The 57,671-nt window shown below is 73.7% G+C and carries 50 protein-coding genes and 1 other annotated feature (1 of these 51 running past the window's edge); of the genes, 29 read left to right on the top strand and 21 right to left on the bottom strand.

Translation table 11 applies throughout. From position 1 onward, the window contains the following. Together Cph01nite_RS15270 and Cph01nite_RS15265 are read right to left on the bottom strand one after the other, a co-directional pair. The coding region annotated (locus Cph01nite_RS15270; protein ID WP_239069295.1) for a PA14 domain-containing protein crosses the window boundary (this coding region is incomplete at its 3' end): on the bottom strand, positions 1-921 show 921 of its 5,568 nt. 4,647 nt of the annotated region lie to the left of the window's left edge. Positions 922-1,183: 262 nt separating this feature from the next. Next, complete coding sequence (locus Cph01nite_RS15265) at positions 1,184-2,137, bottom strand: AraC family transcriptional regulator (RefSeq protein ID WP_203675548.1); 954 nt, start codon at positions 2,135-2,137, stop codon at positions 1,184-1,186. Between the two features lie 124 nt (positions 2,138-2,261). Here Cph01nite_RS15265 and Cph01nite_RS15260 point away from each other — a divergent pair, with 124 nt between their 5' ends. From Cph01nite_RS15260 to Cph01nite_RS15245, 4 genes are all read left to right on the top strand, one after another. Then, a complete protein-coding gene (locus Cph01nite_RS15260) occupies positions 2,262-2,921 on the top strand; it encodes an NAD(P)-dependent oxidoreductase (RefSeq protein WP_203675547.1) in 660 nt (219 codons plus the stop codon). 72 nt (positions 2,922-2,993) lie between these two features. Next, entirely contained in the window at positions 2,994-3,389 is a 396-nt protein-coding gene (locus Cph01nite_RS15255; RefSeq protein ID WP_203675546.1) for a Fur family transcriptional regulator, read from the top strand. 8 nt (positions 3,390-3,397) lie between these two features. After that, positions 3,398-6,820: a bifunctional proline dehydrogenase/L-glutamate gamma-semialdehyde dehydrogenase gene (locus tag Cph01nite_RS15250; RefSeq protein ID WP_203675545.1), complete on the top strand. Its 3,423-nt coding sequence runs from the start codon at positions 3,398-3,400 to the stop codon at positions 6,818-6,820. Positions 6,821-6,904: 84 nt separating this feature from the next. Then, positions 6,905-9,421 (top strand): FAD-dependent oxidoreductase, encoded by a 2,517-nt coding sequence (locus Cph01nite_RS15245; protein ID WP_239069294.1) that lies wholly within the window; start codon positions 6,905-6,907, stop codon positions 9,419-9,421. Between the two features lie 74 nt (positions 9,422-9,495). Here the strand turns inward: Cph01nite_RS15245 and Cph01nite_RS15240 are convergent, their stop codons facing one another. Beyond that, complete coding sequence (locus Cph01nite_RS15240; RefSeq protein ID WP_203675544.1) at positions 9,496-10,197, bottom strand: NUDIX hydrolase; 702 nt, start codon at positions 10,195-10,197, stop codon at positions 9,496-9,498. A 98-nt stretch (positions 10,198-10,295) separates the two neighbouring features. Here Cph01nite_RS15240 and Cph01nite_RS15235 point away from each other — a divergent pair, with 98 nt between their 5' ends. Continuing rightward, positions 10,296-11,300 carry an SPFH domain-containing protein gene (locus Cph01nite_RS15235; RefSeq protein WP_203675543.1) on the top strand — a complete coding sequence of 335 codons (1,005 nt, stop codon included), beginning with the start codon at positions 10,296-10,298 and terminating at the stop codon, positions 11,298-11,300. A 1-nt stretch (position 11,301) separates the two neighbouring features. Next, positions 11,302-12,195, top strand: coding sequence for a diacylglycerol kinase catalytic domain-containing protein (locus Cph01nite_RS15230; protein WP_203675542.1), 894 nt, complete (start codon positions 11,302-11,304; stop codon positions 12,193-12,195). A gap of 90 nt (positions 12,196-12,285) precedes the next feature. On the opposite strand, the gene Cph01nite_RS15225 is transcribed toward Cph01nite_RS15230, so the two are convergent. Then, positions 12,286-12,534, bottom strand: coding sequence for a hypothetical protein (locus Cph01nite_RS15225; protein WP_203675541.1), 249 nt, complete (start codon positions 12,532-12,534; stop codon positions 12,286-12,288). A 105-nt stretch (positions 12,535-12,639) separates the two neighbouring features. Between Cph01nite_RS15225 and Cph01nite_RS15220 the strand changes: the two genes are divergently transcribed. Together Cph01nite_RS15220 and Cph01nite_RS15215 are read left to right on the top strand one after the other, a co-directional pair. Then, positions 12,640-13,275, top strand: coding sequence for a sulfite oxidase-like oxidoreductase (locus Cph01nite_RS15220; RefSeq protein WP_203675540.1), 636 nt, complete (start codon positions 12,640-12,642; stop codon positions 13,273-13,275). A gap of 5 nt (positions 13,276-13,280) precedes the next feature. Beyond that, positions 13,281-14,090, top strand: a complete 810-nt coding sequence (locus Cph01nite_RS15215) for an FAD-binding oxidoreductase (protein WP_203675539.1) — start codon at positions 13,281-13,283, stop codon at positions 14,088-14,090. Between the two features lie 20 nt (positions 14,091-14,110). Here Cph01nite_RS15215 and Cph01nite_RS15210 read toward each other — a convergent pair whose 3' ends face one another. Together Cph01nite_RS15210 and Cph01nite_RS15205 are read right to left on the bottom strand one after the other, a co-directional pair. Then, the gene (locus tag Cph01nite_RS15210; RefSeq protein ID WP_203675538.1) at positions 14,111-15,058 is read right to left on the bottom strand and encodes a DUF808 domain-containing protein; all 948 of its coding nucleotides are present in this window, start codon (positions 15,056-15,058) and stop codon (positions 14,111-14,113) included. Between the two features lie 88 nt (positions 15,059-15,146). Next, positions 15,147-16,541 (bottom strand): TrkH family potassium uptake protein, encoded by a 1,395-nt coding sequence (locus Cph01nite_RS15205; protein ID WP_203675537.1) that lies wholly within the window; start codon positions 16,539-16,541, stop codon positions 15,147-15,149. 217 nt (positions 16,542-16,758) lie between these two features. Between Cph01nite_RS15205 and Cph01nite_RS15200 the strand changes: the two genes are divergently transcribed. Continuing rightward, positions 16,759-17,883: an ATP-binding protein gene (locus Cph01nite_RS15200; protein WP_203675536.1), complete on the top strand. Its 1,125-nt coding sequence runs from the start codon at positions 16,759-16,761 to the stop codon at positions 17,881-17,883. Continuing rightward, on the top strand, positions 17,880-18,554 hold the full coding sequence (locus tag Cph01nite_RS15195) for a response regulator (protein ID WP_203675535.1): 675 nt from the start codon (positions 17,880-17,882) through the stop codon (positions 18,552-18,554). The genes Cph01nite_RS15200 and Cph01nite_RS15195 overlap by 4 nt, the downstream gene beginning before the upstream one ends. Before the next feature lie 3 nt (positions 18,555-18,557). Here Cph01nite_RS15195 and Cph01nite_RS15190 read toward each other — a convergent pair whose 3' ends face one another. The 7 genes from Cph01nite_RS15190 to Cph01nite_RS15160 all read right to left on the bottom strand — a co-directional run bounded on the left by Cph01nite_RS15190 (position 18,558) and on the right by Cph01nite_RS15160 (position 24,354). Then, positions 18,558-19,328 (bottom strand): ABC transporter permease, encoded by a 771-nt coding sequence (locus Cph01nite_RS15190; RefSeq protein WP_203675534.1) that lies wholly within the window; start codon positions 19,326-19,328, stop codon positions 18,558-18,560. Next, positions 19,325-20,110, bottom strand: a complete 786-nt coding sequence (locus Cph01nite_RS15185) for an ABC transporter ATP-binding protein (protein ID WP_203675533.1) — start codon at positions 20,108-20,110, stop codon at positions 19,325-19,327. The genes Cph01nite_RS15190 and Cph01nite_RS15185 overlap by 4 nt, the downstream gene beginning before the upstream one ends. Continuing rightward, positions 20,107-20,679, bottom strand: a complete 573-nt coding sequence (locus Cph01nite_RS15180) for a TetR family transcriptional regulator (RefSeq protein WP_239069293.1) — start codon at positions 20,677-20,679, stop codon at positions 20,107-20,109. Before Cph01nite_RS15180 ends, Cph01nite_RS15185 begins: the two co-directional genes overlap by 4 nt. A 43-nt stretch (positions 20,680-20,722) precedes the next feature. After that, on the bottom strand, positions 20,723-22,372 hold the full coding sequence (locus Cph01nite_RS15175; RefSeq protein WP_203675531.1) for an ABC transporter permease: 1,650 nt from the start codon (positions 22,370-22,372) through the stop codon (positions 20,723-20,725). Continuing rightward, positions 22,369-23,307, bottom strand: coding sequence for an ABC transporter ATP-binding protein (locus tag Cph01nite_RS15170; protein WP_203675530.1), 939 nt, complete (start codon positions 23,305-23,307; stop codon positions 22,369-22,371). The genes Cph01nite_RS15175 and Cph01nite_RS15170 overlap by 4 nt, the downstream gene beginning before the upstream one ends. Positions 23,308-23,369: 62 nt before the next feature. Next, positions 23,370-24,056: a TetR/AcrR family transcriptional regulator gene (locus Cph01nite_RS15165; protein ID WP_203675529.1), complete on the bottom strand. Its 687-nt coding sequence runs from the start codon at positions 24,054-24,056 to the stop codon at positions 23,370-23,372. A gap of 46 nt (positions 24,057-24,102) precedes the next feature. Then, on the bottom strand, positions 24,103-24,354 hold the full coding sequence (locus Cph01nite_RS15160; RefSeq protein ID WP_203675528.1) for a thioredoxin family protein: 252 nt from the start codon (positions 24,352-24,354) through the stop codon (positions 24,103-24,105). Between the two features lie 285 nt (positions 24,355-24,639). On the opposite strand from Cph01nite_RS15160, the gene Cph01nite_RS15155 reads away from it, so the two are divergent. The 11 genes from Cph01nite_RS15155 to Cph01nite_RS15105 all read left to right on the top strand — a co-directional run bounded on the left by Cph01nite_RS15155 (position 24,640) and on the right by Cph01nite_RS15105 (position 35,735). Continuing rightward, positions 24,640-25,617: a PstS family phosphate ABC transporter substrate-binding protein gene (locus Cph01nite_RS15155; RefSeq protein WP_239069292.1), complete on the top strand. Its 978-nt coding sequence runs from the start codon at positions 24,640-24,642 to the stop codon at positions 25,615-25,617. 20 nt (positions 25,618-25,637) lie between these two features. Then, entirely contained in the window at positions 25,638-26,594 is a 957-nt protein-coding gene (gene pstC / locus Cph01nite_RS15150) for a phosphate ABC transporter permease subunit PstC (RefSeq protein ID WP_203675526.1), read from the top strand. Next, positions 26,594-27,502, top strand: a complete 909-nt coding sequence (gene pstA, locus Cph01nite_RS15145) for a phosphate ABC transporter permease PstA (protein WP_203675525.1) — start codon at positions 26,594-26,596, stop codon at positions 27,500-27,502. Before pstC ends, pstA begins: the two co-directional genes overlap by 1 nt. 169 nt (positions 27,503-27,671) lie before the next feature. Beyond that, entirely contained in the window at positions 27,672-28,442 is a 771-nt protein-coding gene (gene pstB / locus Cph01nite_RS15140) for a phosphate ABC transporter ATP-binding protein PstB (protein ID WP_275407409.1), read from the top strand. Positions 28,443-28,497: 55 nt separating this feature from the next. Next, the gene (locus tag Cph01nite_RS15135; protein ID WP_203675523.1) at positions 28,498-29,280 is read left to right on the top strand and encodes a winged helix-turn-helix transcriptional regulator; all 783 of its coding nucleotides are present in this window, start codon (positions 28,498-28,500) and stop codon (positions 29,278-29,280) included. 31 nt (positions 29,281-29,311) lie between these two features. Then, a complete protein-coding gene (gene arsB, locus Cph01nite_RS15130; RefSeq protein ID WP_373307591.1) occupies positions 29,312-30,427 on the top strand; it encodes an ACR3 family arsenite efflux transporter in 1,116 nt (371 codons plus the stop codon). After that, positions 30,424-31,419 (top strand): metalloregulator ArsR/SmtB family transcription factor, encoded by a 996-nt coding sequence (locus Cph01nite_RS15125; protein WP_373307590.1) that lies wholly within the window; start codon positions 30,424-30,426, stop codon positions 31,417-31,419. The genes arsB and Cph01nite_RS15125 overlap by 4 nt, the downstream gene beginning before the upstream one ends. 48 nt (positions 31,420-31,467) lie before the next feature. Beyond that, positions 31,468-31,899, top strand: coding sequence for an arsenate reductase ArsC (locus tag Cph01nite_RS15120; RefSeq protein ID WP_203675522.1), 432 nt, complete (start codon positions 31,468-31,470; stop codon positions 31,897-31,899). Positions 31,900-31,985: 86 nt separating this feature from the next. Continuing rightward, complete coding sequence (locus tag Cph01nite_RS15115; RefSeq protein ID WP_239069291.1) at positions 31,986-32,396, top strand: MerR family transcriptional regulator; 411 nt, start codon at positions 31,986-31,988, stop codon at positions 32,394-32,396. Further along, the gene (locus Cph01nite_RS15110; protein WP_203675520.1) at positions 32,393-33,976 is read left to right on the top strand and encodes a peptide chain release factor 3; all 1,584 of its coding nucleotides are present in this window, start codon (positions 32,393-32,395) and stop codon (positions 33,974-33,976) included. The genes Cph01nite_RS15115 and Cph01nite_RS15110 overlap by 4 nt, the downstream gene beginning before the upstream one ends. A 79-nt stretch (positions 33,977-34,055) precedes the next feature. Further along, a complete protein-coding gene (locus Cph01nite_RS15105) occupies positions 34,056-35,735 on the top strand; it encodes a ribonuclease J (RefSeq protein ID WP_203675519.1) in 1,680 nt (559 codons plus the stop codon). Positions 35,736-35,805: 70 nt separating this feature from the next. Here the strand turns inward: Cph01nite_RS15105 and Cph01nite_RS15100 are convergent, their stop codons facing one another. Then, positions 35,806-37,320, bottom strand: a complete 1,515-nt coding sequence (locus Cph01nite_RS15100) for a SulP family inorganic anion transporter (RefSeq protein ID WP_239069290.1) — start codon at positions 37,318-37,320, stop codon at positions 35,806-35,808. 196 nt (positions 37,321-37,516) lie between these two features. On the opposite strand from Cph01nite_RS15100, the gene Cph01nite_RS15095 reads away from it, so the two are divergent. From Cph01nite_RS15095 to Cph01nite_RS15070, 6 genes are all read left to right on the top strand, one after another. Beyond that, positions 37,517-38,245, top strand: coding sequence for a spermidine synthase family protein (locus tag Cph01nite_RS15095; protein ID WP_203675517.1), 729 nt, complete (start codon positions 37,517-37,519; stop codon positions 38,243-38,245). 97 nt (positions 38,246-38,342) lie between these two features. Then, on the top strand, positions 38,343-38,915 hold the full coding sequence (locus tag Cph01nite_RS15090; protein ID WP_203675516.1) for a CueP family metal-binding protein: 573 nt from the start codon (positions 38,343-38,345) through the stop codon (positions 38,913-38,915). A 72-nt stretch (positions 38,916-38,987) separates the two neighbouring features. Then, entirely contained in the window at positions 38,988-39,329 is a 342-nt protein-coding gene (locus Cph01nite_RS15085) for a DUF2200 domain-containing protein (protein WP_203675515.1), read from the top strand. A gap of 135 nt (positions 39,330-39,464) precedes the next feature. After that, entirely contained in the window at positions 39,465-42,737 is a 3,273-nt protein-coding gene (locus Cph01nite_RS15080; protein WP_203675514.1) for an FtsX-like permease family protein, read from the top strand. Beyond that, positions 42,734-45,505 carry an FtsX-like permease family protein gene (locus tag Cph01nite_RS15075; protein WP_203675513.1) on the top strand — a complete coding sequence of 924 codons (2,772 nt, stop codon included), beginning with the start codon at positions 42,734-42,736 and terminating at the stop codon, positions 45,503-45,505. Before Cph01nite_RS15080 ends, Cph01nite_RS15075 begins: the two co-directional genes overlap by 4 nt. 284 nt (positions 45,506-45,789) lie before the next feature. Further along, positions 45,790-46,911 carry a tyrosine-type recombinase/integrase gene (locus Cph01nite_RS15070; RefSeq protein ID WP_203675512.1) on the top strand — a complete coding sequence of 374 codons (1,122 nt, stop codon included), beginning with the start codon at positions 45,790-45,792 and terminating at the stop codon, positions 46,909-46,911. 134 nt (positions 46,912-47,045) lie between these two features. Here the strand turns inward: Cph01nite_RS15070 and Cph01nite_RS15065 are convergent. Continuing rightward, positions 47,046-48,280 (bottom strand): IS3 family transposase gene (locus Cph01nite_RS15065; RefSeq protein ID WP_239069289.1). Its coding sequence is split into 2 segments (ribosomal slippage): positions 47,046-48,001 and positions 48,001-48,280, totalling 1,236 coding nucleotides; the frame shifts between segments, so codons are not numbered across the junction. Further along, positions 47,889-48,002 (bottom strand) — a sequence feature (AL1L pseudoknot). (Overlaps the previous gene by 114 nt.) 20 nt (positions 48,281-48,300) lie before the next feature. Here Cph01nite_RS15065 and Cph01nite_RS15060 point away from each other — a divergent pair. Continuing rightward, on the top strand, positions 48,301-49,173 hold the full coding sequence (locus Cph01nite_RS15060; protein WP_203675511.1) for a potassium transporter TrkG: 873 nt from the start codon (positions 48,301-48,303) through the stop codon (positions 49,171-49,173). 3 nt (positions 49,174-49,176) lie between these two features. Here Cph01nite_RS15060 and Cph01nite_RS15055 read toward each other — a convergent pair whose 3' ends face one another. The 6 genes from Cph01nite_RS15055 to kdpF form a co-directional block, all read right to left on the bottom strand. Next, the gene (locus Cph01nite_RS15055; RefSeq protein ID WP_203675510.1) at positions 49,177-49,857 is read right to left on the bottom strand and encodes a response regulator; all 681 of its coding nucleotides are present in this window, start codon (positions 49,855-49,857) and stop codon (positions 49,177-49,179) included. Then, positions 49,854-52,385 carry an ATP-binding protein gene (locus tag Cph01nite_RS15050; RefSeq protein WP_203675509.1) on the bottom strand — a complete coding sequence of 844 codons (2,532 nt, stop codon included), beginning with the start codon at positions 52,383-52,385 and terminating at the stop codon, positions 49,854-49,856. Before Cph01nite_RS15050 ends, Cph01nite_RS15055 begins: the two co-directional genes overlap by 4 nt. Positions 52,386-52,392: 7 nt before the next feature. Then, positions 52,393-52,968 (bottom strand): potassium-transporting ATPase subunit KdpC, encoded by a 576-nt coding sequence (kdpC, locus tag Cph01nite_RS15045; protein WP_203675508.1) that lies wholly within the window; start codon positions 52,966-52,968, stop codon positions 52,393-52,395. A 25-nt stretch (positions 52,969-52,993) separates the two neighbouring features. Then, complete coding sequence (gene kdpB, locus Cph01nite_RS15040; RefSeq protein ID WP_203675507.1) at positions 52,994-54,991, bottom strand: potassium-transporting ATPase subunit KdpB; 1,998 nt, start codon at positions 54,989-54,991, stop codon at positions 52,994-52,996. A gap of 83 nt (positions 54,992-55,074) precedes the next feature. Continuing rightward, on the bottom strand, positions 55,075-56,739 hold the full coding sequence (kdpA, locus tag Cph01nite_RS15035; protein ID WP_203675506.1) for a potassium-transporting ATPase subunit KdpA: 1,665 nt from the start codon (positions 56,737-56,739) through the stop codon (positions 55,075-55,077). Continuing rightward, positions 56,739-56,828, bottom strand: coding sequence for a K(+)-transporting ATPase subunit F (gene kdpF / locus Cph01nite_RS15030; protein ID WP_203675505.1), 90 nt, complete (start codon positions 56,826-56,828; stop codon positions 56,739-56,741). The genes kdpA and kdpF overlap by 1 nt, the downstream gene beginning before the upstream one ends. Before the next feature lie 393 nt (positions 56,829-57,221). Here kdpF and Cph01nite_RS15025 point away from each other — a divergent pair, with 393 nt between their 5' ends. Continuing rightward, positions 57,222-57,614: a hypothetical protein gene (locus Cph01nite_RS15025; protein ID WP_203675504.1), complete on the top strand. Its 393-nt coding sequence runs from the start codon at positions 57,222-57,224 to the stop codon at positions 57,612-57,614. The last annotated feature ends 57 nt before the right edge of the window (positions 57,615-57,671 follow it).

The following is a 57,671-nucleotide window of genomic DNA, read 5'->3' as shown; positions in this document are numbered from 1 at the left end:
GTCGAGTCCGGGCGTAACCGTCAGCAACCACCCCGTGCGGTCACGCTCGACGGTCATCGGGGCGTTCGCCATGGCCGGCTCCCGCACACCTTCCTTGCCGCTCGCGTCCACCATCACGGCAGGCGGGATGAGCATGGCGACGTCACCCGCCCTGTTGACGATCTCGAACGATCCGTCGTCACCCGCACGTACCCCGAAGCCCTTGCCAGACAGCCGCCACCGGTACACAGGCTGGCTGGTGGGGGCTTCGGACAGGATGACGGACTCCTTGACGGAGCCCGGCGTCACCTCGTACTCGAGATCCGCACCTGGCAGCACGTCCTCGTATCGCGCCGTAGCGCCCTCGCGCACCAGCGGCTTCGAGCGGCCGCCGACCAACCCGATGCTCAGCTCGATGTCGTCGTGCGAGAGACGCAGCAGCTCCGCCGAGCTGCCGCGGGCCGCGAAGCGCGGCGAGAGCGGGTGCCGCGGAGCACGCCCGCCGTCGCCGTTGGCCTCGACGGTCGTCTCCACCCCGGTCCACGTCCCGTCGGCAAGCTGCACGTTGGACGGCTCGGCGGTGAGCGCGGTCGTGTACGTGCCGTCGGCGTTCTTGAAGACCGTCTGCGTCTCTGAGCGCTGCACGACCTCGGACGTCTTCTCGTCGAAGCCGTCGATCATCTCCGCGCGCTCGAGCTCGACCTCGGGCGGGACGACAGCCGGCGCCTCGGACGTCCCGGTCTGGACGTCGGCCGAGAGCTGCTCCGGCGTGTCCGAGACAAGCGGCGGAACGTCGACGGCCTCGACCGCCGTGGGCACGGCGGCCGCGTCCCGCGGCTCGGCGTGAGCAGGCGGCAGACCGACCACGACGAGGCTCAGCGCCACCACGGACGCGACCGCAGCCGCGCGCATCCCCCGCACACCCCACGAGACCTGGTTCATGACGCCTCTCACGGGCACCCGCGCGCCCCCGCTCGCCGGTGCCTGCGGGTCGCCGCCCCCCGGAGCCGGCTCCGAGGTCGGCTGGCAGGAAGGTAGCGGTCCAGCAGGGGGTCACACCGAGACTTGTCGCAATGACTCTCCCAGCCTGAGACGAATCACCCGTTCGGGTGCAGCCACGGCCACGCTCGCGGGCACGAGCGCCCTCTCTTGCCCGGCCGCTTCCCTGCTCGCAGCGGAGGCCGTCGTCACGGACCGCATCGCGTCAGACCGGCTCCCGTCGGCGCACGGAGCCAGGAGGACGGCCCGTCGCGCGCGTGAACGCCCGGCTGAACGCGGCGGCCGACGCGTACCCGGCCGCGACGGCCGCCTGCGCGACCCCGTCGCCGCGCGCCAGCCGGTCGGCTGCGACGTGCATCCGCCACGTCTGGACGTAGGCCATGACCGGCACGCCGACGACCTGCGTGAACCGTGCCGCGAACGCCGACCGTGACATCGCGGCCGTGCGGGCCAACGACGCCACCGTCCACGGGTGCGCGGGGTCCCGGTGCACGGCGGCCAGCGCGGCACCGACGTACGGGTCGCGCAGCCCGCCGATCCAGCCGGTGAGCGGCTCCTGCGCGTCGAGCCAGGCGCGGACCGCCTGGATGACCAGCACGTCCGCGAGCCGCGTGAGCACGGCCTCGCCACCGGGGCGCACGTGCGCGAGCTCGTCGGCCATGAGCTCGAGCGTGCGGGTCAGCCACGGCGTTGCCGAGGGCGACGCGGGCACGTGGACGACCGCCGGCAGCAGGTCCAGCAGAGGGCGGGCGGCCGGCCCGTCGACCGTGAGCACGCCGCACACGAGGCCGGACCGCGGGCCGTCGCCGTCGTGCCGCAGCACGGAGTAGCTCTCGGTCACGTACTCCTGCGGCAGGTGGTCGACGCGGCCGAGCGAGGGGGCGTCGAGGTCGCTCGCGAGCACGTGCCCGCGGCCGTGGGGGACGAGCGCCAGGTCGCCGGCGTGCAGGTGGACGGGTGCGGCACCGGGGACGGCGATCCCGACCTCCCCCTCGGTCACGACGTGGAAGGTCAGGCAGTCCCCGAACGCCGGCATGTCGACGGCCCACGCCCCCGCGGCCTCGGTGCGGCAGTAGAAGACCCCGGCGACGCGCAGCCTGTGCAGGGCCTCCCCGACGAGGTCGGGAGCGGGGCGCGGCGGTGCGACGACGACGCTCACAGGGCCTCCGGCGGCTGGACGATCGGTCATCTCTCGACGACGCACGAGCATAGACCGTCCACGCCCCCGCTGGTTCGCTGGTGGTAGCGGAGGCCGCCGGCCTCCCCCAGCCGTGGAGGTCACCATGCAGGTACTCGTCGTCGGAGCCACCGGAGGCTCGGGCCGTGCGGCCGTCGCCGCGCTCGTCGCCCGCGGCCACACCGTCACCGCGCTGTCACGCCGCGCGTCGACGCTCACCGGGCCGGGGGTGCGCGGCGTCGACGGCGACGCGACGGACGCGGCCACGGTCGACGCACTCGTCGCGGGGCAGGACGCCGTCGTCGTCACGCTCGGCATCAGCGAGAACCCCGTGCGGGTGCGGCTGCGCGGACCGTCGGGCACGCCGGCGGACGTGCGCTCACGGGGCACCCGCACCGTCGTCGACGCCATGACGCGGCACGGTGTGCGCAGGCTCGTCGTGCAGACGTCCTACGGTGTCGGGCCGACCCGGCCGCTGCTGCCCGCCGTGACGCGCGTCGTCTTCGCCGTGCTGCTGGCCCCCCAGATCGCGGACACCGAGCGGCAGGCGCGGCTCGTGCACGCCAGCGACCTCGACTGGGTCGAGGTGCAGCCCGTCAACCTCGTGGACGACGACCTGCCCGGCCCGGCCTTCAGGTCGACGGACGGCGAGCAGCGCGGCATGACGGTCTCGCGCGCGCAGGTCGGGGCGTTCCTCGCCGCCGCCGTCGACGACGGCACGCACGTCCGGCGCACCGTCGCCCTGTCCCACGCGGCCGCTGCCTGACCCGCGCACCGGAAATTCTCAACTACGGTGGTCCGTTGAGAACGCAGTGCTCCGAGGGGATGAGGTGCCGGGATGATCGGCCAGCGGGTGACCCGCCAGCGTGTGGCGATCGCAGAGCTGCTCGAGGACGTCGAGGAGTTCCGCAGCGCGCAGCAGATCCACCAGATGCTGCAGCAGCGCGGCCAGGAGATCGGCCTGGCCACCGTCTACCGCACGCTCAACGCGATGGCCGAGCAGGGTGACCTCGAGGTGCTGCTGCAGCCGACCGGCGAGCACACCTACCTGCGCTGCGAGCCGCGCAGCGCGCACCACCACCACCTGGTGTGCCGCACGTGCGGGCGCACGGTCGACGTGGCGGCACCGGAGCTGGAGCAGATCGTCGAGGCCCTGGCCACCAGCCACGACTTCACCGACGTCGAGCACTCCATCGACTTCCTCGGCACCTGCCAGGACTGCGCCCGAGCCTGAGGAGCCCCATGACCGGCACCCGAGCGACGCACGCCGACGCGGTCGTCGCGCTGGTCCACCGGTGGCTCGAGGCCGCCGCCGCCGAGCCCGCCGACCCGGCGGCGCGGCACCTGGCCGCTCTGCTGCGCGAGCCGGACGGCCTGGCGTTCGCCGTCGGGTTCGTCGACGGGGTCGTGCGACCCGAGGACCACGGCGTCGCCGCGCGGCGGCTGCGCGAGCTGGCCGCCCGCCCGCCGGCGTTCCTGCCGGTGCCGCTGCGCGCCGCCCTGCGCGTGGGCGGCACGCTGGCACCGGCACTCCCCGGCATCGTGGTCCCCGTGGCGCGTCGCGTGCTGCGCCACATGGTGGGCCACCTCGTCGTCGACGCGACCGACCGGCGGCTGCGTGCGGCGATCACGCGACTGCGCAGGGAGGGCGTCCGGCTCAACGTCAACCTGCTCGGCGAGGCCGTGCTGGGACGCCGGGAGGCCGCGCGTCGCCTCGCCGGCACGCGCCGGCTGCTGGCCCGCGACGACGTGGACTACGTGTCGGTCAAGGTCTCCTCCGTCGTCGCTCCGCACGCGCCGTGGGCGTTCGAGGAGTCCGTCGCCGACGTCGTCGAGCAGCTCGTGCCGCTGTTCGAGCAGGCGGCGGCGTCGCCGAGCCCGACGTTCGTCAACCTCGACATGGAGGAGTACAAGGACCTCGACATGACCGTCGAGGTGTTCACGCGCCTGCTGGACCGCCCGGCCCTGACCGGTCTCGAGGCCGGGATCGTGCTTCAGGCCTACCTGCCGGACGCGCTGCCCGCGATGCAGCGCCTCCAGGCGTGGGCGGCGCGGCGACGCGCGGCCGGCGGCGCCGGCATCAAGGTCCGGCTCGTCAAGGGCGCCAACCTGCCGATGGAGCATGTCGAGGCCGAGCTGCACGGGTGGCCCGTGGCCACCTGGGGCAGCAAGCGCGCGACGGACGCGCACTACAAGCGCGTGCTGGACTGGGCGCTGACCCCCGAGCGCATCGCGAACGTCCGCCTGGGCGTGGCCGGGCACAACCTGTTCGACGTCGCGCACGCCTGGCTGCTGGCCGCCGAGCGCGGGGTGCGCGACGGCGTCGAGATCGAGATGCTGCTGGGCATGGCACCCGGCCAGGCGGAGGCCGTGCGGCGCGACGTCGGCCGGCTGCTGCTGTACACGCCCGTGGTCGCACCGCAGGAGTTCGACGTCGCCATCGCCTACCTGGTGCGCCGCCTCGAGGAGGGCGCGTCGGACGACAACTTCATGTCCGCGGTGTTCGACCTGGCCGACGACGACGCGCTGTTCGCCCGCGAGCGCGACCGGTTCCTCGCGTCGCTGGCCGACGCGGACGCCCCCGCGGCGGACCGCCACCGCGTCCCCGACCGGCACGCGGCGGTGCCGCCGTCGGCGCCGGGGGCGTTCACCAACACCCCCGACACGGACCCCGCCGTCCCGGAGCACCGCGCGTGGGTGCGCGACGTCCTGGCCCGGGTGCCCGGGTCCGACCTCGGGGTGGCCGGCATCGACGCGGCCCGGGTGCACGACGCGGCCGCGCTCGACGCGCTCGTCCGCGACACCCGCCGCGCCGGCGAGCGGTGGGGCGAGCGCACGGCGACCGAGCGGGCCGAGGTCCTCGACCGCGCTGCCGCGGCGCTGGAGGCGCGCCGCGGCGACCTGCTGGAGGTCATGGCGTCCGAGGCGGGCAAGACCGTCGACCAGGGCGACCCGGAGGTCTCCGAGGCCGTCGACTTCGCCCACTGGTACGCCGAGCTGGCGCGCGGGCTGGACCACGTCGACGGTGCGGCGTTCGTCCCCGCGGCGCTCACGCTCGTCACTCCCCCGTGGAACTTCCCCGTCGCGATCCCCGCGGGGTCGACGCTGGCCGCGCTGGCCGCGGGCTCGGCGGTGCTGCTCAAGCCCGCCGGTCCGGCCGAGCGCTGCGGCGCGGTCCTGGCCGACGCGCTGTGGGAGGCCGGCGTGCCGCGCGACGTCCTGCGCCTGGTGCAGGTCGACGAGGGCACGCTGGGACGCGACCTGGTCGCGCACCCGGGGGTGGACCGTGTGATCCTCACGGGCGCGTACGAGACGGCCGAGCTGTTCCGGTCCTTCCGCCCGGACCTGCCGCTGCTGGCCGAGACGAGCGGCAAGAACGCGATCGTCGTGACACCGAGCGCCGACCTGGACCTGGCGGTGCGTGACGTGGTGGCCTCGGCGTTCGGGCACGCGGGGCAGAAGTGCTCGGCGGCGTCACTCGTGGTCCTGGTCGGGTCCGTGGCGACGTCCCGGCGCTTCCGCTCCCAGCTGCTCGACGCGGTGTCGTCGCTGGTCGTCGGCCCTGCGCACGACGCCCGCACCCAGATGGCCCCGCTCATCGAGCCCGCGTCCGGCAAGCTCCTGACGGGCCTGACCGACCTCGGGCCGGGCGAGGAGTGGGCGCTGGCGCCGCGCCGGCTCGACGACGCCGGCCGGCTGTGGACGCCGGGGGTCGTCACGGGCGTGCGGCGCGGGTCGCGCACGCACCGCACCGAGTACTTCGGGCCCGTGCTGGGCGTCATGACCGCGGCGACGCTCGACGAGGCGATCGACCTGGTGAACGACGTGGACTACGGCCTGACGTCCGGCCTGCACAGCCTCGACACCGACGAGATCGCGCGCTGGCTCGACCGCGTCGAGGCGGGCAACCTCTACGTCAACCGCGGCACGACCGGTGCGATCGTGCGCCGCCAGCCGTTCGGCGGCTGGAAGCGCTCGGGCGTCGGTCCGGGCACCAAGGCCGGCGGGCCCAGCTACCTCGCGGGCCTGGGGTCGTGGACGTCGGCGCCGGCGACCGCGGACGCGGACGTGACGGTGCCGGCGGTGCGGCGGCTGCTCGCCGCGGCCCGTGCGGAGCTGGACGGGACGGACGCCGACCGCGTCGAGCGCGCCGCGCGGTCGGACGCCGCCGCGTGGGACGCGCTGTTCGCGGCCCGGGACGTCAGCGCGCTGGCGTGCGAGCGCAACGTGCTGCGGCACCTGCCGGCGCCGGCGCCGGTCCTGGTGCGCCGGGCGGCCGGGGCGCCGCTCGCCGACCTGGTCCGCGTCGTCGCGGCCTCGGCAGCGGCGGGCGCGCGGCTCGTCGTCTCGACGCCCGACGCCCTCCCCCCGCGGCTCGCGGCGGCGGTCGCAGCCGTCGGGTCCGTGCACGTCGAGGACGACGCAGCGTGGGCCGCCCGGGTGGCGGCGCTCGACGGGGGGCGCGTGCGGCTCGTCGGGGCACCGGCCTCGGGGGTGGCGCACGCGACCGGTGGCCGTCCCGACGTCGCCGTGTGGGACCACCCCGTCACCGAGGCCGGGCGTGTCGAGCTGCTGCCGTTCCTGCGGGAGCAGGCGGTGAGCGTCACGGCCCACCGGTTCGGCACTCCCCGTGACCTGACGCGCGACGTGCTGCCGTCGCGCTGACGGGCTCCCGCCGCCCGCCCCCGCACCCCGGACGCAGGTCCTGTGCATACCCCCGTGGGTATCGCCTACGGTGGTCGCACATCGGTGACCCGGGAGGCAGCAGTGAAGATCGTGGTGGTGGGTGGCGTCGCAGCGGGCGCCTCGGTGGCGGCGCGGGCGCGGCGGCTCGACGAGCACGCGGAGATCGTGGTGCTGGAGCGGGGTCACCACGTGTCCTTCGCCAACTGCGGGCTGCCGTACCACGTGGGCGGCGTCATCACCGACCGGGACCGGCTGCTGCTGCAGACCCCGCAGTCGTTGCGCGACACGCTCGACATCGACGTGCGCATCGCGCAGGAGGTCGTCGCGATCGACCGCGACGCGCGCGAGGTGCACGTGCGCGACGTCGACACCGGCCGCGAGTACACCGAGTCCTACGACGCGCTCGCGCTGTGCCCGGGCGCCGAGCCGGTGCGCCCGCCCCTGCCAGGCATCGACCTGCCGCAGGTCCTGGTGCTGCGCCGCCTGGGCGACATGGACCGCATCAAGGCCCGCCTCGACGCCGCCCTCGACGCGCACACGGCGGGTGAGCGCGGTCCGGTGCGCACCGTGGTCATCGGCGCCGGGTACATCGGCCTGGAGATGGCCGAGAACCTGCAGCACCGCGGCGCGCACGTCACCGTCGTCGAGGCGTCCGACCAGATCCTGCCGCCCGTGGACCACGAGATCGCCGTCCCGGTCGAGAACCACCTGCGCGCCCGCGGGATCGACCTGCACCTGTCGACCGCCGCCGCCGCGTTCACGCCCGGCGACGACGACACCGTCCGGGTCGAGCTGAGCACGCACCACACCCTGGAGGCCGACCTCGTGGTGCTCGCCGTCGGCGTGCGCCCCGCGACCGCGCTGGCACGCGCGGCCGGCCTGGAGATCGGTCCGCACGGCGGCGTCGTCGTCGACGAGCACCTGCGCACGTCCGACCCGCACGTATGGGCAGCGGGCGACGTCGTCGCGACCCCGCACACCGTGCTGCCGGGCTCGTGGCTCGCCCCGTTGGCCGGGCCCGCCAACCGGCAGGGTCGCGTGGTCGCCGAGAACATCTGCGGTCGGCAGACCGTGTACCGGTCGACGCAGGGCACGTCGGTCGTCAAGGTCTTCGACATGGTCGCCGGCGGCACGGGGGCCACCGAGCGTCAGCTGCTCGCGGCCGACGTGCCGCACCGGGCCGTGCACGTGCACCCGTCCGGGCACGCGGGCTACTACCCCGGCACCGCCCAGATGCACCTCAAGGTGCTGTTCGACCCCACGGACGGCCGCCTGCTCGGCGCGCAGGCCAGCGGGTTCGACGGCGTCGACAAGCGCCTCGACGTCCTGGCCACGGCCGTGCGCGCCGGGCTGACGGTGTTCGACCTCGAGGAGCTGGAGCTGGCGTACGCGCCGCCGTTCGGATCGGCCAAGGACCCCGTCAACATGGCCGGGTTCGTCGCGGCCAACACCGTGCGCGGCGACCTGCGGCTCTGGTACGCGCAGGACGCACCCGGCGCGCTCGAGGGTGCGCGGCTCGTGGACGTGCGCACCCCGGAGGAGTTCGCGATCTGGCACCTGCCCGGCGCGGAGAACGTCCCGCTGCCGACGCTGCGCGAGGCGTGCGGCACGTGGGACACCGCCCAGCCGGTGCGGCTGTACTGCGCGGTCGGGTTCCGCTCCTACCTCGCCTACCGCGCGCTCGTGCAGCGGGGGTTCACGGACGTCGCGACGCTGTCCGGCGGCTCGACGACGTACCGCGCGTGGCACGACGTCGAGGGCGAGGGCGCCGTGGCGGTCGCCCCCGAGGTCTCGTACGCCGCGGCGGCCGACCTGCTCGCGGCGACCCGCGAGCGCGTCACCGTCGACGCGGGCACGGGCACCGTCGTCGACCTCGACTGCACCGGGCTGGCGTGCCCGGGCCCGATCATGCGGCTCGCGCAGACCGTCGAGGGCCTGTCCCCCGGCGACGACGTCGTCGTGCACGTCTCCGACCCGGGCTTCGCGCACGACGCACCGGCGTGGGCGTCCGCGCAGGGGCACCGGCTGCTCGAGATCGTCCCGGAGGGACCGGGCTACCGCGCGACGATCCGCAAGGGCGGGACGCGCGCCACGGCAGCAGCGGACACGCGGGACGGCGTGTCGTTCGTCGTGTTCAGCGGCGACCTCGACAAGGTGCTCGCGGCGTTCATCATCGCCAACGGCGCGCTCGCGATGGGCCAGCCGGTGTCGATGTTCTTCACCTTCTGGGGCCTCAACGCGCTGCGCCGGCCCGACGCTCCGGTGCGCACCCGCCCGCTGATGGACAAGGCGTTCGCCGCGATGATGCCGTCCGGTGCCGACGACCTGAGGCTCTCGCAGATGCACATGGGCGGCGCGGGTACGGCGATGATCCGCAAGGTCATGAAGGACCACCAGGTGCCGACGCTGCCCGAGCTCATCGCGTCCGCGCAGGCGGGCGGGGCGCAGCTGACGGCCTGCACCATGACGATGGACCTGCTGGGCATCGCCGCCGAGGAGCTGCTCGACGACGTCGACCTCGGGGGTGTGGCCACGTTCCTGGGAGCGGCGGGGAGGTCCGCGACCACGCTGTTCATCTGAGCGCCGACCACCTGATCGCCGGCGACCTCAGCCCGCCCCGACCCCGCGCGCAGAGGTGCGGGGTCGGGCGGTGGTCAGTCCCGGGTGATCGGCGGGTGGAGGGTCCGGACGTCGCCCAGGCGGTAGAGCGTGGCCGGGCGGCCCCGACCCTCGGAACGCGTGCGGCCCGTCTCGACCAGCAGGCCCGGCACACCGGTGACCTTGCGGTGGAAGTTGCGGGGGTCCAGCGCCCGGCCCCACACGGCCTCGTAGACCTGCCGGAGGTCCGCGACGGTGAGCTCGGGGCCGCAGAACGCGGCGGCCAGCGGGCTGTACTCCAGCTTGGCGCGGGCACGCTCGAGCCCGTCGGCGAGCAGGCGGTCGTGGTCGAACGCGAGCGGCCGGCGTTGCGCGTCGGCGACGGGGACCCAGGCGGCGCGGGCCGCGTCGGTGCCGGCCACCGGCTCGGGCAGGTCGGGTGCGAGGGCGAGGTAGGCGACGGACACGACCCGCATGCGCGGGTCGCGGTCGGGGTCGCCGTAGGAGCCCAGCTGCTCGAGGTGGCCCGGGACGTCGCGCACCCCGGTCTCCTCGGCGAGCTCGCGCGCGGCGGCGGCGTCGAGGCTCTCCTCGGGGCGGACGAACCCGCCCGGCAGCGCCCAGTGCCCGAGCCACGGCTGCGCGCCGCGCTCGACGAGCAGCACGTGGAGCACGCCGCCGCGCAGCGTGAGGACGACGAGGTCCACGGTCACCGCGAACGGGGGGTAGGCGGCCGGGTCGTACCCAGGAGACGTCATGGCGCCACGATATCTCGTCAGATTGACATGAAGCAAGACAGGGTTTTATCGTCGTCCTGACGCGAATAAGCGTCGTCACCCTCACGAGGAGCGCCGACATGGCCACCATCACCCGCTACCCCGTCGTGCGGCACCTGCGCTCGACCCCCACCGCCCACGTCATGCAGCTCACCGGCGGCCGGCTGCGCCGCTCGGGCGTCGGCCTGGCGTTCTGGTTCCGCCCCCTGACGGCCGTGCTGTCGGAGGTGCCCGTCGACGACCGCGAGCTGCCGCTGGTCGCGCACGCCCGGACGGCCGACCTGCAGGACGTCACCGCGCAGGTCACCGTCAGCTACCGCTTCGAGGACCCTGAGGTCGTCGCACAGCGGCTCGACTTCAGCATCGACCCCACCACCGGACGCTGGACCGCCGACCCGCTGCAGCAGGTCGGGCGGCTGCTCGGCGAGCTCGCCGCCGGGCACGTGATGGACGCGCTGGCGGGCAGCACGCTGCGCGACGCGGTCTCGTCGGGCGCGGGTCCCCTGCGCCACCAGGTCACGGCCGCGCTCGTCGCCGACAAGCGCGTCACCGCCACCGGGCTGCGCGTGCTGGGGGCGCGCGTCAGCTCGGTGCGCGCCGACGCCGACCTCGAGCGCGCGCTGCAGACCCCGGCGCGCGAGGGCGCCCAGGCCGAGGCCGACCGCTCGACGTTCGAGCGGCGCGCGCTGGCCGTCGAGCGCGAGCGTGCGATCGCGGAGAACGAGCTGAACAACCGCATCGAGCTCGCGAGCCGGGAGCAGCAGCTCGTCGCGCAGGAGGGCACCAACGCCCGCGTCCGCGCCGACGAGGCCGCCGCCGCCGCGCTCATCGCGGCCCGTGCCACGGCCGAGCGCCGGCACCTGCAGGCCACGGCCGACGCCCAGGCCACCCGGCTGCAGGGCGAGGCCGACGGCGCCGCCGAGCGGGCCCGCATGGCCGCGCTCGCCGACGTCGACCAGGGCGTGCTGCTCGCCGTCGCGCTGCGCGAGCTCGCCGCGCACCTGCCCGAGATCGGCCAGCTCACCGTCACGCCCGACCTGCTCACCGGGGCGCTCACCGCGCTGACCGCCGGGCGGGGTGAGTGACGTGCCCCTCGCACCCCGGGCGGTCGTCGTGCACCGCCGCTCCGAGCTCGACGAGCTGGTCGACCGGCACGGCACCCGCGGTCAGGTCGAGTTCTTCCTGCGCACGCGCGGGCGCGACCTGGCCGGGGTGCAGGCGCGGCACGACGCGCTGACCGAGACGCTGCGCGAGGTCCGCGCGGCCGTCCCCGCGGACTGGCGCCGCGGGGACGTCGAGCGCGGGGACCTGCACCGGTTCGCGTTCGACCCCGGGGACGTCTGCCTCGTCGTCGGGCCGGACGGCCTGGTCGCCAACACCGCGAAGTACCTGCGCGACCAGCTCGTCGTCGGGGTCGACCCCGAGCCCGGGCGCAACGCCGGCGTCCTCGTGCGGCACCGCGCCGGGCAGGTCGCGGGAGTCCTCGCGGACGTCGCGCGCGGGGCGGTCGCCGTGGAGCCCCAGGCCCTGGTGCGCGGCGCACTCGACGACGGGACCTCGATCGACGCCCTCAACGACGTGTACCTCGGGCACGCCGGCCACCAGTCCGCGCGCTACCGGCTGACCACGCCGGACGGGGACGAGCGGCAGTCGTCGTCGGGCGTCGTCGTGACCACCGGGACCGGGTCGACCGGCTGGGCGACCTCGCTCGCCCGGGGTCGCGCCGACGCACCGGCGCTGCCGGGCCCCGCCGACGACGCGCTCGCCTGGTTCGTGCGCGAGGCCTGGCCCTCGCCGACCACCGGCGCGGCACGCACCGCGGGGCTGCTCACCGCGGGCCAGGAGCTCGCCCTCGTCGCGGAGTCCGACGCGCTCGTGCTCTTCGGCGACGGGCTCGAGGCGGACCGCCTGACGGCGACGTGGGGCCAGACGGTCCACCTGGGGGTGTCCGACCGGCGCCTGCTGCTCGTGGCCCCGTGACCTGGTCACCTCCCGGTCCCCGGCCTCGCCAGGGCCGGACCGACGGCGGGGCTCACTGGTCGACCCCGGGGGCGGAGGAGGCGAATCGTCTCAGGCGCCCTCGTGGTCACCGCTGGTCGGGTCGGGCGTGCCGGGGTGACCGTCCCACGCCACGAGGTACACGCGCCCCGAGGCGTCACGCACGCGCTCGAACCCGCCGCGCAGCTCCCCCTCGCGCGCCCGCTCGGCGTCGGTGGAGGCACGCCCCCGCCGCCGCGGGTCGGTGACCTGCGCCGGACCCAGGAGGTACCGCGCGAGCCAGGCGGTCGCGTCCAGCCGCTCCTTGCGCTGCTTGCTCATCGCGCGCTGCGTCCGCGCGCCGCAGGACTGCCGAGGGTCATGGTCCGAGCCTGCCACGAGATGATCACCGCAGGGTCTGGTGGGCCGGCCGTCGCACGGTGTTGCATGGGCCACGTGACCCCGAGCGACGCACCGGGCACCGACCCGGCCCTCACCCCCGGGTTCCGCGGACGCCCGCGGACCTCCGGGAACGCGCTGCCGCCCGGGCAGTACGAGGTGCGCGACTTCCCGGTGCTGTCCGCCGGGCCGACGCCGAACATCGACACCGCGCACTGGCAGCTCGAGGTCCGCACCGAGGACGACGCGACGTGGCGCTGGTCGTGGGCCGACCTCATGGCCCTGCCGCAGGACGACGTGCTCGTCGACCTGCACTGCGTGACCCGGTGGTCGAAGTTCGGCACCCGGTGGGGCGGCGTGAGCCTGGACGTGCTGCTCGCCGACGTGCCGTCCGCCGCGCAGTACGCGTACGTCACCTGCTACGGCGGGTACACGACCAACCTGCCCGTCGCGGACCTGCTCGGCGGCACGGCGTGGATCGCGCACACCTACGACGGCCGCCCGCTCGAACCGCTGCACGGCGGGCCCGCGCGCCTGCTCGTCCCGCACCTGTACCTGTGGAAGTCGGCCAAGTGGGTGCGCTCGATCACGCTGCTGCGCGACGACATGCGCGGGTTCTGGGAGCGGTACGGGTACCACGACTACGGCGACCCGTGGCGCGAGCAGCGCTACCAGGGCGACTGACGGCCATGACGACGACCGACGCCGGCCCGGCCGGCACCGGACCGGCGGTGGCGCGCCTTGGCGACCGCTTCGCGAGCACGCACGGGTGGCGCCGCGCCACGGTCGTCGACGCGTGGCCCGAGTCGGCCACGGCCCGCACCCTCGTCCTCGACGTGCCCGGCTGGCCCGGTCACCGCGCCGGGCAGCACGTCGACCTGCGTCTGACCGCCGACGACGGCTACACCGCCTCGCGCGCGTACTCGGTGAGCGCCCCCACCGACCCGGCGCACCCGCAGCACGTGCAGGTCACGGTGCAGCGCGTGCTGGGCGGGGAGGTCTCGCCCTACCTGGTGGACGACCTGCCCGTGGGCGCGGGCATCGAGGTCCGCGGCCCGGTGGGCGGCTGGTTCGTCTGGGAGCCGGGCGCCGCGGGCGGTGCCCCCGTGCTGCTCCTCGCCGGCGGGTCGGGCGTCACGCCGCTGGTCGCGATGGTGCGCGCGCGCCGCGCGGCCGGTGACCGGACGCCGTTCCGCGTCCTGTACTCGGTGCGCATGCCGACCGACGCGATGTTCCTCGACGAGCTCACCGGTCCCCGCATCGACGGCGTCGAGGCTGACGTGTGGTTCACGCGCGCGGCACCACCGGACGCACCGCGTGCCGTCGGCCGCATCGGGCTGCGCGACCTCGCACGCCACGGCTGGCCGGCCGACCTGGCGCCCGTCTGCTACGTGTGCGGGCCCACCGGGTTCGTCGAGGCGATGACGCGGATGCTGCTGGTGCTCGGGCACGACGCGGGCGCGATCCGCGCCGAGCGCTTCGGGCCGTCGACGGACTGACCTGCCGGGCGCGGCGCCCCTCAGTGCGCCGCGGCGTGCCCGCGGCGCCTGTGCACCTGGTGCATGACGAGCACGACCACCGCGCCGACCACCAGGCCGATCAGGGCCGAGGCCAGCGTGTTGACGAGCCACGCGAGGAACCCGCCGACGCCCGCGACGCCGTGCACGGCCTCCTCGAGGTGGTGGACGACGTCGTACAGGCCGTGCCAGCCGAGCTCGTCGACGCCGACGAGCAGGATGTGCCCGCCGACCCAGAGCATCGCCGCGATCCCCACGGTCGACAGGACCGCGAGCACCTTGGGCATCGCAGCGACCAGACCCCGCCCGAGCGCGGCCGTGGCCCCGTGCCGGGTCTGCGCGAGACGCAGGCCGATGTCGTCCATCTTGACGATGAGCGCGACGATCCCGTAGACGACGGCGGTGATCGCGATGGCGACGACCACGAGGATGATCGCGCGCGACACCAGGTCCTCGTCGGCGACCTCGTTGAGCGCGATCACCATGATCTCGGCCGACAGGATGAAGTCGGTGCGGATCGCACCGCCGACCATGCGCTTCTCCGCCTCCGGGCCCTGCTCGGGTGCCGGGACCTGCGGCTTCTCGTGGTGCGTGCCGCTGACCGCCTCCCACAGCTTCTCGGCGCCCTCGAACGCGAGGTACGTGCCCCCGACCATGAGGATCGGCGTGAGCAGCCACGGCAGGAACTGGCTGAGCAGCAGCGCGGCCGGGAGGATGAACAGCAGCTTGTTGCGCAGCGAGCCGCGCGCGATCTTCCAGATCATCGGCAGCTCGCGGTTGGCCGTGACGCCCTGCACGTAGCGCGGCGTCACCGCGGTGTCGTCGATGACGACCCCGGCAGCCTTCGCGCTCGCCCGGCCCGCCGCCGCACCCACGTCGTCGACCGACGCGGCCGCGAGCCTCGCGAGCGTCGCGATGTCGTCCAGGAGCGCCGCGAGACCGCCTGCCATGAGCCACCTTCGTCCGTGCCGGGCGCCGTGCCGGGTCGGCTGCGCAGGGAAAGGTTAGGGCCCGCCGGGCGGGAACGCCGCCGCACGCTCAGCCGATGAGCGGTCGACCCTCGGGCCGGCGGAAGAACCGGCCGCGCTCGCGCAGCACGAGCGCGGACGCCAGGGTCACCGGGCCGAGCCGGCCGGCGAACATCAGCACGACGAGCACGATCTGGTGGCCCGCCGCGAGGTCGGCGGTGATGCCCGTCGACAGCCCCACCGTGGCGAACGCGGACACCACCTCGAACAGGACCTCGTCGAGGCTGTACGGGCTCGTCATGGACAGGGCCACGGTCGACACCACGACGGCGGCGACGCTCAGCAGGGCGACCGCGAGCGCCTGCCGGATCGTCCCCGCCATCAGGCGACGGTCGAAGAGGTCGACGTCGGGATCGCCGCGCAGCTCGGCGACGATCGCGAGGAGCAGCACGGCGAACGTGCCGACCTTGATCCCGCCGGCCGTGCCGGCGCTGCCGCCGCCGATGAACATGAGGACGTCGGTGCCCAGCAGCGTGCCGGTGTTCAGCGCCCCGGTGTCGACGCTGTTGAACCCGGCGGTGCGGGGCATCACCGCCTGGAAGACGCCCGCCAGCACCCGGCCGGCGGGGTCGAGCGCCCCCAGGGTGTGGGGGTTCGCCCACTCGGCACCCGTGATGAACACGCTGCCGCCGACGAGCAGGATGCCGGTCATCACCAGCGTGAGCTTGGTGTGGATGCTCCAGCGCCGCGGCCGGCGGTGCTGGCGCAGGATCTCCAGGACGACGGGGAAGCCCAGTCCACCGACGACGACGGCGAGCATGACCGGCACGCAGACCCAGGGGTCGGTGGCGAACCCGACGAGGCTGTCGCTGAAGAGCGCGAAGCCCGCGTTGTTGAACGCCGAGACGGAGTGGAAGACCCCGAGCCACAGGCTCCGGCCGACCGGGTGGCCGTAGGTGGTCGCGAACCGCACGGTCAGGACGAGCGCCACCACGGCCTCGACGGCGAAGCTGACGCGCGCGACGCCGAGGAGCACGGTGCGCACGTCCCCCAGCCCGACGCTCTTCGTCTCCGCGGCCGCGACCATCCGCGAGCCCAGACCCAGCCGTCGGGTGATGACCAGGCCGAGCAGCGAGGCGAGCGTCATGATGCCGAACCCGCCGGCCTGGATGAGGACGAGGATGACGGCCTGACCGAACGGCGACCAGAACGTCGGGGTGTCGACGACCGCCAGACCGGTGACGCACAGCGCCGACGTCGCGGTGAACAGCGCCTCGAGGGGTCCGGCGCTGCCGCCACCTGCCCGCGCCACGGGGAGCATGAGGAGCGCAGCCCCGACGAGGACGCCACCGGCGAAGCCGGCGACGAGGGTGCGCCCCGGGTTCCGCAGCGCCCGCCGCGAACGTCGCGGACCGCCGCCCTGCGACTCGGAGGACGCGAGGAGGCCGTCGAAGATCACTGCCATGGCGGGGGGTGCCTTGTCTGCGCGCGCGCGGACCGCGGCCCACGGCACCGCCGGATCGGCTGGTGCGGCGTCCGAGCGTAGGTTCCGCCCGGCGGTCGCGGCAGGGACGAACCGGTCTCGGGGCGTCAAGATTTCATCAGGAAACCTGGCGACCGCCGGCCGGGACGCGCGTCCACCCGCGCGGTCCGCGGCCCCCGGGTGTGCGAGCCTGGGCGGCATGCCGAGCTGGACCCACTCGCGGGACGCCGCACTGGGCGTCGTCCGGGGCGGGGTGACGCCGACCCGCCGGTGGACCGGCCTCGGGCTCGTCGTGGTGGGCCTGCCGCTCACGACGGCGGCGCTGCTGACGGTCCGCGGGCAGGTGGCGCTCGGCAGCGTGCTGCTGGTGCACCTGCTGGTCGTCGTCGTCGTGTCGGCCGTCGGTGGGCTGCTGCCCGGCCTGGTGGCCGCGGCCGCGTCGGTGACCCTGGCCAACTGGTACTTCACGCCCCCGTTCCACACCCTCGCGGTCGAGCGGCAGGACGTGCTCATCGAGCTGGTCGTGTTCGCGGCGGCCGCGGTCGTCGTCGCGGCGACGGTCGAGCTCGCCGCCCGCGACCGGCTGCGGTACCGGCACGCGCTCGACGTCCAGGAGGCACGCACCCGCGAGCTGGCCGCGCAGGACCGGACGCGCGCGGCGCTGCTCGCCTCCGTCGGGCACGACCTGCGCACGCCGCTGGCGAGCACGAAGGCCGCGGTGAGCAGCCTGCGGCAGCGGGACGTCACGTGGCCCGAGCCCGCGCGCGCCCAGCTGCTCGCCACGATCGAGGAGTCGACCGACCGGCTGACGCGGCTGGTCGCGAACCTGCTCGACATGACCCGGCTGCGGTCCGACGCGGTGACGGCGCAGGTCCGGCCCGTCGCGCTCGACGAGGTCGTGTCCCGCGCGGTGCTGCACGAGCACCGGTCGAGCGTGGACGTCCTCGTCGCCGACGACCTGCCCCTCGTCCTGGCCGACCCGGGTCTGCTCGAGCGCGTCGTGGAGAACCTCGTGGAGAACGCGGTGCGCTTCAGCCCGCCCGGCACCCGCGTCGAGGTGCGGGCCGACCTGCACGAGGACGGGTCGGGCGGGTCACCGACGGTCGCGCTGCACGTGGTCGACCACGGCCCGGGGATCGCGCCGGAGCGCCGCGCCGAGGTGTTCGTCGCGTTCCAGCGGCTCGACGACCGGGACGCGGGCTCCCACGTCGGTCTCGGCCTGGCGATCGCCCAGGGCTTCACCGAGGCGATGGGTGCCCGGCTCACGCCGTCGACGACACCGGGCGGTGGGCTGACCATGACCGTGCTGCTGGGTGCGGCGTGACGCGGCTGCTCCTCGTCGAGGACGACGAGGCCCTGGTCAGCACGCTGCGGCTCACGCTGCCGGCGCACGGGTTCGACGTGCACGCCACCGGGCGCGGCGGCGACGCGCTCGTGCTCGCGCGCACGTTCCAGCCGGACGTGGCCATCGTCGACCTGGGCCTGCCCGACGTCGACGGCCTCGACGTCGTGCGCGCGCTGCGCGCCGAGTCCGACCTGCCCGTCCTGGTGCTGTCCGCGCGGGACGCCCAGCACGACAAGGTCGGCGCCCTGGACGTCGGGGCCGACGACTACGTGACCAAGCCGTTCGGCATGGACGAGCTCCTGGCCCGCCTGCGCGCGGCCCTGCGGCGCGCCTCCCCCGCGGACCGCGTCATCGTCTTCCGCACCGACCACCTGGTGATCGACCGGACGGCGCGCCGCGTCGAGCGGGACGGCGAGCAGGTGCACCTCACGCCGACCGAGTGGGGTGTGCTGGAGGCGCTGCTGCGCTTCCCCGGCCGCGTCGTCACGCAGCGTGACCTGCTGCACGACGTGTGGGGCTCGCAGTACGTGGACGAGGTGGCGTACCTGCGCGTCTACGTCGCCCAGCTGCGCCGCAAGCTGGAGGTGCTCCCCGCGGCGCCCCGGCACCTGCTCACCGAGCCGGGCGTGGGGTACCGCTTCGAGCCGTGAGGCTCACCGCAGCTCGGCGGTGGCCCACCAGCGGACCGTGGCGAGCGCACCGAGCAGGCCGACCGGCAGGGGTAGCAGCAGCTGCAGCGGCGTGACGGCGTCGGCGGCCGCCTGGCCGCCCATCCCGGCCCACAGCCCGGGCGTCGCCCACGGGAACCACGCCCCGGCGCCGGCCACGGTCGCGACCTGGGTGACGACCACGATCCCGAGCAGGGCGCCGACGCCCGGCAGGTAGCCCCGCCGGACGCTGGCGACCAGCGCCAGGGGCAGCGTCAGCACCGCCATGAGGAGCGCCACCACGAGCGCACGACCCCCCGCGCGCAGGCCCGCGCCGTCCGGCGGCCCGAGCCCGATGAGCAGGCCCAGCACCACGGCGAGCGCCACGGTCGCGACCGCGCACAGGACCGCGCCGAGCAGGACGGTGGCCAGCTTGGCCCGCGCGATCGCCGCCGGGGGCGTCGGCAGGGCCTGGAGGCTCGCGATGGTGCCGTCGGTGAACTCCCGCCCCACGGTCCAGGCCACGACGACGCCCACCGCGAGCAGCACCCCGACGGACAGGATCTGCCCGAGCATGCCCAGGTACGCCTCCCAGCCGGTGCCCTGCAGCATGGGACGGACCTTGACCGCCATCTGGCTGTCACCGTCGCCGAGGCCGACGGCGGTGAACGCCGCGGTCAGCGCGCACGTCCCCAGGACGAGCGCGAGCGCGGACGTGCGCGCGACCGACGACCGGCGCAGCTTGAGCAGCTCGACGTCCCACGCGGCGCCGGTCACGCGCCGCTCCCCGTCGAGGCGTCGCAGGCCGCCGCAGCGTCCGCGGCGTGCACCATCGCGAAGAACTGCCGCTCCAGGTCGACGCCCTCGGGCGCGAGGCCGCCGACGACCCGTCCGCGGTGCAGGACGGTGATCCGGTCGGCCGTGCGGGCGACCTCGTCGAGGTGGTGGCTGGAGACCAGGACGCCCGATCCCGCGTCCCGGGTGCGGCGCAGCCAGGCGCGCACGAGCACGACCCCGGCGGGGTCGAGCGCCGTCGACGGCTCGTCCAGGACCAGCAGCCGCGGCGCGTGGACCGCCGCGCAGGCCAGGCCGAGGCGTTGCCGGTTGCCCATCGACAGCGTGCCGGTGCCGCGGTGCGCCCAGCGCTGCAGCTCGAGCGCCTCCACCACGCGACGCGCTGCCGGCACCGCCGCCGACGCCGGCATGCCGCGCAGGCGGGCGGCCGCCACGACCATCTCGGTCACCGTGAGCTCGGGGTACGCGAACGGCGTCTCGACGAGGTGCCCCACGGCAGCCCAGACCTCGGCGGGCGCGTGCCACGCCTCGACGGCGTCCGTGCCGGGCAGCCGCAGGTGCACCGACCCGGCAGCCGGCCGCAGCATCCCCAGCGCGAGCCGCATCAGCGTGGACTTGCCCGCGCCGTTGAGGCCGACGATCGCGTGGATCTCGCCGGACCTGACGGTGAGGTCGATCCCGTCCACGGCGCGGTCGTCCGCGAACGCGCGCCGCACCGCGCGCACGTCCAGCAGGACGTCGCCGGCAGGGCCGCCGCCGCTCACGACGCCTCCTCGGGGGGCGGACCAGCCGGTGCCAGGTACGCCAGGGACCGGGCGATGATCGGGCCGAGCTCGCACGGGCCGGGCTGGCGCCCCCACGTCAGCAGCCCCTCCATCAGGGCCGAGAGGCACGCGCTGGTCGCCACCCGGGCCTCGAGCGGTGGCACGCCGTCGTCCTCGAGCGCCGTGACGACGAGCTCCCCGGTGCGCTGGTTGTTCTGCCACGCCCGGGCCATGAGCCCCCGGTGTCCGGCGATCAGCCGCACGCGGGCCCGCGTCTCCTCCTCCGTCGGCTCCGGCAGCGCGGCCCACGCGGCCGCGATCCCCCGCCGGACCCGCTCGAGCGCCGGCAGGGCGCGGTCCTGGGCGAGCACCGCGTCGGCGATCACCTCGTCGTACGGGTCGTCGAGGACGACGTCCTCCTTGGTGGCGAAGTGCCGGAAGAACGTCATGTGCGAGACACCGGCGGCTGCGGCGACCTGGTCGACCGTCGTCGCGTCGAAGCCCTGCGCGACGAACAGCTCGAGGGCGGCCGCGCGCAGCCGTTCTCGGGTGCCGGCGGATCGACTCACACCCCGGATGTTAGCGACTAACATCCGGGGTGAGAAGCCGGGGTCAGGACGAGACGTCCCGCCGCCCGAGGCCCGCCGTCGCCACCGCGGCCAGCACCAGCGCGGTGGCCGCCGTCGCGACGAGCGCACCCACCGAGACGGACTCGGACGGGACCCGGGCCACGAGCGCGAACGGTGCCGCGTCCAGCACGGCGTCGGGCAGCCGGAACAGCGGGCCGTACAGGCCCACGAGGATCGACGCCACCAGCAGGGCCCAGACCCACCATGTGCCGGCCCGCCACCCGTGCGCGACCGCCGCGAGCCCGGCGAAGCACAGCACCAGCGGCAGGTAGGCCAGGCTCCCGACGGCGAACGGGCCCGCCAGGCCCGGGTCGCCCACCGACACGGCCGCTCCGGCGCCGAGGCCCAGCCCCGACACGAGCAGGAGCGCCGCGGACCCGACGACCGTCACCAGCAGCGACCCGCGCAGCCACGCCGGTCGGCTCACCGCCGTGGCGAGGACGACACCCGTACGCCCCTCGTCCTCCTCCCGGCCCAGCCGGTTGACGGAGACGACCGCGTAGACAGCGACCGCCATCGCGAAGAACGTGAGGAACGCGGAGAGCGTGGAGCCCAGGACGTCGTCGGCGGAGGCCCCGCCGAACACCTCGGCGAGCTGCGGCTGGGCCTCGAAGCTGTCGACGATGCCCTGCGCCATGGACCCGGTGAGGACGGCGAACACCCCCAGGCCGACACCCCACCAGGCGATCGCCGCGCGCTCGGTGCGCCACGTCAGCCCGACCGGGCTCAGGAGCGTGCGGCGGGCGTCCGCACGGCCCCGACGCGCCGCGACCAGACCGGCCCCCACGTCACGGCGCGCCGTCAGCGCGAACGCCGCCACGACCAGGACCACGCACAGCGCGACACCGAGCAGCAGCGGCCACCAGCGCAGGTCGACGAAGGCCCGGGTCTGCTGCGCCCACCCGATCGGGGACGCCCACGACAGCGCGCTGCCGCCCTGCTGCGCGGCGTCGCCGACGCCGCGCAGCACGTACGCGAGGCCGAGCAGGCCACCGGCGGCGCCGGAGGCCGTCCGCGCGTGCTCGCTCAGCTGGGCCGTCACGGCGGCCACACCACCGAAGACCAGGCCGACCACGGCCACGCCGGCGGCCACGGCCCCGGAGTCGACCGGCGCGAGTCCGTTGGCGAGCAGCGCACCGAGCAGCACCAGCGCGACCGCGGCGTTCGCAACCACGAGGAGCACCAGCGCCGCCGCCAGCGGGGCGTCGCGACCCACGACGCCCGCGCGCACCAGGTCGGCGCGCCCGGCCTCCTCCTCCGCCCGGGTGTGGCGCACCACGAGGAAGATCGACATGACCGCCACCGCGACGGCGACCATGCCGAGCATCTCGTTGGCGAGCAGGACACCGAAGGTGTAGTCGTCGAGCCCGTAGCCCGGCCCGGTCATGAACGCCCCGGACGGCTCCTTCATGATCTCGGCGCGGGTCTGCAGCGCCGCCGCGTCGGGGTAGGCGACGGGGATGGCGGCCCCGAAGTACGCGATCAGACCACCGACGGCGAGCGCCCACACCGGGATCCGGACACGGTCGCGACGCAGGCCGACGGCCACGAGCCGGCCGGTCCCGACCCACGGCGTGCTCGATCGAGCGCCGCGCTGCGCGCGGGGCTCACGTGCCGGAGCGAGCGCCGTCACCGTGCACCACCGGTGGGCACCGCGTCGTCCGTGGCGGCGGTGCCGTAGTGGTGGACGAACAGCTCCTCGAGGGTCGGCGGGGTGACGACCAGGTTGCTCATCCCGGCCGCGGCCAGCGCCGCCATGACCGACGACAGCGCGTCGTCGTCGACGGTGAACGTCAGCTGGCCGCCGTCGGACGCCACGTCGTGCACGCCCACGATCCCGTCGAGGGCGGCAGGCGGCAGCGCGGTGGTGACCCGCACGTTGCTGCGGGTCAGGTGACGCAGGTCGCGCAGCGTGCCGCTCTGCACGGCCCGCCCGGCCCGGATGATCGTGACGCGGTCGCAGAGCTTCTCGACCTCGGCGAGGATGTGGCTCGAGAGCAGGACGGTCGTGCCGCGCCCGACGGCCTCGGCGACGCACTCCTGGAACGCGAGCTCCATCAGCGGGTCCAGGCCCGAGGTGGGCTCGTCGAGCACGAGCAGCTCGACGTCGCCGGCCAGCGCGGCGACCAGGGCGACCTTCTGCCGGTTGCCCTTGGAGTACGTCCGCGTCTTCTTGGTGGGGTCGAGGTCGAAGCGCTCGAGGAGCTCGGCCTTGCGGGTGCGGTCGAGCGGGCCGCGCAGGCTCGCGAGGAGGTCGATGACCTCGCCGCCGGTGAGCTTGGGCCACAGGTTGACCTCGCCGGGCACGTACGCGAGGCGCCGGTGGAGGTCGACCGCGTCGGCCCAGGGGTCGCCGCCGAGCAGCCGGGCCGTCCCGGCGTCGGCGCGCAGCAGGCCGAGCAGCACCCGGATGGTCGTGGACTTCCCGGCGCCGTTGGGGCCGAGGAACCCGTGGACCTCCCCGGGGGCCACGGTGAGGTCGAGCTCGTCCAGCGCGCGCACGGCGCCGAAGGACTTGGTCAGGGCACGGACCTCGATGACGGGGGACGAGCTGGTGGGGCTGGGCATGGCGTCACGCTCTCTGCAGGGGGTCGACGGGTGGACGACGACGGGCAGCGGCGGGCTGCCCGTCAGGCGCTGCGGTCAGCGCCGTCCTCCTGCGGCGGGTCGCCGACGTAGAGCAGGTAGGCCTCGAGCATGCGGTTGTCGGTCATGAGACCGTGCGTGAACAGCTCGATCGCGGGCAGCATCATCCGGTCGCGGTGCCGGTGGAGGATCCCCTCCACGTCGGTGGGGTCGTCCGGCGGGTGCAGCGTCATCTCGAGCAGCAGGGCGCCGAGGCCCTGCAGGGTGAGGTAGCGGGCGCGGGCCTTCTCGTCCCGGCTCGGGCGCATCGACCCGGCGGCGACCGCCTCGGCGATGTAGACCTCGGCGTCCGCGACGAAGTGCTCGACGAACTCCCGGGCGAGCTCACCGCCCGCCTGCATGCTGCGCAGCGCGTACCCCACGAGGGGCGCGTAGCGGTCCATGGCGGCCAGCTGCAGCAGCAGGTCCTGGGCGCTGCCCGTGACGAGCGCCTGCTCCTTCGCCTCGCGGATCTGGCGCAGGACGTGCGCGTCGCACGCGGCCCGCAGCCCGTCCTTGGAGCCGAAGTGGTGCACGATCAGCGCCGCGCTCACGCCGGCGTCCTCGGCGATCACGCGCAGCCCGACCCGGAAGCCCTCGCGCGCGTAGCGCACGACCGCGGCGTCGCGTATGCGCGCGCGCGTGGTGAGGTCCGGGTCGGGACCCGGGTCCGCCAACTCGCTTGAACGCATGTTCCATAGACTAAACAAGCGTTCAGCGGCGGCGCAAGGCCTGTCGTCAGCGGCGCCGGGGGGCGCGGTCCTGCAGGAGCTCGCGCACGTGGGAGGCCGTCGGCACCCGCCCGCAGAGCACGACCTCGTCGTCGACCACCAGACCCGGGGTGCTCAGCACCCCGTAGGACGCGATCACCTCGTAGTCGGTGACCCGGACCACCTGCGCCGGGAGACCGAGCGTCGCCAGCGCCTCGTCGACCATGCGCTCCAGGGCCTGGCAGCCGCCGCACCCGGGCCCGAGGATCTTGATCTTCACGGCGCGCTCCCCTCGCCTCGCGGAGCGCCCGCCCCTCCGGCGCCGGGCAGCGCGACACCCGCCCCGACGTCCTCCGCGACGACCACACCGGCAACGTAGGACGGCCCCCGCCCCGCACCGCGGGACGAAGGTCCACGATGTCGGACGCTCGCACAGATCGTGCTCCAGCCGTCGGCGCCGGTTCCGGCGCCGTTCACCTCGAGTTCAGACGGATCGCGTTCTCTCTGTCCTGTCCACATGACGAGGTCCCGGCCCGCCCGGGGCCGACACGAGACGGGAACACCAGTGTTCAGACTTGCGAACCGCACCGCGGCCGCCTTCACGGCGACCGGCGCCGTTCTCCTGCTCGCCGCGTGCGGTGGCCAGGACAACACGTCCGCCGCGCCGTCGGGTGAGAGCGACGGGGGAAGCCTGAGCGGTCAGGTCGTCATCGACGGCTCCTCGACCGTCGAGCCGCTGAGCTCGGCTGCCGCCACCCTGTTCCGCGACGTCGAGCCCGGCGTGAACGTCACCGTCGCGACCTCCGGCACCGGCGGCGGCTTCAAGCGCTTCTGCGCCGACGAGACCGACATCTCCGACGCCTCCCGTCCGATCAAGGACGAGGAGGCCGCGGAGTGCGAGGCGAACGGTGTCGAGTACACCGAGATCGTCATCGCCAACGACGGCCTGTCCGTCGTCGTGAACCCCGAGAACGACTGGATCGACTGCATCACGGTCGAGCAGCTCGGCACCATCTGGTCCCCGGAGTCCGAAGGCACCGTGATGTCGTGGGCCGACGTCGACCCCTCGTTCCCTGACGAGCCGCTGGAGCTGTACGGCGCCGGCACCGACTCGGGCACGTTCGACTACTTCACCGACGCGGTCAACGGCGAGGAGGGCGCGGTCCGCACGGACTACACGCCGTCCGAGGACGACAACCTCACCGTCCAGGGCGTCTCCGGCGCCGTCGGCGGGATGGGCTTCTTCGGCCTGAGCTACGCCGAGGAGAACGCCGACTCGGTCAAGCTCCTCGAGGTCGACAACGGCGCCGGCTGCGTGTCGCCGACCTCGGAGACCGTGCAGGACGGCTCGTACGAGCCGCTGGGGCGTCCGCTGTTCATCTACGTCAACAACGCGAAGTACGCGGAGAACGCGGCGCTGCGGGCGTTCGTCGACTTCTACCTGGAGAACGAGGAGCAGATCGCGGCCGACGCCCTGTTCATCGACCTCACCGAGGAGCAGGCGAAGACCGCGCAGGACGAGCTCGCCTCCCTCGTCGGCTGACGAGTCCCAGGACTCTCACCATGACGACGCTGCGCACGACTCCGGCAGGGGCGGCCACCACGCCGCCCCTGCCGGGGGCGCCCTCCCTGACGGGCCGACCCCGACCGCTCGAGACCGTGGTGCGCTGGATCCTGCGCGCCGCCGCCGCGCTCTCGGTCGTCATCACGATCGGCATCGTGATCTCGCTGCTCGGCCCGGCCCTCGCGTTCTTCCGCGAGGTCCCGGTGCTCGACTTCCTCACCGGCACGCGCTGGGCCCCGCAGTTCGCCGACAAGTCGTTCGGCGTGCTGCCCCTGGTGACCGCGACGGCGTGGACGACGTTCATCGCGCTGCTGGTGGCCGTCCCGTTCGGCCTCGGCGCGGCCATCTACCTCGCGGAGTACGCGCGGCCCGGGGTGCGACGCACCCTCAAGCCGATCCTCGAGCTGCTCGCGGGCGTGCCCACCGTCGTCTTCGGGTTCTTCGCCCTCAGCTTCGTCGCCCCGGTCCTGCTGCGCGGACTCCTGGGGATCCAGGTCGGGACGTTCTCGATCCTCGCGGCCGGCCTGGTCATGGGCTTCATGATCATCCCCACCATCGCGTCCCTCTCGGAGGACGCGATGACGGCCGTGCCGCAGGCGCTGCGGCAGGGCTCCGCGGCCCTGGGCGCGAACCGCATGCAGACGACGCTGCGCGTCGTCCTGCCCGCCGCGCTGTCCGGGATCGTCGCCGCCGTGGTCCTCGGGATCTCCCGGGCCATCGGCGAGACGATGATCGTCGCGATCGCGGCCGGCGCACGTCCGCAGATGGTGACCGACCCCACGATGGAGGGCGCCACCATGACGGGCTTCATCGCCCGCATGGCCCTCGGGGACTCCCGCATCGGCTCGCTGCAGTACAACACCCTCTTCGCCGTCGGCCTCCTGCTGTTCGTGCTCACGCTCGCCGTGAACCTCGTGGCCATCCAGCTGGTCCGGCGCTTCCGGCAGGAGTACTGATGACCACCACGACGACGACCACGACCACGCCGCACCAGCGGCTCGCCACGGACGGCCGCTCGCGCGAGCGCAACCCGCGCTCGGTGATCTTCCTCGTCGCGCTCTGGCTGAGCCTCTTCATCGCGCTGCTGACGCTGCTCACCCTCATCGTGTCGACGTTCATCGACGGCGCGGGACGGCTCGACTCGCGGCTCTTCACCGAGTTCCCGTCCTCGCGACCGCAGCAGGCCGGCGCCCGGCCGGCGATCCTCGGCTCCCTGTGGGTGATCGGCACGACCGCCGTCCTGGCGATCCCGCTCGGCATCGCCGCCGCGGTCCACCTCGAGGAGTTCGCCGACCGGCACAGCCGGTTCAACCGGTTCGTCGAGGTCAACATCCAGAACCTCGCGGCGATCCCCTCGATCATCTACGGCATGCTCGCCGTCGGCTTCCTCGGGCTGCTGGGCGTCGCCAACAAGAACATCGTCATCGGCGGGGCCGTCGCGCTCGCGCTGCTCATCCTGCCCGTCGTCATCATCTCGACGCGTGAGGCGCTGCGGGCCGTCCCGCGCGAGCTCCGGCAGGGCTCGCTGGCGCTGGGGGCGACGGGGCTGCAGACGACGTGGCGCATCACCCTGCCCGCGGCGATCCCCGGCATCTCCACCGGGACGATCCTCGCGCTGTCCCGCGCGCTCGGCGAGGCCGCCCCGCTGCTGCTGCTCGGTGCGCTGGTCTTCGTCTCGTTCGACCCCAACGGCCTGTTGAGCGGCTTCACGACCATGCCCATCCAGATCTTCGGGTGGACCAACAACCCGCAGGCGGAGTTCCGCGAGCTCGCCGCGGCGGCCTCCCTGCTGCTCGTCGGGATCCTCCTGGCGATGAACGCCCTCGCGATCGTCATCCGCAACCGCTACCAGCGGCGCTGGTGACGTCCTCCTCCCCGCCGACGTCCTCTCGACCGGAGCCCTCATCATGAACCCCACTGACCGAACCCTCGAGCCCTCCGTCAAGGAGGCTCCGGCCCACGCCGCCCCGACCACCGCGCCCAGCGCACGGTGGCGGGAGGAGCGGGTCACGAAGGACGCCCCGACCCCGGTCCTGGAGTGCGTGGACGTCGACGTGCGCTACGGCGGGTTCGTGGCGGTGCGCGACGTCTCGCTCCCCTTCGGGCACAACGAGATCACGGCGCTCATCGGCCCCTCCGGGTGCGGCAAGTCGACGATCCTGCGCTCGCTCAACCGCATGAACGACCTGGTCGACGGCGCACGGGTCGACGGCAAGGTCCAGTACTGGGGGCAGGACATCTACGGCCCGGGCGTCGACCCGATCGAGGTGCGCCGGCGGATCGGCATGGTCTTCCAGAAGCCGAACCCGTTCCCCAAGTCGATCTACGACAACGTCGCCTACGGTCCGCGCGTCACCGGCATGGACGTCGACTCGATGGACGACCTCGTCGAGCAGACCCTGCGCCGGGCCGCCCTGTGGGACGAGGTCAAGGACAAGCTCAAGCAGAGCGCCTACGGCCTGTCCGGCGGGCAGCAGCAGCGCCTGTGCATCGCCCGCACGATCGCGGTCGAGCCCGACGTCATCCTCATGGACGAGCCGTGCTCGGCCCTGGACCCGATCGCCACGCTCCGCATCGAGGAGCTCATGGTGGAGCTGCGCGACCGGTACACGATCGTCATCGTCACCCACAACATGCAGCAGGCCGCGCGCATCGCCGACAGGACCGCCTTCTTCACGGCGGACGTCGACGAGACGTCGGGCGACCGCACCGGGGTCCTGGTCGAGTTCGACCTGACGTCGAAGATCTTCGAGAACCCGTCGGACAGCCGGACCGAGGACTACATCACCGGCCGGTTCGGCTGAGCCTGCGTCCGGGAGCGACGAGCACCTCAGGGGGCGGACGAGGATGACGACGACGGTGTCGCCTCGGCATCGGACGGGTGCGGCGTACCGCAGCGACACGGTGCGGGCGTGGTTGCGGGCCGCGGTCCCGGGCCGGCTGGGCATCGTGGACCGCGCGCTCGCGGCCGACGACCCGGTGGTCGAGGCGCTGCGGGGCTGCGGCCTCGACGTGACGGTGCACCAGGACGAGCTGACCGCGCTGGTCCACCTGGCCACGACCGGGCCGGACGTCGTGCTGGTGTCGGCGACGACACCGAGCGACGCCGACCGCTTCGTCTCGGTGGTCCGCGAGGCGATCGGCTGCCCCGTGCTCGTGGCCTGGTCACCCGGCCAGGAGGACGTGCTGCGGACCGCGGTGGCCGCGGGCGCGCACCCGGGGGTGGGCCTGCCCTACCACCTGGACGAGGTGCTCGTCGCGCTGCGCCCGTACTGGCCGGCCTCCGCACCGGGCTCCCCCACGATCCGGGTCGCCGACCTCGTCCTCGACCCGGACGGCTACCAGGCGCGGCTGACCGGCCGTGCGCTGGACCTGACGACGATCGAGTTCCGCACGCTTGCGCTGCTGGCCGCACGGGCGGACCGCGTCGTCAGCCGCAGCGCGCTGACCGCGGCGCTGTGGCCCTCGGTCGGGGACCCGGACGGGGCGATGGCCGCCACCGTCACCCGCCTGCGGCGCAAGCTCACGGCCGCGGGCGCGGGGCCGGCGATCTCGACGCTGCGGGGCGTGGGCTACCGCCTCGAGACGCACCTGCTGCGCGTCGGTCCGCCGGCGCCCGTCGCTGACGCACCACCGGCTTGACCGCTACTTCGACATCCGTCAATATCGACACGTGCCGATACAGCCAGCCGTCGACCACCCGCCCGCGCCCGCCAGGGCGGGCCGCCTGTCCACCCTGGACCGGTGGCTGCCCGCCTGGATCGGGCTGGCCATGGTGGCGGGTCTCGCGCTCGGCCGGTTCGTCCCGGCGCTCGCCGACCTGCTCGCGCACCTCGAGGTCGGCGGGGTCTCGGTCCCCATCGGGCTCGGCCTGCTCGTGATGATGTACCCGGTGCTGGCGAAGGTCAGGTACGACCGCGTCAGCGCCGTCACGGGCGACAAGCGGCTGCTGGTCAGCTCCCTGGCGCTGAACTGGCTGGTCGGCCCCGCGCTCATGTTCACCCTCGCGTGGGTCTTCCTGCCCGACCTGCCGGAGTACCGGACCGGCCTGATCATCGTGGGCCTGGCCCGCTGCATCGCGATGGTCGTCATCTGGAACGACCTCGCCTGCGGGGACCGCGAGGCCGCCGCAGTGCTCGTCGCCGTCAACTCGGTCTTCCAGGTCGTCGCGTTCTCGCTGCTCGGGTGGTTCTACCTCACCGTCCTGCCGGGCTGGCTCGGCCTGGACACCCAGGGCCTCGACGTCTCGGTCGGGCAGATCGCGGTCAACGTGCTCGTCTTCCTGGGCGTCCCGCTCGCCGCGGGGTTCGCGTCCCGCCGCATCGGCGAGCGCAGCCGGGGACGCGACTGGTACGAGGCACGCTTCGTGCCCCGCGTCGCACCGTGGGCCCTCTACGGCCTGCTCTTCACGATCGTCCTGCTCTTCGCCCTGCAGGGGGACGCCGTCACGCGCAACCCCCTGGACGTGGCCCGCATCGCCCTGCCCCTGCTCGCGTACTTCGCGGTCATGTGGGGGGTCGGGATCGCCTCCGGCAAGGCCCTCGGCCTGGGCTACGCGCGGTCGACGACGCTGGCGTTCACGGCGGCCGGCAACAACTTCGAGCTCGCGATCGCCGTCGCGATCGGCACGTTCGGCGCGACGTCCGGGCAGGCGCTGGCCGGCGTGGTCGGACCGCTGATCGAGGTCCCCGTGCTCGTGGGCCTCGTGTACGTCTCGCTGTGGGTGGCGCGGCGCTGGTTCGCGACCGACCCCTACGCCGAGTCGGTCACCCCGCGGACCGCCCCGTGACCACCACCTCGCCGCGGCCGGCGGTCCTCGACGACGGGTGCACCCCGGCACCGCACGTGCTCGCGATGGGCACGGACGCCGCCGACCGGCTCGCCGCCGTGCTCAAGGCGCTCGCCGACCCGCTGCGCCTGCGCGTGGTGTCGCTGATCACCGCCAGCCCGACCGGCGAGGCGTGCGTGTGCGACATCGCCACCCTCGCCGACGTCTCCCAGCCCACGGTCTCGCACCACCTCAAGGTCCTCAAGGACGTCGGCGTGCTGACGTCCGAGCGGCGCGCGACCTGGGTGTACTACCGCCTCGCACCGCAGGTGCGCGGCGCCGTCGCCACGCTGCTGGACTCGTTCGCCCCCGCCGCCGTCGAGCCCGCGCGCGACGCCGGGACAGGGCTGCGGGACACGGACGCGGTGCTCGACCGGGTCGCCGCCCGGCTCACCGCCGAGTTCCCCGACGCCTCCGCGCCGACCGTGCAGCTCCTGGTGCGCGAGTCGTACGCGTCCCTCGCCCGCACGGCCACCGTCGGCGCGCACCTCGTGGTCAACGCCGAGCGATTCGCCCGGCAGCGGCTGACCGACCGCGCCCGGCCGGCCGGTGACACCCGCCCCCACGTGCTGTTCGTCTGCGTGGCCAACGCGGGCCGCTCCCAGCTGGCCGCCGCGCTGCTGCGCCACCACGCGGGCGACCGGGTCGTCGTGCGCTCCGCGGGCTCGGCACCCGCTGCCGCCGTGCACACGGGCGTCATGCCCGCGCTCGCCGCGCTCGGTGCGGACGACTCGGCCTTCCCCAAGCCGTTGACCGACGACGCCGTGCGCGCCGCCGACGTCGTGGTGACCATGGGCTGCGGCGACACCTGCCCGGTGCTGCCCGGCACGCGGTACGAGGACTGGGCGGTCGGCGACCCCGCGCTCGCCTCCCCCGAGGGCGTCGCCGCGATCCGTGACGAGCTCGACCGACGGGTCCGCGCCCTGGTGGCCGACCTGCTGCCGGCCGACTGACCCCTGCGACCGACCCACCGACCGACACCGATGAGACGAGGACCCACCATGACGTCCACGACGCCCAGCGCCCTGTTCGTGTGCGTGCACAACGCCGGCCGTTCGCAGATGGCGGCCGGCTACCTGCGCCACCTGTCCGGCGGCGCCGTCGAGGTCCGCTCCGCCGGGTCGATGCCGGCCGAGCAGATCAACCCGACGGCGGTCGCGGCGATGCTCGAGGAGGGCATCGACATCCGGGCCGAGGTCCCCCAGGTCCTCACCGACGAGGCCGTCCAGGCGTCCGACGTCGTCATCACCATGGGGTGCGGCGACGCGTGCCCGTTCTACCCTGGTAAGCGCTACGAGGACTGGAAGCTCGACGACCCGGCCGGCCAGGGCATCGAGGCCGTCCGGCCGATCCGCGACGAGATCCGCACCCGCGTGCTCGGACTCCTGGAGTCGCTCGGCGTCACGCCGGTGACGACACCGAGCGCCCCCTGAGGCTGCGGCCCGCAGGACCCCGGTGGCGTCCTGCGGCACTCTCCCGCGCCGGTAGAGTTGGCGGGATGACTGCCGGAGGTGAGCGCGTGAGGGTCGACCACAAGCAGATCGGTGAGGTCGCCGAGCGCACCCGGCTGTCCCTGCGCACCATCCGGTACTACGAGGAGGTCGGTCTCGTCGTCCCCTCGGCGCGCTCGCAGGGCGGGTTCCGGCTGTACTCCGAGGCCGACATCGCCCGCCTGCAGCTGGTCCGCCGCATGAAGCCGCTGGACTTCTCCCTCGAGGAGATGCGCGAGCTGCTGCAGACGATCGACGCCCTCACGGACACCGCGACGCCGGAGCCCGAGCGCGCACCGCTGGTCGACCGTCTCGAGATGTTCCGGCTGGCCGTCGAGGAGCGCTGCGCGAGCCTGCGGCAGCAGCTCGCCAACGCCGAGGCCTTCGCCGGGGAGCTGCGCACCGAGCACGCCCGCCACGGGGGTGGGTCGCCAGCGTGACCTCGACGACCGACCACCACGGCGACACGCCGGCACCCCGCCGCAGCATCGCCGTCATCTCCCACCCCGACGCCGGCAAGTCGACGCTCACCGAGGCGCTCGCGCTGCACGCGCACGCCATCTCGCGCGCCGGCGCGGTGCACGGCAAGGCCGGCCGCGGCGGGGTCGTCTCGGACTGGCAGGAGATCGAGCAGAAGCGCGGGATCTCGATCTCGTCCGCCGCCCTGCAGCTGCAGTTCGAGGACACGGTGATCAACCTCCTCGACACCCCCGGGCACGCCGACTTCTCCGAGGACACCTACCGGGTGCTCACGGCGGTCGACTGCGCCGTCATGCTGCTCGACGCCGCCAAGGGCCTCGAGCCGCAGACCCTCAAGCTCTTCGAGGTGTGCCGCACGCGCGGTGTGCCCGTGCTGACCTTCGTCAACAAGTGGGACCGTCCGGGCAAGGACGCCCTGGAGCTCTGCGACGAGCTCGAGCAGCGCATCGGCCTCGTCGCGGCACCGGTGACGTGGCCCGTGGGCGAGGCGGGCCGCCTGCGTGGCCTGCTGGACCCGCGCACCGGCGACGTGACGACCTACCACCGCGCACCCGGTGGTGCCACGCTCGCCGAGGAGCGGCACCTCACGCCGGACGACGCCGCCCGCGAGCTCGGTGACGACGTGACCGACGCCGTCGACCAGGCCGGGCTGCTGCCCGCACCGGACGTCGAGTCGTTCCTCGCCGGACGCACCACTCCCCTGCTGTTCGGCGTCGCCCTGACCAACATCGGTGTCCGCGGGCTGCTGGAGGCCGTCCGCCGGTTCGCACCCGCACCCGGGCCCCGGGTCACCACCGACGGGCGTGCCCGTGACGTCGACGCCCCGTTCAGCGCCGTCGTGTTCAAGGTGCAGGCCGGCATGGACCGCCAGCACCGCGACCAGGTCGCGTTCATCCGCGTCGTGTCGGGGACCTTCGAGCGGGGCATGCCCGTCGTCCACGCCCAGACCGGCCGCTCGTTCGCCACCAAGCACGCCGCCACCGTCTTCGGTCGCGACCGCGAGATCGTCGAGACCGCGTACCCCGGCGACGTCGTCGGCCTGGTCAACGCCACCGCCCTCGCGGTCGGCGACACCCTGTACGACCCCCAGGGCCCGCCCGCGGTGTTCCCCCCGATGCCCGCGTTCCCGCCCGAGCACTTCGTCACCGCACGTCCCGCCGACCCCGGCCGCGCCAAGCAGTTCCGCAAGGGGATCGCCCAGCTCGCCCACGAGGGCGTCGTGCAGCTGCTGGTCTCACCGGACCGCGGCGACGGCGAGCCGATCCTCGGTGCGGTCGGGCCCCTGCAGTTCGAGGTCGTCGCCTTCCGCATGGAGCACGAGTTCGGTGCCCCCGTGCGCACGCAGCCGTTGTCCTACGGGCTCGCCCGGCTCGCCACCGACGCGGACGTCGCCGCGCTGGCCGGAGCCCGGGGTGTCGAGGTCGTCACGCGCGCCGACGGTGCGCGACTCGCGCTGATGCGCGACCGTTGGGTCCTGCAGGCGCTGCGCCGCGACCGCCCCGGACTCGCCCTGCCCGAGCTGCTCGTCGGCGCCGCCTGACCGCGCCGTCCCGTCCTGCGCGACACCCGCGCCCCGACCTTCCGTGGCCGTGTCGGCCACCGCTGTCCAGAGGAGAACCATGAACCGAACACCACAGGGCCGGCTCCCCGCGCTGCCCAAGCGCGGCCTGCGCGTCACGCCGTTGGGCGGACTGGGCGAGATCGGACGGAACATGACCGTCCTAGAGCACGCGGGCCGCCTGCTCGTCATCGACTGCGGCGTGCTCTTCCCCGAGGAGGACCACCCGGGCGTCGACGTGATCCTGCCCGACTTCAGCTCGCTCGCCGACCGCTGGCAGGACATCGACGCGATCGTGCTCACGCACGGGCACGAGGACCACATCGGCGGGGTCCCGTACCTGCTGCGCGAGCGGACGGACATCCCGGTCCTCGGCTCGCGCCTGACGCTCGCCTTCGTCACCGCCAAGCTGGTCGAGCACCGGCTGACGCCCGCCACCGTCGAGGTCGCCGCCGGCGACCGCCTGACGATCGGCGCCTTCGACCTCGAGTTCGTCGCCGTCAACCACTCGATCCCCGACGGCCTGGCCGTCGCGGTGCGCACGCAGGCCGGCATGCTCGTCAACACCGGCGACTTCAAGATGGACCAGTTCCCGCTCGACGGGCGCCTGACGGACCTGCGGCACCTGGCCCGCCTCTCCGACGAGGGCATCGACATGTTCCTCGTCGACTCCACGAACGCCGAGGTGCCGGGCTTCACGATCTCCGAGCGCGACCTGACGCCCGCGATCGGCGAGGTGTTCGCCACGACGAAGCGCCGCGTGGTCGTCTCGAGCTTCGCCAGCCACGTCCACCGCATCCAGCAGGTGGTCGACGCCGCCGTCGAGCACGGCCGCAAGGTGGGGTTCGTCGGCCGGTCGATGGTGCGCAACATGAAGATCGCGCAGGACCTCGGCTACCTCACGATCCCCGACGGCGTCGTCGTGGACCCCAAGCAGCTCGAGCGCATGCCCGACCACAAGGTGGCGTACGTGTGCACCGGGTCCCAGGGCGAGCCGCTCGCCGCGCTGTCGCGCATGGCCCGCGGCGAGCACCAGATCGAGGTCGGGGAGGGCGACACGGTCCTGCTGGCCTCCTCGCTCATCCCCGGCAACGAGACGGCGATCTACCGCGTCATCAACCGGCTGACGGACCGCGGCGCCCGCGTCGTGCACAAGGGCAACGCCCGCGTCCACGTCTCCGGCCACGCGAGCGCCGGTGAGCTCGTCTACCTCTACAACATGCTGCGCCCCCGCAACGTCCTGCCCATCCACGGCGAGGCCAAGCACCTGCGTGCGAACGCGGACCTGGCCCTGCGCACGGGCATGGCACCGGAGAACGTCCTCGTGGCGCACGACGGTGACGTCATCGACCTCGTGGACGGCACGGCCAAGGTGGTCGGACGCGTGGCCGCGGCCGAGGTGTACGTCGAGGACGGCGTCGTCGGTCGCACCGACGAGCGCCTGCTCGCGCAGCGCCGCGAGCTGCGCGACGGGGGCGTGGTGACGGTCGTCGCGGTCGTCGACTCCGACGCCGCGACCCTCGCCGAGCCGGTCGAGCTGCTCTCCACGGGCGTCGCGCACGCCGCCGACGCCCAGGGCGCGGTCGACAAGGCGATCCGGCAGGCGCTGTCCCAGGCGCCGGCGGCCACGTTCACCGACGCCGACGCCCTCGACGCCCTGGTGCGCCGGGCGGCCGAGCGCGTGCTGCGGCGCCGTGGTGGCCCGCAGCCGGTCGTCGTCGCGGTGACCGTCGAGGCCTGAGACCCGACGACGAAGGGCTCCGTGACGTGGTCACGGAGCCCTTCGTCGTCCCTCGGGAGCGGGCGCGTCGTCAGTGCCCCTGGCCGAGCTGCCCGGCGAGGTGCTCGTGCCGGCGGGCGCTGTCGTCGTCGAGGTTGATGATCTCGACCTCCTTGCCCTTCTGGGCGTACCTGGTGCGGATCGCGTCGAGGGTCGCCACGGTCGACGCGTCCCAGATGTGCGCACCGGCCATGTCGATGACCACGCGGGGCGGGTCGCCCGCGTAGTCGAACTGGTACACCAGGTCGTTCGACGAGGCGAAGAACAGCTCCCCGACGACCGCGTAGACGGCTTCGCCGTCCTCGTCGCTGTCGTCGAGACGCACGACCTGGGTGAGGTGCGCGACCCGCCGGGCGAAGGCCACCATCGCGACGAGCACGCCCGCGAGGACCCCGTACGCGAGGTTGTGCGTGGCGACGGTGATGCCGACCGTCGTCAGCATGACGACGGACTCGCTGCGGGGCATGCGACGCAGCGTGCGCAGCGAGTGCCAGTCGAACGTCGAGACCGCCACGACGACCATGACGGCGACGAGCGCGGCCATGGGGATCTGTGCGACCAGGTCACCGGCGCCGACGACCAGGGCCAGCAGGAACACGCCGGCGAGGAACGTCGAGATCCGGGTGCGCGCACCCGACGCCTTCACGTTGATCATCGTCTGCCCGATCATCGCGCAGCCGCCCATGCCGCCGAAGAACCCGGTGATGATCTGCGACACGCCCTGACCCCAGCTCTCGCGGGTCTTGTTCGAGTGGGTGTCGGTGACGTCGTCGACCAGCTTGGCCGTCAGGAGCGACTCGAGGAGGCCGACGAGGGCGATGGTCACGGCGTACGGGGCGACGATGCGCAGGGTCTCGACCGTGAACGGCACGTCCGGGACCAGCAGGGACGGCAGGGAGCGCGGCAGCTCGCCCTCGTCGCCCACGGTGGGCACGGCCAGGGCGGTGACCATCGTGAAGGCCGTGAGGAGGACGATGGCGACGAGCGGTGCCGGCACGACGGTCGTCCACCGGGGCAGCAGCACCATGACGGCCAGGGCGACGGCGACCAGGACGTAGACCACCCACGACACGCCGGTCAGGTGCGGGAGCTGGGCCAGGAAGATGAGGATGGCCAGCGCGTTGACGAACCCGACCATCACCGAGCGCGGGATGAACCGCATGAGCCGCGCGACCCCGACGAGCCCGAGCACCACCTGCAGGACGCCTCCGAGGATCACCGCGGCCAGGAGGTGGTCCAGGCCGTGCTCGCGCGAGAGCGGCGCCACGACGAGCGCGATGGCCCCGGTCGCGGCAGAGATCATCGCGGGCCGGCCGCCGAGGAACGCGATGGACACGGCCATGGTGAACGAGGCGAACAACCCGACCCGGGGGTCGACCCCGGCGATGATGGAGAACGAGATGGCCTCGGGGATGAGCGCGAGGGCCACGACGAGGCCGGCGAGGACCTCGGTGCGCAGGCGGCGGGGCGATCGCAGCGCGGCGCGCACCGAGAACACCTCGGCAGCCTCGGGGACGTGGGGCGTGGTGGGCACGGTCGTCGACACGCAGGTGTTCCGTTCGTCACGAGGGCGCGCACGCCCGAGCCGCTGGGCGGCAGGGTCAGGGGGTCGGCGCGGCGGCGCGCACGGTCGGACCCGTGGGCAGCCCGGGGCAGCGCCCGCGTGGACGACCGGGACCACCGTACCCTGACGTGAGGGTCGAGTCCGCCCTCCGGCACCAGGGTGGTGCACAGTGGCCCCCATGGGACGCCCGCGCTTCGAGGAGATCGACCACCAGCAGACCCCGATCGGCGCGGTCAGCCTGCGCCGCCGGATCGACCCGCGGACGGGCGAGGACGTGTTCGAGGTCAAGCTCGACGACGACTACCTGATGTCCAGCATGTTCACGACGTCCGAGACCGAGCTGGCGCGCACGGCCCTCGCGCACGCCCCGGACCGGCCGCTGGACGTCGTCGTCGGCGGCCTCGGGCTGGGCTACACCGCCGCCGCCGTCCTGGACGACGAGCGCGTGCGCAGCCTCGCCGTGGTCGACGCGCTGGCACCGGTCATCGGGTGGCACCGCGACGGTCTCGTCCCGCTCGGACCTCACGTCGCCGGCGACCCCCGGTGCCGGCTCGTGCTCGGCGACTTCTTCGCCCTCGTGCTCGGCGTCACCGGGCCCGCCGACGACGCGGACGGCCTGTTCCCCGTCGACGCGCTCGTCGTCGACATCGACCACTCGCCCCGGCACCTCCTCCACCCGGGGCACGCACCGTTCTACACGTCCGACGGCATCGCGAAGGTCGTCACGCGGCTGCGACCCGGCGGGGTGTTCGCGCTCTGGTCCGACGACGCGCCCGACGACGACTACCTCGCGCGACTGCGGGCCGCCCTGCCCGACGCCGCCGCCCACGTCGTCACCTTCCCGGACGCCTCGCGGACCGGGGTCGCCACCAGCACCCTGTACGTCGCGTCGGTGCCGCAGCCCTGAGGGACTGCAGCGCCCGCGAGCAGGCTTCATCGAACCTTCATGGCCGACGGGACCCTCGCCCCCCGACCAGCGGTGCCGACCCGGCACATGATGGGGCATGCGCACACGTACCCTGCCCGGGGCCGCCCTCGTCGCCGCCCTCGCCCTGCTCGTCGGCTGCGCCACCACCGCACCGGACGACGCACCCGCCCCACCCGACGGCGACGTCCTGGCCGCCCTCGGTCTCGACGGGCTCACCGGCACGGAGATCGTCGAGCGGCTCGACGCGTCCACCGACCCCCGTCCGCTCGACCTCATGGCGTCCGTGCGTCAGGACGAGGTCCTGGTGGGCGACGGCACCACCGAGGTCGCCGTGCCGCTCGACGGCGACGTCTTCTACGTGTCGATCGCGCCGTACGTCGACAGCACGCACGAGTGCTTCTTCCACAGCCTCGCCACCTGCCAGGGCGAGCTCGTCGAGGAGCCCGTCGACGTGCTCATCACCGACGCCGACGGCGAGGTCCTCGTCGACAAGAGCACGACGACGTACACCAACGGGTTCGTCGGCTTCTGGCTGCCGGCCGACATCGACGGGACGATCGAGGTCACCCACGAGGGCCGGACCGGCAGCGTGCCCTTCAGCACCACCGACGGCAGCCCGACGTGCGTCACGACCCTGCGGATGACCTGAGCCGACAGCGCCGGACCTGGCCGGTCCCGCTGCGGACGCCGTGGTGCCCGACCCGGTGGCTAGGCTCGCGGGATGAGCCGGATCTTCACCACCGCCTTCGGGGCCGTCCACCCCCTCTACGTCGCGAAGGCGGAACGCAAGGGACGCACCCGGGCCGAGGTCGACGAGATCATCACCTGGCTCACCGGCTTCGACGAGGCCACGCTGCGCGCGCACGTCGAGGCCGGCACGACGTTCGAGGAGTTCTTCGCCGCCGCCGACCTGAATCCTGCCGCGACCCTCATCACCGGCTCCGTGTGCGGCGTGCGCGTGCAGGACGTCGAGGACCCCCTGATGCGCCGGATCCGGTACCTCGACAAGCTCGTCGACGAGCTCGCGGCGGGGCGCCCGATGGAGAAGATCCTGCGTTCCTGAGCGGCGCGGCCCGCGCCGTCGTCGTCGCCGAGGACCCCCCGCGACGACTCCGCACCGCGGACGCGTACGGTACCGGTGGACCGCGGCGACGGCGCCGCGGGCTGCGAGTCCCCCGCGTCCGGCAACGGAGGAGACATGCGCCTCGTCGTGCGGCGCGCCGCCACGCAGCTCCCGCTGCTGGCCGCGGTGCTCGCCGTGGTCGTGCTGGGGGCCGTGCTGCTCGGGACGTGCGCGCTGCTCCTGACGAGCGGGCAGTCGCAGGCGCTCGACGTGGCGCTGCAGCGCGCCGCGCCCCGCGACGTCGCGGTCGAGGTGACGCTGCGCGTCGGCGGTGCGGACGCCCGTGCCGTGGTCGACGACGCGACGCGGGTCGTCGCCGACGCCCTCGCCCCGGTGCGCCCCGTCGTGTCGACCTGGCTGACCTCGGCGGTACGGCCGCTCGTCGTCGAGGGCACGAGCGGCGCGCACGGCTACGTCGTCGAGGGCGACGACCTCACCGCGCACGCGGAGCTCGTCGCCGGCCGCTGGCCCCGGCCGACGTCGGCGGGCCCGGTCGAGGTCGCCGTCCCGGTCGAGGTCGCCCGCGGTCTCGGCCTCGCCCCGGGCAGCGAGCTCGTGCTCGACGAGCGGCGCGACGGGACGGCGCCCGCCTCCGCCACCGGCGCGGCCGCGGCACGGCTCACCGTGGTGGGGACGTTCACGCCGACCGTGGACGACAGCTCCTCCTGGGACCGCGACCTCCTGCGCGGCGCCGGCTCCGACGCGACGTGGGAGCTGCCGACGGCGGGGGCGCCGGCCACGGTCACCGCCTACGGGCCGTTCGTCGCCGCAGCCCGGACCCTCACCACGTCCGCCGTCCAGGCGGACCGTGTCTCGCTCGTGGCCCGCCCGCAGCTCGCGGGGCTCGGTGCGGCCGACCAGGTCGCCGTCGGGCGGGCCGTCACGGACCTGCGGGCCGACCTGCGCGCCGTCCTCGGGGACGAGGTCTCCCCGCTGCGCGTCCGCACGGAGCTGGCACGGACCATCGCCGCCGCCCGGACGCAGGCGCGGGTCACGACGTCGGCCATCGTGGCCGTGGCCCTGCTGCTCACGGCGCTCGCGGCCGCGGCCCTGGCGCTCGCGGGCCGGCTGGTGGCCGTCCGGCGCGACGCCGAGCTGCGGCTGCTCGACGCACGCGGCGCCGCCCGCTCCCAGCTCCTCGGGCTCGCGGCCGCCGAGAGCCTCGTGCTCGCCCTGGTCGCCGCCGGTGTCGCCGTCCCGCTCGCGAGTGCCCTGTTCCGGTGGCTCACCCGGCTGCCGCCGGTCGCCGACGCCGGCCTGACCAGCAGCGTCGGCGTCACCCCGACGCTCGTGGCCACCGTCGTGGTCGGTGCCCTCGCCCTGGCCGTCGTCCTGGTCGTCCCGGCCGTGCGTCCGGCCGACCACCGGCACGCCGGCCCGCGGAGCCGGCGCGGCCGGGTGGCACGGACGAGCGTCGAGCTCCTCCTCGTCGCCCTCGCGACCGTGGGGTGCCTGCAGCTGCGAGGTCGACCCTTCGCGGCGGACGGCGGCGCCGACCCCGTCCTCGTCGCCGTCCCCGTGCTGTGCCTGGTGGCGGGCGCGGCCGTCGCGCTGCGGGTGGTGCCGTGGGTGGCCCGCGGGGCGGAGCGCAGCGCGCACCGGTCCCGTCGGCTCGTCGTCCCGCTGGCGTCCTGGGAGGTCGCGCGCCGCGGCCACTCGACGGGCGCCGCCCTGCTGCTCGTCCTCGCCGCGGCTGCGGCGACCTTCGGCACGTCGCTCGGCGACACGTGGTCCGCGTCGGCGCAGGACCAGGCCGACGCGCAGGTCGGCACCGAGCTCGCGGTAGGGCTCACCGCGGGGCAGCCCCTGCGGCAGGCGCGCGCGCTGACCGCGCTCACGGGGGCCGAGGTGCACCCGGTGACCGACCGCGAGGTGTCCCTCGGAGCGGCCGGCGACGTCGGCTCCGCGACATCCGGGACGCGTCTGGTCGCCCTCGACACGACGCGCGAGGCGACGACGCCCCGCCGCCCGCTGCCGGGCGGCACCACGTGGGCCGACCTCACCTCGGGGCTGGCCCCGGCCACGCGGGTCGCAGGGATCGGGCTCGCGCGCGGGTCCGACGAGGTCGTCCTGACGATCACGGGCACGCTCGGGGACGTGGGCCGCCGGCCGGCTCCCGACCTGTCGGTCCGGCCCACCGTGGTCGTCCAGACCGCCGGCGGGGGTCGGCAGTCGCTCCACGGCCCGGCGGTGCCGCTCGACGGGACGGGGCACGAGGTGGCGCTGCCCCTGCCGTCCGGGACGGCCGACGAGGCCGCAGGCGGCATGCAGGTCGTCGCCGTCGACCTGCGGGTCCGCCTCGGGTCGGGGGACGACTACCTGCTGCTACCCACGGAGTCGACACCCCTGGACGTCACCGTGACCGTGGCCCCGGCCGACGTGCCCGCCGCACCCGACGGCGGCTGGTCGGCGGTGGTAGCACCCGACAGCGCCGAACGCCTCCGGGCGCCCGGGGACGTCGCCCTGCGCCGGACGGTCGACGGCGTGACCGTCACCGCGCGGGTCGGGCTGGTGGTCGCAGCGCTGGTCACCGGCGACGGCGGCCTCGTCCTGGCGGGATTCGCACCGCCCGGTGACCTGCCCGTGCTGCTCAGCGGGGAGCTGGCCGCAGCGGTCGCCGCCGCACCCGGCGACGCCCTGCGCCTGCAGGTCGGCCCGACGACGCTCGTCGCGCGCGTCGCCGCCGTGGCCCCCGCCCGGGCGGCGGTGCCCCGCGGCGCGAGCATCCTCGCGGACCACGACGCCCTGTCCCGCGCGACGGTCGCGCACGGCTCGACGGCCGACGTGGTCGACACCTGGTGGGTCGTCGGAGCCGCCGACGTGCCGGCGACCGCGGCGGCGATCACCGCCGCGGGCCTCGGCGACCCGGTCACGCGCGACGCCGTGGCCGCGCGGCTCCGGGACGACCCGCTGCGGATCGGCGTGCAGGTGGCCCTGTGGCTGCTCGTCGCGGCCGCCGGGGTGCTCGCCGTCGCCGGCACCGTCGTGCAGACCACCGCAGCGCTCGAGGCGCGGACCGTCGACGTCGCGCGCCTGCAGGGCATGGGCGTGCCGCGGCGCACGGTCGTCGCGACGCTGCTCGTCGAGCACGCGGCGGTCAGCGTCCTGGTGGTGGCCGCCGGCGGTGTGGTCGGCGCGGTCGCCGCGCTCACCGTCGGGCCGCTCCTCGTCGTCGCACCGTCGGGCCGCGCGCCCGTCCCGGCGGCCGTCGCGGTGTGGTCGTGGCCGGCGCAGGCGTCCCTGCTCGCCGTCCTCGTCGCCGCGTGCGCGCTCGTCGTCGTGCCGGTGGCCGCGCGGCTCGCGCGCCGCGCCACCGTGCACCACCTGCGCATGGAGGGTGGGGCGTGAACCGGCACGGCGCGCACCGGCGCACGGACCGGCGACCGCGTCGACAAGCGGGGACGAGCACCGCGGGCGTCCTCGGCCGGGCGCGTGCCGACCGGTGGCCGCTCGTCCTGACGACGCTGGTCGTCGCCCTCGCCGCCTTCCTCGCCACCGCGACGCCGCGCCTCGTCGCGGCCACCGGCGACGCGTCGCTGCGGTACGCCGTGCGCGCGGCGGGCCCGGCCGCCGACGTCACCCTGCGCCGGGCGTTCGACGCCGACCCCGGCGGGCAGCGCACCCTGCACGTCGACCTGGCCGCCCGCACGCGGGAGGCGACGCAGCTCGTGCACGCGAGCCTCGCCCCGGCCCTCGACGCGGTCCTCGCCGAGCCCGTCACCACCGTCGCCACCCTCCCGCTGCTGGTGGTGGGACCCGGGACCGACCTCGACCGTCCCGTGCTGCGCACCGCGTTCGTCGACCGTGCCGGCGCGCCCGCGGTCACCTGGGTCCGGGGGCGGCCCGCCGGTGCGACCCTCTCCCCGCAGGAGGCACGCGCGTGGCCCGTCGGCGCCCCCGTGCCCGTCGAGGTGGGCCTGTCGCAGGACGTGGCCGCGGCGCTCGGCGTCGACGTGGGCGACACGCTCACCACACGCAACGAGAACGCGTCGGTCGTCCTCGACGCCACGGTGAGCGGGATCTTCCGGGCCGGGTCCCCCACCGATCCCGTCTGGTCGACCGTCCCCGGGCTGCTCGAGCCCCGCACCGTCGGCACGTTCCTCACCCGGCAGACCCAGCTCACCGGGCTGCTCTCCGACGCGTCGCTGCCCGCCGCCGTGCTCGCCATGCCACCGGGCACGACGTCGCGGGTCGTCACGTTCGCACCCGACCCCGACTCCCTCGCGCAGGCCGACGTCGCCACCGTCGCGGCCGAGGTCGCCGGGCTGCGCGCCGCAGCCGACGAGCCGGTCCCCGGCGGCGCGTCGCGCACCACGGTCACGACGACCCTGGACACCGTGCTGCTCGACGCCCGTGCCCGGTTCCGCGCCGCGGTCGCCCAGAGCTCCGTGCTCCTCGCCGGGGTGCTCGCCGTCACGCTGCTCACCCTGCTCGTCGCGGCCGCCCTGCTGGTGCGCCGGCGCGCGACGGTGCTCGCGACCTACCGCGCCCGGGGCGCGTCGCTGCCGGCGATCGGCCTCGAGCTCGGCGTGGAGTCGGTGACCGTCGCGGCCGTCGGGTGCGGTGCCGGTGCCGGCCTCGCCGCGCTCCTGGTCCCCGGTCCGGTCGCGTGGCCCTGGCTCGCCCCGGTCGTCGTCGTGGCCGCCCTGGCCCCGCCGGCCCTGGCGGTCCGGCACGCGGGCGCGAGCACCGGCGGACGACGGGGCGCGGGGAACCGCACCGAGCGCGCCGCCGCTGCCGGTGACCGCCGTGCGGCCCGCCTCGCGGTCGAGGCCGCCGTGGTGCTCCTCGCGGTCGGCGCCCTGGCGGCGCTCCGGACCCGGGGGGTCGTCGACACCGGCGCCGCGAGGAGCGACCCGCTCCTCGCGCTGGCTCCCACCCTGGGGGCGCTCGCGGGCGCCGCGCTGCTGCTGCGCGCCCTGCCACCGCTGCTGCGCGGCGCCGTGAGGAGGACCTCCGGGTGGCGCCGCGCCGTCCCCGTCCTCGCCGCGGCCCGCGCGCAGGCCAGCGCCGGTGCCGCGCTGCCGTTCCTGGCGCTGACGCTCGCGACGAGCCTCGTCGTGCTCGGCGCGACGTTCGTGGCGACCGTCCAGCGGGGCGAGGTCGACGCGTCGTGGCTCGCCGTGGGCGCCGACGTGCGGGTGACGTCGGAGCCGGACCCCGGGCTCACGGACGTCGCCGCCGCCCTGCGCACCCACGACGGCGTGCGCACCGCGCTCGCCGGGCGGGTCGAGGACCACGTCCAGGTCTTCGGGCCCCGCGGCGACGACCTCGTGCGGCTCGTGGTCCTGCCGTCGGCCGCGTTCTCGGACCTCCTCGCGGGCACACCTCTGCCCGACGCGCCGGAGCTGGCACGGCTCGACCGCGCGGACCCCGCCGGGCGGCCCGGGGTGCTGCTCAGCGCGGGGCTGCGCGTCGAGGAGGGCGCCGACCTCGTCCTGGCCTGGTCCGGCGCCCGGGTGGACGTCCGGGCGGTCGGGACGGCGTCCGCCGTGCTCACCGCGGGCGAGGACACCGTCGTGATCGACCGGGCGGCGCTCGAGCGGGCGCTCGGCGGCAGCGTCGCGCCCGACCGGCTGTGGGTCGTGGGGACAGGAGCACGGGCGGCGGTCGCGGCGACCTCGTCCCTCGCCGACGCGACGGTCGAGACGCGAGACGGGTGGCTCGCCGCCCACCGCGCCGAGCCGCTCACGGTCGGCGTCCAGCGGCTCGCGGCGGCGGCGGCCGTCGTCCTGCTCGCGCTCACCGCCCTGGTCGTGGTCCTGGCGTCCGCCACGAGCGCCCCGCACCGTGGCCGCACGCTGGGGACCCTGCGCACGCTGGGCCTCGACGGCCGCGCGGCGCGCACGGTGACCGCCGGGGAGCTCCTGCCGGGACCTCTGCTGGCCGGCGCCGGTGGCCTGGGCCTGGGTGTCCTCCTCGCCGAGGTGACGACCGGGCCCCTCGCGCTGCGGCTGGTCACCGGGCAGCCGACCGACCCGCCGGTCGCCCTCTCGGCCTGGTCGCTGACACCGCCGGTCGTCGTGACCCTCACCGTCCTCGCCCTGGTGCTCGCCGAGTCGTCGTCACGGCGCCGGGAGCGGCTGGGCGAGATCCTGCGGGTGGGGGGCTCGTGAGGGTCGGCACCGGGCGTCGCCGCCCACCGCACCCACGACGAAGGCCCGGACCTCATGGTCCGGGCCTTCGTCGTTCTTGTAGCGGGGGCAGGATTTGAACCTGCGACCTCTGGGTTATGAGCCGAGTGCTCTACCGTCGACGCCCGTCGTTGAGTAGGCTCGCAAGGAGCGAATGCGCAGGTCAGCGGCCAACCTTGAGTCCGCCATCGTACGGGACAGGCCGCATGTGTGCGCCGCCGTCTGCCCACATTCTGCCCACACCGCACGTACGGAGAGGTCGCCGCATGGCCTGGGTCACCAAGCGTCGAAGCGCCGACGGCTCCGTCCGACACCAAGGGCGGTACCGGGACCCCTTCGGCGAGAAGCGGACTGCCGGGACGTTCTCGACCAGCCGAGAAGCTCTGAAGGCGGCCATGAAGGCGGAGGGGAAGATCGCCGACGGCACGTGGATCGACCCACGGGGTGGCGCCATCACCTTCCGCGAGTACGCCGAAGACGTCTGGCTTCCGTCACGACACCTCGAGGTAAGCACCCGAGCTGGCTACGTGTCCTACCTCCGCAACCACTTCGTGCCGTTCTTCGGCGCGATGACGCTGGCCCGCATCATGCCGTCGACGGTGCAGGACTGGGTCACGCGGGCCGTCGAGCAGGGCCTGTCGCCGCGCTCGATCGCGAAGTACCACGTGATGCTGCACTCGGTGTTCGCCCGGGCGGTGCGCGACCGCCTCATCGCCTTCAATCCGTGCGAGGACACCGAGCTTCCCAAGGTCGTCGCGAGGAGAGCACGGACACTGACTCCCGAGGAGTACACCTCCGTGCTCGCCGAGGTCCCCGACCGCTTCAAACCCCTGGTGATGACAGCAATCGAGACCGGCCTCCGTTGGGGGGAGCTCGTGGCGCTGCGTCCGCGACACGTGGACTTCCTTCGGCGCTCGATCACCATCGAGGAAACGATCGTGGAGGTGTCTCGCAAGGACTCCCCCACCGGCGAGCGGATGATCGTCAAGGCCTACCCGAAGAACGACGAGCCACGGACCCTGCGGGTCTCGCAAGGACTCCTCGACGTCCTCGCATCTCGGATCGCCCTCCTCGGCCTCGGTCGTGACGACCTGCTCTTCCCGTCACGCGAGGCGGCCGGCGGTCAACCGCTCTCCCGCGCGACTTTCAACACGCGATACTGGAGGCCGGCCATCGAGCGATCCGGCGTCGACTTCAACGTCCGCATGCACGATCTTCGACACGCCCACGCGTCGTGGCTGTTGGCCGGTGGTGCCGACCTCAAGTCCGTCATGGAGCGCATGGGCCACGCTCAGATCATGACGACGCAGAGGTACCTGCACACCCTCCCCGAAGCCGACGACCGCGCCCTCGCGGCCTTCGAGGCGGTTCGACAACGTCGGAGCTGATGCCCTGTGGTCCACCTCGATGCGTTGCCGGGACGGCTTGCCCGCGGATGTCGCCGTGGGAGACCGCTCCACCTCACCAACGGTGAGGCATCGGTGACCTTCGACTTGGCGGACCTCGATGTCTCGCGCCGGGTCTAGTGGAGGCTCGGAAGTGACGCTTCGACGGTAGTCGGGGCGTGGTGGTGTCGGTAGTAGTTGTCTTCGTGCTCGACGGGTGGGATCAGGCCGATCTCTCCGTGCAGGCGTCGGTGGTTGAACCAGTCGATGTACTCAGCGACGGCGATCTCGAGGTCGTCGATGTTCTTCCAGGGGCCCTTGTTGCGGACCAGCTCGGCTTTGAACAGGGAGTTGAACGCCTCGGCCAGGGCGTTGTCGTAGGAGTCGCCGGTGGACCCGACCGAGGCGACGGCGCCGGCCTCGGCCAGGCGCTGGGTGTAGCGGATGGCGAGGTATTGGACTCCCTTGTCGCTGTGATGGGTCAGGCCAGCCAGATCGTGGCCGGTGCGCTGGCGGGTCCAGATGCCCATCTCCAGTGCGTCGAGCGCCAGGTCGGTGCGCAGGGACTTCGACAGCTGCCAGCCCACCACCCGCCGGGAGAACACGTCGATGACGAACGCGGCGTAGGCCCAGCCGGAAAACGTTCGGCAGTAGGTGATGTCAGCGACCCACAACTGGTCCGGGCCGGTCGCGGTGAACTCGCGATCCACCAGGTCCGGACGGGTGTCGGGACCGGTGCCCGGGATCGTGGTGCGGGGCCCTTTGGCTCGGGTGATCCCGCGCAGCCCCGCGGCCCTCATCAGGCGTTGGACGGTGCAGCGCGCGACCGGGTGCCCTTGGCGGCCGAGCTCGGCGTGGATCTTGCGCGCCCCGTAGACCCCGAAGTTCTTCTCGTGAACCGTCCTGATCACCGCGGTGGTGGCGACGTCGCTGAGCGACCGCGCCGAGGGCGGCCGGGACTTGGCCGCGTAGTAGGTGCTCGGGGCGACCTGCAGATCCCTGCAGATCGGCTCGACCCCGAACCGGTCCTTGTGAGCGTCGATGTACTCGACGATCACCGCTGTGGGCGGTCGAGCTCCGCCGCGAAGAAAGCCGACGCCGATCGCAAGATCGCATTCGACCGGCGCAGCTCACGGTTCTCCCGCTCGAGCTCAGCCAGCCGCTGCGCGTCGGTGGTCGTCGTTCCCGGGCGGTCCCCGGCATAGACCTCCGCCTGGGTCACCCAGTTCCGCAACGTCTCGGGGTTGATCCCCAGCTGATCACCGACCCGGCGCAACGCCCCGGACCGCGTGGCCGGATCACGCCGAGCATCGACCGCCATCCTGATCGCCCGCTCCCGAAGCTCCTCGGGATACTTCCTCGGTGCTGCCATGACTCTCATCCTCCACTGGATTGAGAGCCTCCATCAGACCCGGCGCGAGACAGTTCCACTCGATCTCGGCATTCAACAACGCGGGCTTCGCGCTCTTCTCGGACAGCCTGATGGGCTTCGCCGCCGACCCCTGGATCTGTGTGCCGACCACGGTGGCCGTGGTCCTCGGTGGCCTCGGCTTCCCGGTCATTCTCGAGGTCTGGCGTCAGCACCGACGCCCGAGCCGTTGGAGCCTTCACACCAAGATCACACTGCTGATGACCGGGGCGCTGATCCCACTGGGAGCGGTGTTCTTCCTGGTCGCGGAGTGGGGCAACACGTTGAGCGGGTTCTCGGTGCCTGGACGTGTCCTCGCAGCCTTCACGCAGTCGGTCATGTCAAGGACTGCCGGCTTCAACTCGGTGGACACCGGATCGATGCACGAGGGGACACTCCTCGGCACCGATGTGCTCATGTTCATCGGGGGCGGTTCGGCGTCCACCGCCGGCGGCATCAAGGTCACCACCTTCGCGGTGCTCCTGTTCGTCATCTGGTCGGAGGTCCGCGGAGACCCGGACGTCACGCTCTTCAGCCGGCGGATCGCCACCAGCGCTCAGCGCCAGGCGGTCTCGGTCGCACTGGTCGGTGTCGCCGTGGTCGTGGTCCCGACGATCGTCATCACTCTGGGCTCCACTTTCGGGATGAGCGAGGTCCTGTTCGAGGTCATCTCCGCATCCGCCACCGTGGGCCTGTCGACCGGGATCACGGCGGAGCTCGGCACCGGCCACCAACTCCTCCTGGTCGTGCTGATGTTCCTCGGCCGGCTGGGCCCGATCACCTTCGCGACCGCGCTGGCGGTGAGAGAGAGGCAGCGCTTCTTCCGCCATCCCGAGAGCGCGCCGATCATCGGCTGAGCTCTACGGCTCCAGGCGGTAACCCATCCCCGCCTCCGTGATCAAGTGGCGGGGATGCGCCGGATCCGGTTCAAGCTTGCGCCGCAGCTGGGCAACGTAGACGCGCAGGTAGTGCGTCTCCCTGTCCAGGTAGGGCCCGCGCAGCTCCTGCAGAAGCTCGCGACGCCCCACGACCTTGCCGGCGTTCCTGGCAAGGATCTCGAGCATGTGCCACTCGGTGGGTGTCAGCCGGACGTCCTCGCCTGCAGTCGTGCGCACCCGGCGCGCTGCCAGGTCGACCGTGAAGGCCGCTGTGCGCACGACCGGGGATGCGTCGCCTGGAGCGTGCCGCCGAACCGCGGCGCGGATCCGTGCGAGAAGCTCGTCCATCCCGAACGGCTTGGTGACGTAGTCGTCCGCCCCCGCGTCGAGGGCCTCCACCTTCTCGTCGCTGGTCTGGCGGGCGGAGAGCACGACGACGGGGACAGCAGACCAGGCTCGCAGCGCGCGGAGCACCTCGAGCCCGTCGAGGTCCGGGAGTCCGAGGTCGAGGACGACGAGGTCCGGGTGCCATGTCGCCATCGCGTCGAGCCCGCCCGCCCCGGTGTGCGAAACGGTTGCCTCGTACCGATGAGCCCGCAGCGTGACCGCGAGTGCCCGCGCGAGCGCGGGCTCGTCCTCGACCACTAGCACTCGAGTCGTCATCGCGTGCCTCCGTTCAGGGGCAGGTTGACCACCATCGTCAGGCCTCCGCCGGGCGTGTCCTCCGCCTCGATCGTGCCGCCGTTGGCTTCGACGAAGCCCCGCGCGACCGCCAGTCCGAGGCCGACCCCCTTGCCGCGGGGGGCGTCGCCGAGGCGTTGGAAGGCGGTGAACATGAGCTCCTTGCCTGCATCGGGTACCCCTGGGCCATGGTCCACCACGCGGATCACCAGATGGTCCCCGACGCACTGGGCGCTCACGTGTACCGCAGCGCCCGGCGGGCTGTGGCGGACGGCGTTCTCGATGACGTTCGCCACAGCCCGCTCGAGAAGGCCCGCATCTGCCATGACGAGCGGGAGCGACTCGGGGACGTCGATCGCGACCGCCCCGTCAGCGACGGAGTCCACCGCACGGGGGACGACCTCGTCCAGGGCGAGCCGCTCGAGTCGCGGGGTGACGGCCCCGGAGTCGAGGCGACTCATGTCGAGCAAGTTGTCGATGAGCAGCTGCAGGCGATCGGCGTGGTGGTCGACGTCGGCGAGGAGCTCCTCCCGATCAACCTCCGGGATTCCATGAGTGGTGCGCAGCGCGCTGATGCCGGCCTTCATCGCCGCGAGCGGGGTGCGGAGGTCGTGGGAGACGGCGGCGAGCAGAGCGGTTCGCATGGCACCCCGTTCGCGCTCGGCCCTGCTGGCCCGGGCTTCGGCGCGGAGGTGGTCTCGCTCGAGCACCGCTTCCGCCTGGTAGCCGACTGCGCCAGCCAGTCGAAGGTCGCTCGGCGGCATCGGACCACCCCATAGGCGGAGCCGCAGTTCTCCCGAGATCGGGACCACCTGGTCGTCGCCTGCGGCAAGTGGCGTGCCGCTCATGGCGACGTCCTGCCAGGAACCTGTGGCGACGTCCCGCCGCTGCAGTGCGACCCCCGCCAGGTGCAGCGTTGCTCGCAGCTGGGCGAGCATCGAGGCCACGGCATCACCTCCCCGTAGGACGCTGCCGGCGATCCTTGTCAGCGCGTCTGCCTCGGTGCGCGCCCGCGCTGCCTCCGTGCTGCGGCGAGCGGAGACGTCGACGACTGCAGAGACAGCGGCAGCCACAACGACGAGCACGAGGATGGCGAGGGCGTTCTGTGGCTCGGCGATAGTCCACGTGTAGAGCGGGGGTGTGAAGAGGTAGTTGCTGAGGAGGCCACTCGCGACGGCCGCGAGGAGCGCGGGCAGCAGCCCGCCGATGATCGCCACTCCCACGGTCAGGGCCAGGAACAGCATGAGGACGGTGGGCAGCGCGCCTGGACCACTCGCCGCGCCGAGGCCAAATGCCAGCACGGGGGGGCCGAGAGCGGCGAGGGCCCACCCTGCGGCGACACGACGAGGGCCGAGAGAGCCGCGCCGCGAACGACGGAGCGTGGCGCGGCCAGCGTGCTCGTGCGTCACGACCAGGACATCGATCTCCCCGGACCCGCGGATCACCCCCGGGGCTATCCCGGGCGACACTGCCGCGGCGAGCCGGGATCGTCGCGTCGCGCCGAGCAGGATCTGGCTCGCGTTGACGGCGCGCGCGAAGTCGAGCACAGCATCGGCGACGTCGTCGGCCATCACGGCATGCCAGCTGCCTCCCAGCGACTCGACGAGGGTGCGCAGGCGCACGAGGGAGCTCGGCTCGACGTCGGCGATCCCGTCGCCCCGCAGGACGTGGAGTGCGAGGAGCTCGCCGCCGCTCGCTCGCTGGGCGATCCGGGCCGCGCGGCGGATCAGGGTCTCGCTCTCGGGTCCTCCGGTCACGGCCACGACGACCCGTTCCCTGGTCGCCCAGGTCGCGTCGATGCCGTGCTCGCGCCGGTAGGTCTCGAGCGAGTCCTCGACTCGGTCGGCCGTCCAGAGCAGCGCCAGCTCGCGCAGCGCGGTGAGGTTGCCCAGGCGGAAGTAGTTCGCCAGAGCGGCGTCGACCTTCTCGGCCTTGTAGACGTTGCCGTGCGCGAGCCTGCGCCGTAGAGCCTCGGGGCTCATGTCGACGAGCTCGATCTGGTCGGCGCGCCGTACGACCTCGTCCGGGAGGGTCTCCTTCTGCTGGATGCCGGTGATCGATGTCACGACGTCGTTCAGGGTCTCCAGGTGCTGGATGTTCACGGTCGTGACCACGTCGATGCCCGCTGCGAGTAGTTCCTCGACGTCCTGCCACCGTTTCGCGTTCCGGCTACCGGGGACGTTCGTGTGCGCGAGCTCGTCGACGAGCGCGACCGTCGGACGGCGGGCGAGCACGGCGTCGACGTCCATCTCGGTGAAGGTGGCGCCGCGGTAGTGGATCGTCGCGCGGGGCACCACCTCGAGGCCCTCGACCAACGCGGCCGTCTGCGGCCGGTCGTGGGTCTCGACGAGGCCCACGACGACGTCCACGCCGCGCTCCAGTCGGCGACGACCCTCGTCGAGCATCGCGTAGGTCTTGCCCACGCCGGGGGCGGCGCCGAGGTACACCCGCAGGCGGCCGCGCCGCGCATGTGGTGCGGCCCGCCCCCCGGTGCTGGTCTCGTCGGTCATGACAGGGTCAGTCAAGCATCGTCAGGGCCGCGTTGAGCTCCAGGACGTTCACCCGCGGTTCGCCGAGCACGCCGAGCTCGCGCTCCGTGGTGGCCTCGGAGACCAGACCACGAACGGTGGGCTCGTCGAGCCCGCGGGCCTGGGAGACCCGGCCCACCTGCAGCGCGGCGTACGCAGGTGAGATGTGGGGGTCGAGGCCCGATCCGGAGGCGGTCAGAGCGTCGGGCGGGACCTCTGCGGGGTCGACCTCCTCCAGCTCGGCCACCTCCGCGCGTCGCTGCTCGACGGTCGAGAGCAGGTCCGCGTTCTCAGGTCCCAGGTTCGAGGCTCCCGAGGCGAGCGGGTCGTACCCGTCTCCAGCGACGGACGGGCGCGGGTGGAACCACTCGTCACCGTCGAAGGGCTGGCCGATCAGCCGTGACCCGACGACCTGGCCGTCGACCTCGATCATCGACCCATCCGCACGGTCGGGCATGGTGCGGCCCACGGCATAGACCGCGGCCGGGTAGACCAGCCCCGTCAGGACCGTCAGGACGAGCAGGACGCGCAGGCCGGCGAGGCACTGGCGCAGGAATGCAGTCATGGGTGTTGCTCCGTTCGTGTCCGGCTCACAGGCCGGGAAGGAGGGAGACGACGAGGTCGATGAGCTTGATGCCGACGAACGGTGCTACCAGGCCGCCGACGCCGTAGACGAGCAGGTTGCGGCGGAGCATGGCCGCTGCGCCGGCCGGCCGGTACCGCACCCCCCTCAGGGCAAGCGGCACGAGCGCGACGATCACGAGGGCGTTGAAGATCACCGCGGACAGCACCGCCGACTCCGGTGAGGACAGCCCCATGATGTTGAGCCTGTCCAGCTGGGGATACAGGCCCGAGAACATCGCCGGGATGATGGCGAAGTACTTGGCGACGTCGTTCGAGACCGAGAACGTCGTCAGGGCACCCCGGGTGATGAGCAGCTGCTTGCCGATCGCGACGATCTCGATCAGCTTCGTCGGGTTGGAGTCCAGGTCGACCATGTTCCCCGCCTCCTTGGCGGCGGACGTGCCCGTGTTCATGGCCACCCCGACGTCGGCCTGGGCCAGAGCCGGGGCGTCGTTGGTGCCGTCCCCGGTCATTGCCACGAGCCGGCCCTCGGCTTGCTCTTTGCGGATCAGCGCGAGCTTGTCCTCGGGTGTGGCCTCGGCGAGGAAGTCGTCCACCCCGGCCTCGTCGGCGATCGCCTTGGCGGTCAGCGGGTTGTCACCGGTGATCATGACCGTGCGGATGCCCATCTGACGGAGCTCGGCGAACCGCTCCCGCATCCCCGACTTGACGACGTCCTTCAGGTGGACGACGCCCAGTGCCCGAGCCGACTCGCCGGGACGCCGTTCGGCCACGACGAGCGGTGTCCCGCCCGAGGCGCTGATCGCGTCGACCATCGCACCGACGTCGGCGGTCGGGTGACCTTCGTTCTCCCGGACCCACCGCATGACGGCGCTCGCCGCGCCCTTCCGGATCTCCCAGGCGCCGTCCCGCTGGGCCACGTCCACCCCGCTCATGCGGGTCTGCGCGGTGAAGGGGACGAAGGTCGCGTGCGGGAGCTGGGAGGCGAAGCGGTTGCGCATGGCGTAGCGCTCCTTGGCGAGGACCACGATCGACCTGCCCTCGGGTGTCTCGTCGGCGAGGCTCGACATCTGCGCCGCCTCGGCTGCCCGCTCCTCGGTGATGCCGTCGACCGGCACGATCTCGACCGCCTGTCGGTTGCCCAGGGTGATCGTTCCTGTCTTGTCCAGCAGCAGGACGTCGACGTCGCCCGCCGCCTCCACGGCGCGGCCTGAGAGTGCCATGACGTTGCGCTGCACGAGGCGGTCCATCCCGGCGATGCCGATCGCCGACAGGAGTGCGCCGATGGTGGTGGGAATCAGGCAGACCAGGAGCGCGACGAGCACGACGAGCGGCTGAGCCTGCCCCGAGTACACGGCGAACGGCTGGAGGGTGACGACGGCCAGCAGGAACACCAGGGTCAGCGCCGCGAGGAGGAGGTTCAGCGCGATCTCGTTCGGCGTCTTCTGCCGGGCAGAGCCCTCGACCAGGGCGATCATCCGGTCCATGAACGTCTCTCCGGCCTTGGCGGTGATCCTGACGACGATGCGGTCGCTGAGCACCTTCGTCCCGCCGGTGACGGCGCTCCGGTCGCCGCCGGACTCCCGGATGACGGGAGCGGACTCGCCGGTGACGGCCGACTCGTCGACGCTGGCGATGCCCTCGACGACGTCGCCATCACCCGGGATGACCTCGCCGGCCGGGACGACCACGAGATCGCCGACCACGAGGGACGTGCCCGGCACGGTCTCCTCGCTGCCGTCGGCGCGAAGGCGGCGCGCTACGGTCTCGGTGCGTGTGCGGCGAAGGGAGGCGGCCTGCGCGCGACCACGCCCCTCGGCGACTGCCTCGGCCAGGTTGGCGAACAGGACCGTGGCCCAGAGCCACAGGGCGATGGACCAGGAGAAGACGCCCGGGTCCGCGAGGGCGAGCCCCGTGGTGGCCACGGAGCCGACCCACACGACGAACATGACGGGGTAGCGGACCTGGTGGCGCGGGTCGAGCTTGCGCAGGGCGTCGGGCATGGATCGCCACAGCTGGCGCGGTTGGAAGGCTCCCGGCGTGGGGTGCGACGGCGTGGCCTCAGGGCGGGACGACAGGGCAGTGGTCACAGCAGGGCCTCCGCAATAGGAGCGAGCGCAAGAGCGGGGAAGAAGGTGAGGCCCGCCACGACGAGGACGACGAACACCAGCAGGCCGACGAACACCGGACCGTGGGTGGGAAGCGTGCCGACGCCGACAGTGGCGGGCTGCTGGCGGGCGAGACTGCCCGCAAGCGCGAGCACCAGAATGATCGGCACGAAGCGGCCGAAGAGCATGCCCAGGCCGAGGGCCGTGTTCTGGTACGGCGTCCCGGCCCCGAAGCCGGCGAAGGCGGAGCCGTTGTTGTTCGTCGCGGACGCGTAGGCGTAAAGGATCTCCGACAGGCCGTGCGCGCCGGGGTCCTGGACGGACGCCTCGACCAGCGCGGGAGTGCCCGCCGTGATCGCCGCGCCCACGAGCAGCAGCGTCGGCATCGTCAGGACGTAGAGCGCCACGAAGGTGATCTCGCGTCGACCGATCTTCTTCCCCAGGTACTGGGGAGTCCGGCCCACCATGAGACCCGCGAGGAAGACGGTGAGCACCGCGAGCACCAGCATCCCGTACAGGCCCGCCCCCACCCCGCCGGGCGCCACCTCGCCGAGCATCATGTTGAGCAGCGTGACACCGCCGCCCAGAGCGGTGAACGAGTCATGGAAGCTGTTGACCGACCCTGTCGACGTGCCTGTCGTCGAGGCGGCGAACAGTGCGGAGGCCGCTTCGCCGAAGCGCACCTCCTTGCCCTCCATCGCCGCGCCGGCGGCTTGGGGCACGGTCCCGAACCCGCGCATCTCCGCCCAGGTGATGACGCCGACGGCTGCTGTCCAGATCGACGCCATGACGGCGACGATCGCCAGGCCCTGACGGCGGTCGCCGACCATGCGTCCGAACGTCCGGGGCAGGCTGAAGGGGATGACCAGGAGCAGGAAGATCTCCAGCAGGTTGGTCCACGCGTTCGGGTTCTCGAACGGGTGAGAGCTGTTGGCGTTGAAGAAGCCCCCGCCGTTGGTGCCCAGGTCCTTGATCGCCTCCTGTGAGGCGATCGGGCCGCCCACGATGCTCTGCGCAGCACCGTCGAGAGTCGTGATCTCCTGAGGACCGGCGAAGTTCTGCACGGCACCGCCGATGACGAGCAGCACTGCGGCGACGAACGCGATCGGGAGCAGGATCCGCACGGTGCCGCGCACCAGGTCCACCCAGAAGTTGCCGAGACGATCGGTGCGGTGACGGGTGAATCCGCGGACCAGTGCGATGGCTACCGCGATACCGACCGCCGCTGACACGAAGTTCTGCACGGCCAGTCCGGTCATCTGGACGAGGTGGCCCATCGTCGACTCGCCCGAGTACCACTGCCAGTTCGTGTTCGTCACGAAGGAGACGGCCGTGTTCCAGGCCCCGTCCGGGCCGACCGCCGGCAGGCCCAGCGCGAGCGGGAGGTGAGCCTGCAGACGCATCAGCGCATAGAGCATCAGGACGCTGACGAAGGAGAAGGCCAGCACCGAGCGGGCGTATACCGGCCAACGCTGATCAGCATCGGCGCCGACACCACCGAGGCGGTAGATCACGCGCTCGGCCCGCAGGTGCCGGGTGTCGGTGAACACCTTCGCCATGTAGTCACCCAGCGGGACATGCACGGCGGCAAGGACGGCGACGAGAAGAGCGACCTGGAAGACGGCCGCGAGGACGGGCGACATCAGAAGGCCTCCGGCTTCAAGAGGGCGCGCAGCAGGTAGGCGGCCAGGGCCACCGCGACGACGAGAGCGACGACGGACTCCACGGTCACTGCTTCGACACCCCCGCGACGATGGCGCCCAGCGCGACGAAGCACGCACAGGTCAGAGCTACGAAGGCGAGATCGGCCACGGTCTACTCCCCAGATCGACGCAGCACGGGGGCGACGCCGGCGACCACGGTGGCCGCCATCAGCCATTCACCACCCGCGGGCGCACCCCTAGGGGACGTCCAGACGCCTTCCTGACGGCTTCGGTTGCCGTCCTGACGGGATCCAGACGGTGTGCCGGCCCCGCGCCTGCCAAGCTCGCCACGCGTCCTTGACACCCGTCCGGCGACCCCTGCACGAGGCGCATCGTCAGGAAGACGTCCGGATCCGCGCGATCGGCGTCAGCGAACCGTCTGGACGCCCCGCGGCGCTCCGCCTGACCGGGAACCTGCAGGCATGACCGCAACCAGTACAAGACCGGACGCACACACCGCGGCGAACGAATCGAGCCGACCGCGAGCGGACGACCTCGAGAGCGCCGTGTACGTCATCGGCCTTGCGATCGGCGTCGTCGTCCTCGCGGGAACGGGAGCGCATGGCGGAGTCGACCCCTGGGTGCCGACTGCCGCGACGGCGATCGGTCTCATCCTCACGCGCCGACACCTCATTGCACCCCACGCCGCCTTCGTCGCGATCTTGAGCTGGTGCGTCATCACCGGCTTGATCCCCCAGGGGGACGCCGAGCTGAGCTTCGGCTCCTCGGACCTCTGGCGGCTGACGGCGCTAGGAGCGGCGGCCGCGGCGAGCGGGCTGAGTGCAGCGCGACGCCGCCCATCGCCCCGCGCCTGAGCCGCGCGCAGACAGGTGGCCGTGCCCGTCATGCCGCACGGGGTGTGTGGCAAGACC

Origin of the sequence: Cellulomonas phragmiteti (genome assembly GCF_016862775.1) — a bacterium.
Taxonomy (GTDB): domain Bacteria; phylum Actinomycetota; class Actinomycetes; order Actinomycetales; family Cellulomonadaceae; genus Cellulomonas; species Cellulomonas phragmiteti.
The sequence above is the reverse complement of the archived record's forward strand: the minus strand, read 5'-3'. Positions and strand labels throughout refer to the sequence as shown.

Excerpts from the sequence above, each read along its gene's own strand:
- Cph01nite_RS15240 (WP_203675544.1), bottom strand. The coding sequence starts at position 10,197 with ATGACGTCTCCTGGGTACGACCCGGCCGCCTACCCCCCGTTCGCGGTG.
- Cph01nite_RS15260 (WP_203675547.1), top strand. The coding sequence starts at position 2,262 with ATGCAGGTACTCGTCGTCGGAGCCACCGGAGGCTCGGGCCGTGCGGCC.
- Cph01nite_RS15215 (WP_203675539.1), top strand. The coding sequence starts at position 13,281 with ATGACGACGACCGACGCCGGCCCGGCCGGCACCGGACCGGCGGTGGCG.
- Cph01nite_RS15165 (WP_203675529.1), bottom strand. The coding sequence starts at position 24,056 with ATGCGTTCAAGCGAGTTGGCGGACCCGGGTCCCGACCCGGACCTCACC.
- Cph01nite_RS15050 (WP_203675509.1), bottom strand. The coding sequence starts at position 52,385 with ATGACCGACGAGACCAGCACCGGGGGGCGGGCCGCACCACATGCGCGG.
- kdpA (WP_203675506.1), bottom strand. The coding sequence starts at position 56,739 with ATGTCGCCCGTCCTCGCGGCCGTCTTCCAGGTCGCTCTTCTCGTCGCC.
- pstC (WP_203675526.1), top strand. The coding sequence starts at position 25,638 with ATGACGACGCTGCGCACGACTCCGGCAGGGGCGGCCACCACGCCGCCC.
- Cph01nite_RS15095 (WP_203675517.1), top strand. The coding sequence starts at position 37,517 with ATGGGACGCCCGCGCTTCGAGGAGATCGACCACCAGCAGACCCCGATC.
- Cph01nite_RS15200 (WP_203675536.1), top strand. The coding sequence starts at position 16,759 with ATGCCGAGCTGGACCCACTCGCGGGACGCCGCACTGGGCGTCGTCCGG.
- Cph01nite_RS15235 (WP_203675543.1), top strand. The coding sequence starts at position 10,296 with ATGGCCACCATCACCCGCTACCCCGTCGTGCGGCACCTGCGCTCGACC.
- Cph01nite_RS15120 (WP_203675522.1), top strand. The coding sequence starts at position 31,468 with ATGACGTCCACGACGCCCAGCGCCCTGTTCGTGTGCGTGCACAACGCC.
- Cph01nite_RS15025 (WP_203675504.1), top strand. The coding sequence starts at position 57,222 with ATGACCGCAACCAGTACAAGACCGGACGCACACACCGCGGCGAACGAA.
- Cph01nite_RS15170 (WP_203675530.1), bottom strand. The coding sequence starts at position 23,307 with ATGCCCAGCCCCACCAGCTCGTCCCCCGTCATCGAGGTCCGTGCCCTG.
- Cph01nite_RS15080 (WP_203675514.1), top strand. The coding sequence starts at position 39,465 with ATGCGCCTCGTCGTGCGGCGCGCCGCCACGCAGCTCCCGCTGCTGGCC.
- Cph01nite_RS15255 (WP_203675546.1), top strand. The coding sequence starts at position 2,994 with ATGATCGGCCAGCGGGTGACCCGCCAGCGTGTGGCGATCGCAGAGCTG.
- Cph01nite_RS15210 (WP_203675538.1), bottom strand. The coding sequence starts at position 15,058 with ATGGCAGGCGGTCTCGCGGCGCTCCTGGACGACATCGCGACGCTCGCG.
- Cph01nite_RS15220 (WP_203675540.1), top strand. The coding sequence starts at position 12,640 with ATGGGCCACGTGACCCCGAGCGACGCACCGGGCACCGACCCGGCCCTC.
- Cph01nite_RS15085 (WP_203675515.1), top strand. The coding sequence starts at position 38,988 with ATGAGCCGGATCTTCACCACCGCCTTCGGGGCCGTCCACCCCCTCTAC.
- kdpC (WP_203675508.1), bottom strand. The coding sequence starts at position 52,968 with ATGACTGCATTCCTGCGCCAGTGCCTCGCCGGCCTGCGCGTCCTGCTC.
- Cph01nite_RS15205 (WP_203675537.1), bottom strand. The coding sequence starts at position 16,541 with ATGGCAGTGATCTTCGACGGCCTCCTCGCGTCCTCCGAGTCGCAGGGC.
- Cph01nite_RS15070 (WP_203675512.1), top strand. The coding sequence starts at position 45,790 with ATGGCCTGGGTCACCAAGCGTCGAAGCGCCGACGGCTCCGTCCGACAC.
- Cph01nite_RS15225 (WP_203675541.1), bottom strand. The coding sequence starts at position 12,534 with ATGAGCAAGCAGCGCAAGGAGCGGCTGGACGCGACCGCCTGGCTCGCG.
- Cph01nite_RS15250 (WP_203675545.1), top strand. The coding sequence starts at position 3,398 with ATGACCGGCACCCGAGCGACGCACGCCGACGCGGTCGTCGCGCTGGTC.
- kdpB (WP_203675507.1), bottom strand. The coding sequence starts at position 54,991 with ATGCCCGACGCCCTGCGCAAGCTCGACCCGCGCCACCAGGTCCGCTAC.
- Cph01nite_RS15055 (WP_203675510.1), bottom strand. The coding sequence starts at position 49,857 with ATGACGACTCGAGTGCTAGTGGTCGAGGACGAGCCCGCGCTCGCGCGG.
- Cph01nite_RS15105 (WP_203675519.1), top strand. The coding sequence starts at position 34,056 with ATGAACCGAACACCACAGGGCCGGCTCCCCGCGCTGCCCAAGCGCGGC.
- Cph01nite_RS15090 (WP_203675516.1), top strand. The coding sequence starts at position 38,343 with ATGCGCACACGTACCCTGCCCGGGGCCGCCCTCGTCGCCGCCCTCGCC.
- pstA (WP_203675525.1), top strand. The coding sequence starts at position 26,594 with ATGACCACCACGACGACGACCACGACCACGCCGCACCAGCGGCTCGCC.